51 protein-coding genes and 2 pseudogenes (1 of these 53 running past the window's edge) are annotated in these 57,671 nt (G+C 42.2%); 31 read left to right on the top strand and 22 right to left on the bottom strand.

Annotated features, from left to right (window positions below; all coding sequences use genetic code 11):
* A protein-coding gene (locus BCV39_RS19610) for a TauD/TfdA family dioxygenase (protein ID WP_102431760.1) crosses the window boundary here: on the bottom strand, positions 1 to 2 show a 2-nt sliver of it. 814 nt of this gene lie to the left of the window's left edge; just 2 of its 816 coding nucleotides fall inside the window; the start codon is cut by the window's left edge — 2 of its three bases fall inside, at positions 1 to 2; the stop codon falls past the left edge of the window.
* 469 nt (positions 3 to 471) lie between these two features.
* Entirely contained in the window at positions 472 to 2,064 is a 1,593-nt protein-coding gene (locus tag BCV39_RS19615) for a S8 family peptidase (RefSeq protein ID WP_102431759.1), read from the bottom strand.
* Between the two features lie 477 nt (positions 2,065 to 2,541).
* Here BCV39_RS19615 and BCV39_RS19620 point away from each other — a divergent pair, with 477 nt between their 5' ends.
* On the top strand, positions 2,542 to 2,943 hold the full coding sequence (locus tag BCV39_RS19620; protein WP_102431758.1) for an ACT domain-containing protein: 402 nt from the start codon (positions 2,542 to 2,544) through the stop codon (positions 2,941 to 2,943).
* 5 nt (positions 2,944 to 2,948) lie between these two features.
* On the opposite strand, the gene BCV39_RS19625 is transcribed toward BCV39_RS19620, so the two are convergent.
* Entirely contained in the window at positions 2,949 to 3,836 is an 888-nt protein-coding gene (locus tag BCV39_RS19625; RefSeq protein WP_102431757.1) for a LysR family transcriptional regulator, read from the bottom strand.
* A 98-nt stretch (positions 3,837 to 3,934) separates the two neighbouring features.
* Here BCV39_RS19625 and BCV39_RS19630 point away from each other — a divergent pair, with 98 nt between their 5' ends.
* A complete protein-coding gene (locus BCV39_RS19630; RefSeq protein ID WP_102431756.1) occupies positions 3,935 to 4,783 on the top strand; it encodes an alpha/beta hydrolase in 849 nt (282 codons plus the stop codon).
* A 120-nt stretch (positions 4,784 to 4,903) separates the two neighbouring features.
* Here BCV39_RS19630 and BCV39_RS19635 read toward each other — a convergent pair whose 3' ends face one another.
* Entirely contained in the window at positions 4,904 to 6,790 is a 1,887-nt protein-coding gene (locus tag BCV39_RS19635; protein WP_102431755.1) for a methyl-accepting chemotaxis protein, read from the bottom strand.
* A 342-nt stretch (positions 6,791 to 7,132) separates the two neighbouring features.
* Positions 7,133 to 7,729: pseudogene (locus BCV39_RS19640) on the bottom strand (DUF1826 domain-containing protein); the annotation flags it as partial.
* 448 nt (positions 7,730 to 8,177) lie between these two features.
* On the opposite strand from BCV39_RS19640, the gene BCV39_RS19645 reads away from it, so the two are divergent.
* The 6 genes from BCV39_RS19645 (at position 8,178) to BCV39_RS19665 (ending at position 12,954) form a co-directional block, all read left to right on the top strand.
* Positions 8,178 to 9,374: a YbfB/YjiJ family MFS transporter gene (locus BCV39_RS19645; protein ID WP_102431754.1), complete on the top strand. Its 1,197-nt coding sequence runs from the start codon at positions 8,178 to 8,180 to the stop codon at positions 9,372 to 9,374.
* 44 nt (positions 9,375 to 9,418) lie between these two features.
* Complete coding sequence (locus tag BCV39_RS19650; RefSeq protein WP_102431753.1) at positions 9,419 to 10,075, top strand: glutathione S-transferase family protein; 657 nt, start codon at positions 9,419 to 9,421, stop codon at positions 10,073 to 10,075.
* 171 nt (positions 10,076 to 10,246) lie between these two features.
* Positions 10,247 to 10,942: a VC0807 family protein gene (locus tag BCV39_RS19655; RefSeq protein WP_102431775.1), complete on the top strand. Its 696-nt coding sequence runs from the start codon at positions 10,247 to 10,249 to the stop codon at positions 10,940 to 10,942.
* 356 nt (positions 10,943 to 11,298) lie between these two features.
* Positions 11,299 to 11,574, top strand: coding sequence for an HU family DNA-binding protein (locus BCV39_RS19660; RefSeq protein WP_048658484.1), 276 nt, complete (start codon positions 11,299 to 11,301; stop codon positions 11,572 to 11,574).
* Positions 11,575 to 11,600: 26 nt separating this feature from the next.
* Entirely contained in the window at positions 11,601 to 11,744 is a 144-nt protein-coding gene (locus BCV39_RS23225) for a hypothetical protein (protein ID WP_017059112.1), read from the top strand.
* 325 nt (positions 11,745 to 12,069) lie between these two features.
* Positions 12,070 to 12,954 carry a VirK/YbjX family protein gene (locus BCV39_RS19665; RefSeq protein WP_133146454.1) on the top strand — a complete coding sequence of 295 codons (885 nt, stop codon included), beginning with the start codon at positions 12,070 to 12,072 and terminating at the stop codon, positions 12,952 to 12,954.
* 224 nt (positions 12,955 to 13,178) lie between these two features.
* On the opposite strand, the gene BCV39_RS19670 is transcribed toward BCV39_RS19665, so the two are convergent.
* Positions 13,179 to 14,729, bottom strand: coding sequence for a PAS domain-containing methyl-accepting chemotaxis protein (locus BCV39_RS19670; protein WP_102431751.1), 1,551 nt, complete (start codon positions 14,727 to 14,729; stop codon positions 13,179 to 13,181).
* A 1,247-nt stretch (positions 14,730 to 15,976) separates the two neighbouring features.
* Between BCV39_RS19670 and BCV39_RS19680 the strand changes: the two genes are divergently transcribed.
* The gene (locus BCV39_RS19680; protein ID WP_017106023.1) at positions 15,977 to 16,174 is read left to right on the top strand and encodes a hypothetical protein; all 198 of its coding nucleotides are present in this window, start codon (positions 15,977 to 15,979) and stop codon (positions 16,172 to 16,174) included.
* A gap of 49 nt (positions 16,175 to 16,223) precedes the next feature.
* Here the strand turns inward: BCV39_RS19680 and BCV39_RS19685 are convergent, their stop codons facing one another.
* Complete coding sequence (locus BCV39_RS19685; protein ID WP_102431415.1) at positions 16,224 to 17,315, bottom strand: transporter substrate-binding domain-containing protein; 1,092 nt, start codon at positions 17,313 to 17,315, stop codon at positions 16,224 to 16,226.
* A gap of 184 nt (positions 17,316 to 17,499) precedes the next feature.
* A complete protein-coding gene (locus BCV39_RS19690; protein WP_102431414.1) occupies positions 17,500 to 17,967 on the bottom strand; it encodes a PaaI family thioesterase in 468 nt (155 codons plus the stop codon).
* A gap of 44 nt (positions 17,968 to 18,011) precedes the next feature.
* Between BCV39_RS19690 and BCV39_RS19695 the strand changes: the two genes are divergently transcribed.
* Entirely contained in the window at positions 18,012 to 18,290 is a 279-nt protein-coding gene (locus BCV39_RS19695; protein WP_102431413.1) for a DUF134 domain-containing protein, read from the top strand.
* A gap of 52 nt (positions 18,291 to 18,342) precedes the next feature.
* Here BCV39_RS19695 and nqrM read toward each other — a convergent pair whose 3' ends face one another.
* Positions 18,343 to 18,540 carry a (Na+)-NQR maturation NqrM gene (gene nqrM, locus BCV39_RS19700; protein WP_017109749.1) on the bottom strand — a complete coding sequence of 66 codons (198 nt, stop codon included), beginning with the start codon at positions 18,538 to 18,540 and terminating at the stop codon, positions 18,343 to 18,345.
* Complete coding sequence (locus BCV39_RS19705; protein ID WP_102431412.1) at positions 18,537 to 18,983, bottom strand: NifB/NifX family molybdenum-iron cluster-binding protein; 447 nt, start codon at positions 18,981 to 18,983, stop codon at positions 18,537 to 18,539. The genes nqrM and BCV39_RS19705 overlap by 4 nt, the downstream gene beginning before the upstream one ends.
* Before the next feature lie 207 nt (positions 18,984 to 19,190).
* On the opposite strand from BCV39_RS19705, the gene BCV39_RS19710 reads away from it, so the two are divergent.
* Positions 19,191 to 19,646: a heme-binding protein gene (locus BCV39_RS19710; RefSeq protein WP_102431411.1), complete on the top strand. Its 456-nt coding sequence runs from the start codon at positions 19,191 to 19,193 to the stop codon at positions 19,644 to 19,646.
* Positions 19,647 to 19,734: 88 nt separating this feature from the next.
* On the opposite strand, the gene BCV39_RS19715 is transcribed toward BCV39_RS19710, so the two are convergent.
* Positions 19,735 to 21,024, bottom strand: a complete 1,290-nt coding sequence (locus BCV39_RS19715) for a sphingomyelin phosphodiesterase (RefSeq protein ID WP_102431410.1) — start codon at positions 21,022 to 21,024, stop codon at positions 19,735 to 19,737.
* 340 nt (positions 21,025 to 21,364) lie between these two features.
* On the opposite strand from BCV39_RS19715, the gene BCV39_RS19720 reads away from it, so the two are divergent.
* The 7 genes from BCV39_RS19720 to BCV39_RS19750 all read left to right on the top strand — a co-directional run bounded on the left by BCV39_RS19720 (position 21,365) and on the right by BCV39_RS19750 (position 30,421).
* Entirely contained in the window at positions 21,365 to 22,087 is a 723-nt protein-coding gene (locus tag BCV39_RS19720) for a DUF1007 family protein (RefSeq protein WP_133146455.1), read from the top strand.
* A 75-nt stretch (positions 22,088 to 22,162) separates the two neighbouring features.
* Entirely contained in the window at positions 22,163 to 23,260 is a 1,098-nt protein-coding gene (locus BCV39_RS19725) for a nickel/cobalt transporter (protein ID WP_102431409.1), read from the top strand.
* A 293-nt stretch (positions 23,261 to 23,553) separates the two neighbouring features.
* Complete coding sequence (locus tag BCV39_RS19730) at positions 23,554 to 24,048, top strand: YcxB family protein (protein WP_102431408.1); 495 nt, start codon at positions 23,554 to 23,556, stop codon at positions 24,046 to 24,048.
* Positions 24,049 to 24,660: 612 nt separating this feature from the next.
* Entirely contained in the window at positions 24,661 to 26,169 is a 1,509-nt protein-coding gene (locus tag BCV39_RS19735; RefSeq protein WP_102431407.1) for an EAL domain-containing protein, read from the top strand.
* A gap of 204 nt (positions 26,170 to 26,373) precedes the next feature.
* Complete coding sequence (locus tag BCV39_RS19740) at positions 26,374 to 26,676, top strand: 3-methyl-2-oxobutanoate hydroxymethyltransferase (RefSeq protein WP_258185219.1); 303 nt, start codon at positions 26,374 to 26,376, stop codon at positions 26,674 to 26,676.
* A 1,127-nt stretch (positions 26,677 to 27,803) separates the two neighbouring features.
* Positions 27,804 to 29,375: a hypothetical protein gene (locus tag BCV39_RS19745; protein ID WP_240698067.1), complete on the top strand. Its 1,572-nt coding sequence runs from the start codon at positions 27,804 to 27,806 to the stop codon at positions 29,373 to 29,375.
* A gap of 320 nt (positions 29,376 to 29,695) precedes the next feature.
* Positions 29,696 to 30,421 carry a metallophosphoesterase gene (locus BCV39_RS19750; RefSeq protein WP_102433628.1) on the top strand — a complete coding sequence of 242 codons (726 nt, stop codon included), beginning with the start codon at positions 29,696 to 29,698 and terminating at the stop codon, positions 30,419 to 30,421.
* 29 nt (positions 30,422 to 30,450) lie between these two features.
* Here BCV39_RS19750 and BCV39_RS19755 read toward each other — a convergent pair whose 3' ends face one another.
* Entirely contained in the window at positions 30,451 to 31,377 is a 927-nt protein-coding gene (locus tag BCV39_RS19755) for a hypothetical protein (RefSeq protein ID WP_102433633.1), read from the bottom strand.
* A gap of 387 nt (positions 31,378 to 31,764) precedes the next feature.
* Here BCV39_RS19755 and BCV39_RS19760 point away from each other — a divergent pair, with 387 nt between their 5' ends.
* Entirely contained in the window at positions 31,765 to 32,202 is a 438-nt protein-coding gene (locus tag BCV39_RS19760; protein WP_017106209.1) for a hypothetical protein, read from the top strand.
* A gap of 1 nt (position 32,203) precedes the next feature.
* Positions 32,204 to 32,380: a DUF1289 domain-containing protein gene (locus tag BCV39_RS19765; RefSeq protein WP_020477243.1), complete on the top strand. Its 177-nt coding sequence runs from the start codon at positions 32,204 to 32,206 to the stop codon at positions 32,378 to 32,380.
* Positions 32,381 to 32,388: 8 nt separating this feature from the next.
* Here BCV39_RS19765 and rcnR read toward each other — a convergent pair whose 3' ends face one another.
* Positions 32,389 to 32,664 carry a Ni(II)/Co(II)-binding transcriptional repressor RcnR gene (gene rcnR / locus BCV39_RS19770; protein WP_008223718.1) on the bottom strand — a complete coding sequence of 92 codons (276 nt, stop codon included), beginning with the start codon at positions 32,662 to 32,664 and terminating at the stop codon, positions 32,389 to 32,391.
* A gap of 132 nt (positions 32,665 to 32,796) precedes the next feature.
* Positions 32,797 to 33,687 carry a LysR family transcriptional regulator gene (locus BCV39_RS19775; RefSeq protein WP_102433629.1) on the bottom strand — a complete coding sequence of 297 codons (891 nt, stop codon included), beginning with the start codon at positions 33,685 to 33,687 and terminating at the stop codon, positions 32,797 to 32,799.
* A 116-nt stretch (positions 33,688 to 33,803) separates the two neighbouring features.
* Here BCV39_RS19775 and accD point away from each other — a divergent pair, with 116 nt between their 5' ends.
* A complete protein-coding gene (gene accD / locus BCV39_RS19780; protein WP_102433630.1) occupies positions 33,804 to 34,667 on the top strand; it encodes an acetyl-CoA carboxylase, carboxyltransferase subunit beta in 864 nt (287 codons plus the stop codon).
* A 153-nt stretch (positions 34,668 to 34,820) separates the two neighbouring features.
* Here accD and BCV39_RS19785 read toward each other — a convergent pair whose 3' ends face one another.
* Positions 34,821 to 38,252, bottom strand: coding sequence for a hypothetical protein (locus tag BCV39_RS19785; RefSeq protein WP_102433631.1), 3,432 nt, complete (start codon positions 38,250 to 38,252; stop codon positions 34,821 to 34,823).
* Positions 38,253 to 38,707: 455 nt separating this feature from the next.
* Complete coding sequence (locus BCV39_RS19790) at positions 38,708 to 41,227, bottom strand: FG-GAP-like repeat-containing protein (protein WP_102431800.1); 2,520 nt, start codon at positions 41,225 to 41,227, stop codon at positions 38,708 to 38,710.
* Between the two features lie 634 nt (positions 41,228 to 41,861).
* On the opposite strand from BCV39_RS19790, the gene BCV39_RS19795 reads away from it, so the two are divergent.
* From BCV39_RS19795 to BCV39_RS19805, 3 genes are all read left to right on the top strand, one after another.
* Complete coding sequence (locus BCV39_RS19795) at positions 41,862 to 42,956, top strand: methyl-accepting chemotaxis protein (RefSeq protein WP_102431294.1); 1,095 nt, start codon at positions 41,862 to 41,864, stop codon at positions 42,954 to 42,956.
* A 176-nt stretch (positions 42,957 to 43,132) separates the two neighbouring features.
* Positions 43,133 to 45,175: an FUSC family protein gene (locus tag BCV39_RS19800; RefSeq protein ID WP_102431295.1), complete on the top strand. Its 2,043-nt coding sequence runs from the start codon at positions 43,133 to 43,135 to the stop codon at positions 45,173 to 45,175.
* A 202-nt stretch (positions 45,176 to 45,377) separates the two neighbouring features.
* Positions 45,378 to 45,623 carry a hypothetical protein gene (locus BCV39_RS19805; RefSeq protein WP_048658464.1) on the top strand — a complete coding sequence of 82 codons (246 nt, stop codon included), beginning with the start codon at positions 45,378 to 45,380 and terminating at the stop codon, positions 45,621 to 45,623.
* A gap of 58 nt (positions 45,624 to 45,681) precedes the next feature.
* Here the strand turns inward: BCV39_RS19805 and BCV39_RS19810 are convergent, their stop codons facing one another.
* Positions 45,682 to 47,493, bottom strand: coding sequence for a PLP-dependent transferase (locus BCV39_RS19810; protein WP_102431296.1), 1,812 nt, complete (start codon positions 47,491 to 47,493; stop codon positions 45,682 to 45,684).
* 142 nt (positions 47,494 to 47,635) lie between these two features.
* Here BCV39_RS19810 and BCV39_RS19815 point away from each other — a divergent pair, with 142 nt between their 5' ends.
* Positions 47,636 to 48,091 (top strand): Lrp/AsnC family transcriptional regulator, encoded by a 456-nt coding sequence (locus BCV39_RS19815; RefSeq protein WP_017106082.1) that lies wholly within the window; start codon positions 47,636 to 47,638, stop codon positions 48,089 to 48,091.
* Between the two features lie 33 nt (positions 48,092 to 48,124).
* Here the strand turns inward: BCV39_RS19815 and BCV39_RS19820 are convergent, their stop codons facing one another.
* Positions 48,125 to 48,595, bottom strand: coding sequence for a hypothetical protein (locus tag BCV39_RS19820; protein ID WP_102431297.1), 471 nt, complete (start codon positions 48,593 to 48,595; stop codon positions 48,125 to 48,127).
* A 208-nt stretch (positions 48,596 to 48,803) separates the two neighbouring features.
* Between BCV39_RS19820 and BCV39_RS19825 the strand changes: the two genes are divergently transcribed.
* Positions 48,804 to 51,278 carry an ATP-binding protein gene (locus BCV39_RS19825; RefSeq protein ID WP_102431298.1) on the top strand — a complete coding sequence of 825 codons (2,475 nt, stop codon included), beginning with the start codon at positions 48,804 to 48,806 and terminating at the stop codon, positions 51,276 to 51,278.
* A gap of 210 nt (positions 51,279 to 51,488) precedes the next feature.
* Positions 51,489 to 52,349 (top strand): endo alpha-1,4 polygalactosaminidase, encoded by an 861-nt coding sequence (locus BCV39_RS19830; RefSeq protein WP_102431299.1) that lies wholly within the window; start codon positions 51,489 to 51,491, stop codon positions 52,347 to 52,349.
* Between the two features lie 370 nt (positions 52,350 to 52,719).
* Here the strand turns inward: BCV39_RS19830 and BCV39_RS19835 are convergent.
* A pseudogene (locus tag BCV39_RS19835) lies at positions 52,720 to 53,058 on the bottom strand (cytosolic protein).
* Positions 53,059 to 53,229: 171 nt separating this feature from the next.
* Between BCV39_RS19835 and folK the strand changes: the two are divergent.
* The 4 genes from folK (at position 53,230) to folM (ending at position 55,596) form a co-directional block, all read left to right on the top strand.
* The gene (folK, locus tag BCV39_RS19840; protein ID WP_102431300.1) at positions 53,230 to 53,727 is read left to right on the top strand and encodes a 2-amino-4-hydroxy-6-hydroxymethyldihydropteridine diphosphokinase; all 498 of its coding nucleotides are present in this window, start codon (positions 53,230 to 53,232) and stop codon (positions 53,725 to 53,727) included.
* A gap of 127 nt (positions 53,728 to 53,854) precedes the next feature.
* On the top strand, positions 53,855 to 54,226 hold the full coding sequence (folX, locus tag BCV39_RS19845; protein ID WP_048664833.1) for a dihydroneopterin triphosphate 2'-epimerase: 372 nt from the start codon (positions 53,855 to 53,857) through the stop codon (positions 54,224 to 54,226).
* A gap of 18 nt (positions 54,227 to 54,244) precedes the next feature.
* On the top strand, positions 54,245 to 54,883 hold the full coding sequence (folE, locus tag BCV39_RS19850; protein WP_102431301.1) for a GTP cyclohydrolase I FolE: 639 nt from the start codon (positions 54,245 to 54,247) through the stop codon (positions 54,881 to 54,883).
* Positions 54,880 to 55,596, top strand: a complete 717-nt coding sequence (gene folM / locus BCV39_RS19855) for a dihydromonapterin reductase (protein WP_102431302.1) — start codon at positions 54,880 to 54,882, stop codon at positions 55,594 to 55,596. The genes folE and folM overlap by 4 nt, the downstream gene beginning before the upstream one ends.
* 88 nt (positions 55,597 to 55,684) lie before the next feature.
* Here folM and BCV39_RS19860 read toward each other — a convergent pair whose 3' ends face one another.
* The 3 genes from BCV39_RS19860 to BCV39_RS19870 form a co-directional block, all read right to left on the bottom strand.
* Positions 55,685 to 56,053 (bottom strand): hypothetical protein, encoded by a 369-nt coding sequence (locus tag BCV39_RS19860; RefSeq protein ID WP_102431303.1) that lies wholly within the window; start codon positions 56,051 to 56,053, stop codon positions 55,685 to 55,687.
* Between the two features lie 15 nt (positions 56,054 to 56,068).
* On the bottom strand, positions 56,069 to 56,941 hold the full coding sequence (locus tag BCV39_RS19865; RefSeq protein ID WP_102431304.1) for a patatin-like phospholipase family protein: 873 nt from the start codon (positions 56,939 to 56,941) through the stop codon (positions 56,069 to 56,071).
* An 83-nt stretch (positions 56,942 to 57,024) separates the two neighbouring features.
* Positions 57,025 to 57,363: a hypothetical protein gene (locus BCV39_RS19870; protein ID WP_004734781.1), complete on the bottom strand. Its 339-nt coding sequence runs from the start codon at positions 57,361 to 57,363 to the stop codon at positions 57,025 to 57,027.
* Between the last annotated feature and the right edge of the window lie 308 nt (positions 57,364 to 57,671).

Consider the following 57,671-nt stretch of genomic DNA (forward strand, 5'->3'; position numbering starts at 1 on the left):
ATACTTTCGCTTATCGGTTAAGAGATATTAATAGGGAGTCATTTAGCTACTCGTTATTAAACCGGACAAAACCGATTTTTCTTTCCTTACCATGCAAAATAAAACCGGTTTATTCGAAAAACAAAAGAAAAGAGCCCCTACACTGGAGCTCTTTTTGTTTGTTGATACTTCCTGTATCCGTAGACAAGTCCAATCTGTAGTACTTTCACCGAAAGCCAGATCATCGATATCTCCAGTTGTGTATCACTATTAAATCTAGCATACACACTTCAAGCTTTTCTGAGACGTAACCGAAAGTTCGTCTAAGTACCGCCAATTCCTGCTTATCAACCTAAGAAAGCAACGCCATATCTTTTTGTTGTCAGCTACAAGCCAAGAACAAAGCCCACAACAAGGTGGGCTTTGGCTATCAGTCTTTTGAACCGACTAAACTAGTGAGTAACTTTTTGAAACCATTGTTCAAACCTAAATTTAAAAGTTTGCTTGAAGCGTCAAACCACTGTAAGCCGAGTATGCATTCAACATAACGTGGTATCTGCCGCTTTGGGTGACATTCACCGTACAAGTCTCGCTGTTGCCCGATCGGTAAGGTCGGCAGTCCCACGTACTAAGCGTTGGTTTATCCCCGAAACGAAGATACAGATCCGCATCGCCTGTGCCACCAATGGTGACCACTGTCAGCTGTTGGCCCTGTTCTAAGTCCATGTAGAAGTAGTCCTTTTGTCCTCGGCTGCCACTCAGTCCATTAACCGGCACGCCAGAGACTAGTTTTCCATCTGGATCTGGTCCTGGTGTTGGACCACCGCAATCCGGTTCACAACCACTATCAGTCAAACTATACAGCAGTTTATTGGTGGTTCCTCTTGTGTCAGAAACCTTATTCTCCGAGGCTCTTGAGTTCAGTAACCCTGCGAGTTGAAGCGGTGTTAAGCCGTTGTTTTCTTGTAAGTACAAGGCAGCAACGCCGGCAACATGTGGCGTTGCCATGGAAGTTCCGCTAATCGTTTTATAGCCGCCATCATACCAAGCTGACTTAATTTGAGACCCAGGTGCGAATAGGTCAACACAACTGCCCCAGTTCGAGAAACTTGAACGCGAATCAGAGCTGGTCGTTGAGCCTACCGTTACACCACTTGGTACACGAGCTGGTGATGTATTACACGCATCGGCATTTGAGTTACCTGCCGCCAACATAAAACTCACTCCAGATTGAATCGCGCCTTGCACCGCGCTATCTAATGCAGTGGATTGACCTCCACCTAAACTCATGTTGGCGACCGAAGGCCCTGATGCATTTTGTGCTACCCAATCCACACCAGAAATCACGCCGGATGTGGTTCCTGAACCCGAACAGCTAAGTACTCTTACCCCAACAATATTAACGTTTTTAGCCACACCATACTGGCTGCCACCAATCGTTCCTGCAACGTGGGTACCATGCCCATTACAATCGCTCGAATCAGCATCATTATCTACGAAGTCATAGCCAGAAACCGAGCGCCCGCCGAATTCCTCATGGTTGTTATTAACTCCCGTATCAATCACATATGCTGTGACGCCAGAGCCATCAAAGTTAGCATTGTAGTTTCGATCCAAAGGAAGGTTTCTCTGATCTATTCGGTCTAGCCCCCAAATCGCGTTGCTTTGAACGGCTTCATTTGAAACAACAGGATCGATACTGAGTATTTGGTCTTGTTCAATGTATTCCACCCGAGAATCACGTCTGAGTTGCTTTAATTGAAGTGCGTCTAGATTTGCCACAAAGCCAATAATGGAACTATCAAAAACATCGTCTGTTTTGATTGAAAACGAATTGGCCATGAGGCCTACCGTTTGTTGAGTGAACTGCTGTAATCCAGCCGCGTCATTCATTAGCATCTGCGGTTGTTTCAATACAACAATATAGCGATCAGTGATCGCATCATCTGATGAAGCCAACACCAGTGGAGCAATAGGTTGTTGTGAGTTTTCAGTCGAATTTATAACAGAACCTTGAGCCAGACTTGATGCGGAATAAATACCAAATGTGGCTGCAATACAACAACTTAATACTTTCTTTAACATAGCTTGTTCCTTGATATTTTAGGTTTGTTGGTTGTTACCTACGACAAACACGAAAATGCAGACAGCTAGCGTTATACGCTCAATACGTGAAGCAACAGTGTTACAAATTCAACCTAAGACAATACCAATGAGGTTGCTTATTAATTTATATTCATCTCACTAGGAACTTCGAGTTGGGACAAATTATTTTGAAAAGCTTATGCAAGCGCAATTTATATAATTTGATCAAAAGCTCTAATTTCAACAAAAGTTGAATGCATAGATAAAAATGGTATATGGAAGCGGAATGACCTTCACTATTGACACATAACACACCAAAACGCTGCAAAAACCGGAAAATACAGAATTAAAATTACGGGCGATTAGTCGTGCTTATAGTGAATAAATATTATTAATTGTACTCGCCGACAGCTTACCTCTATCTTGACTGCACTATCCAACACCATAAACAAACGCGATTACGCAGGGAAAAAGACGATGACCGCCATTACCGATTTAAACATTCTGCTAAAGTCCATGTCACCAGAACTCATTGAAGGCAACTATGTTTTCTGTACGGTAGAGGGAGAATTAGCCGACTATGTCCACCTCAATCCGATGGCGACCTTTCGAGAAAAAGAAGGGTTAACTTTAGTACTAACAGAAGAAGTGGCGACTCAAGCGCAGTTAAGTTTCGATGGTGTGTTTAGCTTGATTACTTTGTCTGTACACTCAAGCCTTGAAGCGGTTGGGTTAACCGCTGCTTTCGCCACAAAGCTTGGTTCATACGGTATTAGCGCCAACGTGATTGCTGGCTATTACCATGACCATATCTTCGTTCAGAAAGACAAAGCTGAAGCCGCAATGAGCGCGCTTAGAGAGTTTTCAGAAGCCGAATAACTCGATCAGTTTGCTCGTTCACGTATGAAGTTGACTAACAGCTTAGTTAGATGTGTGTGATAACTCATCGAACGGTAATGAATATATATCGTCAGGGGCGCTAATTGGTCATCTAAGTACTGTTCAACCAATGTGCCCCGCTCTATTTCCTCACGACAAAACTCTTTGGGTAACGCAACAAAACCAAGCCCGCGGATCGCAGCGGCTTTCGCAATAAATCCACCATCAACATTAATGTTTGACTTGATATTCAGTCCCTTCGAGTCGTCGTCTTCCCCACTAAATACCCAAGGATTGCCACCAAAAGCTTTATAACTAGAGATACATGGCAACGAGATTAAGTCTTCAACTTTACTTGGTGTTCCATGTTCCTCTAAACAAGTTGGAGAAGCCAAAACTACGCTCTCCCATTGGCATAAAGGACGAGAAACCCAATCCCTATCATCAAGCGATCCTCGCTCAAAGCTGATCACGATATCAGGGTCACTATTGAGAGCACTTTCTAAGGACGTACTGTGTTCGCAGAACAGAGAAATATTTGGATAGTCGACCACAAAGTCAGCAAGAATATCGCCAATGAACGGAACGTCTGGCGTGCTTAAGCGAATACTTCCTTTTACTGATTCAGTGGAAGTGGTGAGATTTTGTAACGTCTGGCTCAAGTGGCGAAGCGGTTCTCTTATCTCATTATACAAAGTATCGCCAGCCGAGGTAGGCGTAACCTTACGTGTAGTCCGATAAAACAGTTTATTGCCAATCTCATTTTCAAGTTGTTGAACATGACGACTGACCGTAGAGCTTGGAATTAGCAAGCGCTCCGAAGCCTTGATGAAGCTGTTCTGCTCATACACACAAAGGAATGAGTTTAACCAAGCGTTATCGATTCTTTCCAACCCGATTATCCCAAAATCATTAATAGTGAATCTTATATTAGATTATTTATCAGGATTATCCATCACGATAAAATTTAAAAAAATGATGGGAGTGAATAATGATAAAAAGTAAGAACCAGGCAATTTTCGAGCGCGATGGGTATCAGCTCAAAGCCGAACAACACGGCGAAGGACCAAACTTATTAATTATTGGTAGTGTTGATTACTACAAGCGAGTGATACCGAAGGCGCTACACGACCACTTTACTTGCCTATATCTAGATCATCGTGGGTTTGCTTTAACGGGAAAAGATAACCAGACAATTAATTTGGATATTATCTCTGACGATATTGAAGCTATCTGCGAGAGTTTTAATATACAGAAAGCCAATGTTCTTGGTCATTCAGGGCATGCTTACATGGCTCTTCACTTCGCCAGTTCTACCAAAATTCGTATTGAGAAGGTTATGGTTGTTGGAGCATCACCAAGCTTATCTGAAGAGATGAAAGCCAAACAGTTTTCACACTGGGAAAGTCATGCGTCAGGTGAACGAAAGCGCCTATTTAAACAAAATATTGGAAAGCTCGAACACGACATAAACAAAGAACCACATAAAAAGTTTGTCCATCTATGTAATCGATTAAGCCCTATGCGCTGGGCAGATCTTAGCTTTAATGAACTTCCCCTTTGGGAGCGAGTACACACCAACACAACAGTACTTGACGCACTATGGGGGGATATTTTTAACAGTATAGATGTAGCGACTCTGCCTATGGTTAATCAGCTAGAAGTTATTGTTGCTATTGGCGAACTCGATTTCAGTATCGCACCTTTGAGCACTTGGCTGGATTTAGGAGGGGCGTTTAAATCATTAGAACTCATTGAGCTTGAAGGCGTGTCGCATACCCCAATGCTTGAATCGCCAGTCAGTTTTATTGAACTGATGTGCCATCATCTACTCGATTAATTCAGTGACTTATCTTGTTCTACCATCTAACAATCGCCACAAAAAAAGCGACGTAATCTACGTCGCTTTGGCTTATTGCTTACCGATTACTCACTGATCAGGCATCAGCGAATGAAACCGTTAAGCAAGCTTAAAAGTCGCCACTTTGTCACTTAAACCAGCGGCTTGGCTCTTAAGTTCGTTCGACTCAGTTAAGCTGTCCTGCGCGCCCACAACTAAGTGGTCAGTGACATCTTTAATGGTCGTAATGTTTTGGGTAATTTCACCCGTCACGTGCGTTTGCTCTTCAGCGGCAGTCGCGATTTGAGTCGCCATATCACTGATCAAAGCAACTGCAGTATTGATCTCTTCAAGCGCATGCGAAGCTCTGTCTGCATCTTCTACGGAATGTATTGCCAGTTTAGAACTGCTCTCCATAAGCTCAACGGCTTGGGTCGTCGTACGCTGCAGAATATCAATCGTTGATTTGATCTCTTCCGTTGAAGAGTGAGTGCGCTGAGAAAGCACACGTACTTCGTCAGCTACCACAGCAAAACCACGACCTTGTTCACCAGCACGGGCAGCTTCAATCGCTGCATTCAAAGCAAGTAAGTTAGTTTGCTCTGCAATGCCTTGGATTGTCGCTAATACTGTTGAGATCTCTTGAGCGTGCTTGTTTAGCTCGCTGATCACGTTGCCCGCTTCGTTCACTTCATTGGCCAAGTTATTGATTGAGCCTTTAGTGTCGACAACCAGAGCGTGACCACTGTTAGTGCTTGTCGCTGAGTCTTGTGCAGCTTTCGCTGTTTGCTCGGCATGTGATGCAATCTCTTGAGTTGCACAGGCCATTTCAGTTACCGCCGTCGCCACCATCGTGATTTCTTGCTGCTGGTGGTTTAGCTCATCCACAGAGCGGTTCGCACGCTGAGCACTTTGCTCTGACTGACTGTTGAGCTGCTCTGATTGTCCGCGGATATGACCTATCAACTGCTGTAAGCTACCAACAAAGGTATTGAAGTTCTGAGCAAGCTCACCCACTTCATCCTGATTATCAACATGAATACGTTGAGTTAGATCACCACTACCATTCGCGATTTGCGCCAATGCTTGAGATACATGATTAAGCGGACGGAATAGAATCGTACACAGTAGGTTGAACAACACAGTACATACGATGACAACCAGCAAAGTCACCAACACTTGACCAATCACGGCATCAAATAACGGTGCTACCAAAGAGTCATGGTTAACAACGCTCACAGTAATTAGGCTCGTTCCATCAATCGCACGCGCATACAGAACATAATCGCTGCCGTTTAAGTCGATCGAAGTATCTTTACCACTAGCTAATGCCTTTTGTACATCCGTAAAATCTAACCCAAGTGAGCTGATGTTCTTATTCAATAGCTTGGTATCAGGGTGCGTATAAACCGTGCCTTTATTAGTCGCGATGAACATGTAACCTTCACCTGGAAGAATCACTTGCTCTAGGCTATTAAGAATGTCGGTAATTTCAACATCCGCACCCAACACAACCTGTTGACCATGTAATTGCATGGCAGTACCCAGTGACACAACATTCGCCCCAGTTGCAGCAGCAACGGTTGGGTTATCCATGAACACCTTGTTTGGGTTTGCAACCGCATTGGTGTACCAACCCCATAAACGTGGGTCATCATTACCCGGCGGCAGTACCACTCCATTCGCATTCTTTTGCGAACCGTCAGGAAACGCTAAGAAGACATTATCAAAAGACGCAGAATCACGAACCTGTTTTAGGTGAGTCACCAAGCTTTCTTGTTTGGATTCTTTCGAAAGAGAAGTAAGCGCACGCTCTTTGGATAAGATCCAATCCGATACATATTGATTGTAAGAAGCCGATGCGCCCTCTAAGCGCTGCTCAACTTCAGTATCCAACCTTTGCAGTGAAGCACGAAAAGACAATGCCTCGACCAAAATCCCCCCCAGGATAATGGCCATACTGGCTGAGATCGCCAGTTTATTTTTAAGCGAGAGTTTCTTGAACATAGGAAACCTATAATTTGGAAGTAAAAAACCGTGGCGAACAAATTGGTTGCCAAAGCGGTTTGCAAGCGGGATATATTTTACGCTTTAAAATAAATTAAGAAACCGATGAGGAACTGAAATATTGATATATGTGAGTAAGTGCACGCATCGTAACCCATTGATTTAGAGAATGGTAAACTCTAAATTTTGAATTAATGTGCTAAACAAGGTCAGCTGATGGGTGTCTTTGTTTGGCAGTAATAACGGCACAGCTCACGCTAGGCCGTTACCCCACTAGGAAGATATTTAAATGTGTAGAACGTCTGAAAAAAACAGGTCGCAGACAAAATAGTCAAAAGTTGATCAACCAAAGTCCAACGTTAATAGCAATCGTGTCTCATTAGATGAAGTGACTGGTGAACGATGCACAAGACCTGCATTTTCGTTGCCACTCCAGCGCTCACCTTTCAATAGCGCTACGTCACCACTCACCATTTGTTGAATATCAGATTCATGGTTGTACAAGCCAGAAGCAGAGTCTGGCTGTCCGTTGCTTCCACGACCTAACTTTGAACGATCGACCGAGTCGTTCTGTAGCCATTGAGTCGCGACACCGTGATAAGTGGTTACTAAGCGGCAAGGCACTTGGTCGAAATGAAAGCGAGGACACATTGCCTTATTCAACACCGCCAAACGCAGCCCTACTTCTTCAAGCTCAAACAAACAACAGAACATATCCACCAGCTCTGCCATGTTTTCTAATAGCGCTTTAGAGGCCGTTCCGTCCGTTGCAAATTCCAACTTATCGTAGGCGTTGCCCGGTGACACGCTAACAGACTTACTAAAATTTGGATTCGACGCGATAAACTCATCAATGTCACCTATTAAATCAGCATCAAACTTACGCTGCCAAATCGCGATGTTGATATCACTTTTGTAGATATCGGCTAATACCGTGGGTGGACTAACGATTTCCGACAAAATCCCTTTAAGCTTTAACCTACTTTTCGACCAGTAAAGGAGTTATACCTCTTCTTTAAACCCACCTCATTTCACATTCATCCATCGTTTAAGAGCGGTGAATGTGAGTGAGAGCCCACAGAACATCAAACTTTTCTAAATACCTAATCATTTACGTTCATTTAGATCCAACTTTAGTCTAACCATTAATCACTCAATTCTACTGTGATTAAAACAATCGCTTATTGCCTTATCCTCGGCAGAGCAACACATCTACCTAAGTGTTTAAACACACTCGCTATTTACCTATCTCAAACCGGTTTTAAATGAGCAAATTATATGACTAAGCGCCTAGTGATATTGATGGTGAATGATGTCATTATGCAAAATCGAACAAAATTTTTTCCTATTGCCAGAGCATCTAGTTAAATCCGAAAGAGCCCTTTTTATGTTGAATACACACATCATTAATCGAGATAGCCTTGCAGGAATGGGAGCGACGTTGATAGGCAACGGGATCGGTAGGTTTGCCTATATAGCATTAATGCCGGCGCTCATTCAAAGTGGTTGGTTTAGCGAAAGTGATGCATCTTATCTTGGTGTCGCGACCCTTCTTGGGTACATCTTAGGTGCACCTGCTACCAACATACTGCTACGTTACTTTGGTGCTGGGCAGTTGATTCGTTTCGCTATGTTGGTGAGCAGCTTTAGCTACTTGGGCTGTGCGCTACAGGATGCGCCCTTAGCATGGTTTTATGTTTGGCGAACTTTGGCTGGAGTTACGGGGGCGATACTCATGGTTGTCGCCCCACCAGTGATTGTCCGAAAGTTTAACCCGGATGTGAAGGCTCGTGTCAGCGGTGTTGTATTTTCAGGCATTGGGCTTGGTGCAATGTTATCTGGCACCCTAATTCCTGTGCTCATTTTTTTTAGTGTGGTTTCGGCTTGGATTAGCATGGGAGTCATCGCGTTGGCCACCACTATACTCACCTGGAATGCTTGGCAAACCCAAGATAATAAGTCAAAAGCGCCTTATATAAAATCTTCCTTCTCACAGCTATCAAGGCCTAAGTTAATCAGCGTAACGCTTATTCTTGTGGCTTATACCTTCGATGCTATCGGCTACCTACCACACACCTTGTTTTGGGTTGATTACATCGTACGAGAACTGGGGATGTCGTTCACTAGCGGTGGTTTATTCTGGGCAACCTTTGGTATTGGTGCTGCCATTGGACCATTGATTACGGGCATGTTGGGAGACAAGCTAGGGCTTAAGAAGTCACTATGTATTGCATTTAACTTCAAGGCTCTAGGCGTCGCACTCCCGCTTTTTAGCACCCACCCCATCGCGCTACTCATATCTTCATTACTGGTCGGTATTTTCACGCCGGGAACGGTAACTCTTGTGTCGACTTACACATTAGAGATTGTCGGTTATGAACTGCACACCAAAGCGTGGGCAGGAATGACTCTCTCTTTTGCTGTATCACAAGGTGTGGTTGGACTTTTGATGGCGTACTACTTAAATCATATGGATTCATACGACGTTTTGTTCAGCGTTAGTACTGCTGCTTTGATTTTGTCTACGGTGTGTATATTAATGACCGCGACTCGCTCTAAGCCTGAACACTTGACCTCGTTCTAAGCTAGCTTCTTCGGTTCATCTGACGAATACAATAAAGGATTATCATGCAACTCTACTTAAATGAAACCTCCCCGTTTTCACGCGTAGTCGCAGCTACAGCACTTCTATCGCGCTGCTCCCCACTGTCTTTTGTTTGGGTTGATCCATGGAGCTCTCCAGCCAATCTAAAAAGCGTCAATCCGTTTTGTTTAATTCCTGCACTTGAACTTGATGACGGAACAGCATTGACAGAAAGCTTATGCATTTGCCAATACCTAATTGAAACATATCAGCCTCAAACGCTCCGCCAAGTAATGTTAAATAGTGCCAATGACATGCATACACTAGGAACAGCTAAGACGTTAATGGAGATCGCTTTTCGAACCGTGGCATTGACTCGCTATGCAGACAGTGACAATGCGCTTATCCAGAGAGGGCAAGAAGGTATCGTTGCCGCCCTAGAGCGACTAGACCAAGAGATCAAAGAACAAGGACTAGAATCCCTTCTGAGTGACAACTTGGCCACGTTGTATCTCCATGTCGCTTTAGATTACGTTCAGTTTCGACATACTGAATTGTTTGATGAAGTGAACAGCTGCACCATCATCGATTTCTTACACCTTTCTCCGTTCGCAGACGTACTGACACGTATAAGCATTGAGAGTTTGGCAAACAAGCCTGATTATGAAACGTTGCTTGATTCGTTCGGTCTGGATACCTAAAAGCGTCCAGAACTAGAATGCGTAAAGTCTTGAATTCAACGTGAGATAGGCTAAGAGATGTCGTTGATGTCACATGTCGTTACACAGCATGGTGTCTTAAGGCTTTACATCTTGGGCAAGGTAAACAACAATCCCTGAGAATAAATCCATAACATAATGTATTTAGAAATTATGAGTAGCACAGAAAACAAAAAATCGAGTCCTCTTTTCGAAGTCGTATTTAACGTCCTTCTTCCTTCATTCATTTTAATGAAGTTCAGTGGAGATGAGCATCTCGGAACAGGCTTAGCATTACTTGTCGCCCTAGCCTTCCCTATTGCTTACGGTGGCATGGAGTTGATCCGCAACAAGAAGTTCAACTTCATAGCAGCGCTTGGCTTTGTCAGTGTACTTTTAACAGGTGGCATTGGTTTCTTTGAGCTAGACACTCGTTGGTTAGCACTAAAAGAGGCATTAATCCCAGGTCTAATTGGTTTAGCAGTTCTTGGCTCAACCTTCACCCGCTACCCGTTTATTCAGAAAGTTATCTTCACACCAGCTCTGTTAAATATCTCTCTTATCGAAGAGCGTTTAAGACAGTTCGGTAAGCAGGCGCAGTTCGACCGTTGCTTAATGACATCAAACTACCTATTCGCGAGTACTTTCGCATTTTCTTCTGCGATGAACTACTTCCTAGCGACTTGGATTGTGACAAGCCCTGCTGGCACCGCTGCCTTCAATGAAGAACTTGGCAAGCTGACACTTTACAGCTACCCAGCAATCGCCATCCCAAGCATGTTGATGATGTTGGGTATTTTCTACTACATTTGGCGTCAAGTTCGCTCTATGACTTCGCTAGAAACAGAACAAATTTTTATTACTAAATAGTTCTGAATTAACAAATCTCTCTGACAACACAACAAGAAGCCCAGCAATTAAGCTGGGCTTCTTTGTTTTTACTCTTTCGTTTGTCAACATGACAGATGGCAGTTTCGACTTGGATTATGAACCTCGCGGACAATCCGAATGACTTTTCTCAAGTTAATTTGGGCGACATGTCTATAAACCAATAATAATCAATGAATTGCATTGATTGAACCGACAGATGCTTTTATAGTCAATCCTGTTGGTTACTTTACAAAGCTCTACCCAACCACTGACAATATTTCAGTTGCCGTTGATAAGATCGCATAAGCTAGGTGCTAAAGGTAGACGCCAGCCGTACTCAATAAGGAATATAGATTATGAACAAATCTCAATTAGTTGAACACATCGCGACTTCTGCAGACATCTCAAAAGACCAAGCTGGCACAGCGCTCAATGCGCTAGTTGAAGGTATATCTTCTTCGCTTGCTAACGGTGATGACGTATCGATCCTTGGATTTGGTAGCTTTAAAGTTAACTCTCGTGCCGCTCGAACTGGTCGCAACCCGCGTACCGGAGAAGAGATTCAGATTGCAGCATCAAAGACGCCAGCATTTAAAGCAGGCAAAGCACTAAAAGAGACGTGCAACCTGTAACACAGAAAAACACAAGGAAGATTACGATGACGACTAAGGAAAAAGCGAAAACGAGCCGAAGCAAAAAAGCTGGTAAGTCGACTAAAGCACAAGCCGAAACACCTAAGACTCGTCAACGCATTGAAGAGCTTCTTGAAGAGCGTGAATTGGCCAAACTGTTAGAACTATAGTTTATGTAAGAACTAAAGTTTAAGTTTAAGCAAAGTGATAGTTTGTTATCGTTCTAATGCCACTTCAGATTTGTAGTGGCATTTTTGGTTTTAGAAACACGTTCCTATAGCAAACAATCGCTTCCTAGCTCTTCTACCCACTAAAACACGACCCCAACCGTCCAAAATATGAACACTAAGTAACTGGCTTAGTTACATTGTCATACATACCCATACATACCCAAATCGCATTTTTCACTATCATCATTTTCTTGTTATTGGTGAGATTATTGGAAGGGTTCGTAACACAACTGTGTTCGAACAATACTTCTTCTTTGAGGTGATTATGAATGTCGTTCGCATGGGGATTGAAGCCAATACCCATAAAAATAAGGGTAAATACAAAGCCATAATTAAGTTTACGATTCGAGCTCTGTTTTATTATTCAGCCACTCGAAAAATGAGTGATAACTTCAACTCTGAAGAGAGAAAGTTGTTATTTATCAAGCAGCCCAACTTCTTGTCTAAATTTGTGACTCCCTACCTATGTACTGGCTTTAGCAATAAAGAAAAGATCGACATCTTGTCCAAGCACTACGACTGGTTTGAAAACACCTTCGTAACAGAAGCACGTCAACAAATCTACAATGAAAGACTCAATCTTCTAAAACTAGACATCGATGACCGCATCTATCTAGTTAATCTCAGCTTTGAAAGAAACGCGAGAAAAGAAGGTGAACTCACAGTTTCATTGACCAATTCTCAACTCGAAAAAATGTATACCATTTCGTTTACTGTTTTCGACAACAACATCTACATCGGCGGTATTCAGGGTGGAGCCAATGACAATGGATTTAGCCGCACATTCACCAAAGCTTTTTACGGTTTAAGACCTAAATCCTTCATGGTAGAAACACTACGATTGCTCGCTATTAAATTGGGTATCGACAATATCTATGCGGTAAAAGAGTCTGGCCATGTGTCGAACTCATTGCGCTACGGTAAGAAAAACAAAGATATCAGCCTTAAATACGACAGTCTGTGGGAAGAACACGATGGACAGGTGCATGATGACTATTTTTATCGTCTACCGACCAACCCGAACAGAAAAGATCTTGAAGCTCTAAAACGTCAAAAGCGTAAGTTGTATCGCGAGCGTTATGCGTGGCTAGATCAGTATGAACAAGATCTAAAGAACGAAATGAGCCGTTACGCCCCCCTTCATATGTAGTACCAACAATTGAACTAGCGCCGGCCAGTTAATTTAGCGCAGTGACTTAACCCGGCATCTGATCTGGCTGTTAAGATACCCCGTCCAAGTCAGCTCAACCGACCAAAAATATAAAACCTCGCAATTGCAAGGTTTTATATTTGCGACCAAAGCTAAAACTAGTTCAAATCTCAATTCACAGTTTAGCCTCTCGTCAAAATAGCGAGTCACTCACTCTATTGAGTTTAAAATCGAGCCACACCTTTTCTTAGCTCATTCAAGCTGAGTACACTTTGCTCATACTGCTTTTTACTGTCTTCCATGAGGTCGTGAGAAGCTTCAGCTTTACTATGGATGGAAAGAATATTCTGGTTAATCTCTTCTGATACATTCACTTGCTCTTCAATAGCGACAGCGATTTGGTTATTCCTATCAACCACTCCCTGTACCTTTTCGCTCAACAAAGTAAGGCTTTCTAGAGTCGATTGAATCGTTGTTTGAGTACGTTTCGCTTTTTCTGTGCCATTATTAACGGCCGTTACTGACTGACCACTGCCTGTGCATAGCTTTTCAATAACCGCTTGAATCTCTGTTGTTGCTTCTTGTGTTTTTTGAGCTAGCACTCGTACTTCATCCGCCACTACCGAGAACCCTCTTCCAGAGTCGCCCGCTCGTGCAGCTTCTATCGCGGCATTGAGGGCTAACAGGTTGGTTTGGTCTGCAATCGCGTTAATCATCTCAATAACGGAGCTTATTTGCTGCGTCTCTCTCTCTACAGACAGCGATATTGTCGATATATTGTCTAATTCACTAGTCAGCTCGACAAAGTTTTCTTCTACTTGGTTTAGTTCGTTCTGACAAGATAATAGCTCTTGTTGGGTGCTAAAGGTGGAATCTAGAGTACCTTGTGCATTTTGAGAGATTTCGCTTGAAGCCGCCTGCATTTCATTAATAGCTGTCGCTGCCATATCAATTTCTGTTTTCTGACTTTCAAGGTTTTCAGACACCGTTGCGTTCGATTCAGCCGTTTTATTCGCCTGCATTAGGGTTAATTCACATGAATCACTCACCGAAATTCGGATTCTGCCTAATAACGCTTTTGCATATTGTTTCCGCACCTTCATTCCTAAAGCAATTTCGGAGAGATCATCTACCTTACCAAAATAAATATGCTCCATTAAAGGGTTGTTGAACTCATTTTTTGCAATTTCACAAATACCCTCCAAACGACGCGTAAGAATATAGATTGATATTGAGCCACCTAAAAATAGCACTAATAAACTTTGCAGTTGTGTTACGAATTGATTAATTTGAAGCGCATAAACAATCCCGATTAGTAATATTGAGATCAAAGTTTGACGTTGCCAAAGTCTTGTCTTGGGTAACATAAGCTTAAACGGCGTTTTTCCTTTATTTAACGTTTCATAAGCTTTCTCTGCTCGTGCAACATATTCTCTTTTTGGCTTAAACCGAACCGACTGATATTCAACAATCTCGTTATCTTCTTTTAACGGAGAAGCAAAAGCATCAACCCAATAATAACCACCACCGTTCCGTTGGTTTTTCACCATACCCATCCAGTTACTCCCTGATTGAATATGGCTCCATAGGTCTTTAAATGCGGCTTTAGGCATATCTCTATGGCGAACCACATTGTGATACTCACCTACGAGCTCTCCTTCTTTGTAGCCTGCTACTTCATTAAAATGAGGGCTTGCATACTTAATTTTACTGGAAGGTTCTGTCACTGAAATCAGATTGTACGACTCTGGGTAATCATACTCTTGCTCTGTCATAAATATTTCCCTAGTTAAACTAGATAACAATCAACTTGTTGTGTGGTTCATCTATGCTACAACGTGCTGAAAAAGAAAAAATTTGATCCTTATCTCCTTCAAAAATAACCATTAGCCGTTGATAAAAAAGAATTTTTACATAAGTAAAACGAACATCAAATCTACCCAAGGGTTAAAAAAACAAATCCAAGGGCACGCCAACAACACAAGTGAAACCAATTTCACATTGACGTTAGATAAGGTTAGCTTATGAAACATAGAAGCGGGAACAATAAACATTACAAAAAGCAAGGCTATAGCGCATTTATCCAAGAATATCCCGACCTTCAAACTTTATAACCAAAAACCAATAAACCTATATAATTAATCCCTAATATACCGTCAAAATAAATATATTCCGTTGTAAGTAAACCATCTATTCTCATATGTTTGTCCAATCACTCTTTCAGATTCACCGAAAAAGTTCTTTATACCTTCACAATAGTTGGTTTGTATTTTGCTAATAATTGAAGGCTTCTAAGATAAATAAATTACAAAGCACAAAATGGTATGTAATTAGTTTTTATTATGATTAAGGGTTATAAAGACATGAGATTTATACGAGAAAATATTCTTTCACTTTCCTTGATAATATTCGGAACCTGTTCTTTAATATGCATCTGCAACCATATTATATTTAAGGAAACTTATGAATGTATTAGACAAGGATTGCTTATTACAGTTAGTCATTGATAACTTTCAAGAAGATGTCGCAAAATCCGTTGATTTCAACACGGGAGAAGTCGGTATTAAGTATACTTACCTTGAGCATAACCTTAATTTCTTCATGGACTTATCGATAGTAGAAAAAATATACTCGACAAGGTAAGGTGCGAATAACCTGATTTCGTTAAGCAATATTATCTTTGACGTTGATAATTCTATATGAGTTGTAAATCTCAAAAATAATAACTTTACCGGCATTCAACGCGCTATTTTAGTGACGTTAGTAATAAACCTATACTTTGTCGGAAACATTTTAGATACCTTAACACTCTCGCCTGTTCCGCGCTCTAACGCACCAGCCAGAACAATCCACTTCCAAAAACGAAATTTTAGCTTACTGGCTTTAGACCCATATCGCGTTGACGGTGACGCTTGAGAAGCGCATGCTTTTATTTCAAAGCAGAACCGCTCTTGGTTGCGTTAATAGCTTAACCTACCGATAACTTGTTCTGTGTAACGCATCTCATTGAAAGGCTGGTCACATGAATAAAGTTATTATGTTAGTAATGGGGCTGCTTTTTACCAGTCGATTATTTGCCAGTATTGGGCCGCACGTTAGTCAACTTGAGCATGATGCCCCTATTCTGCTTCGCTCAGCATTGATTGTCGGAGTTTCGGCTTATGCCGTTTGGACAGCGTTCAAATATTTCAAAAAGAACAAAGCTTCTAGTTCAGACTAACTGTAGCGGAAAGAACCCAGAAAACGTCGAAGTAAGCAGCAGATGTCGGTTATTGATCCGCAAAATAATCGACCAAGATTTTACGCCACTTACGCGACTCACGAATTTTCAGCAGCGCACGGTTTATCTCTTCTTCGTGTGAGTTATTTTCAGTAATGATAAATCCATAATTCTGCTTTTCTAACTGATACGGTAACACCTCTAGATCATCGAACTGTCCACTTGTTCTGCCATTACCGATCATATATTTGAGTACCACATCATCGGCTACGATGGCTTCAACTTCACCTTCCTCTAAAGCCGCCAACAGTCTCGGCATATCCACATAACTCTTGTGTCGAATACCAAAGCTAGTGAGCATCAAAGAAGAAGTCGTCGCGACTTTTGCCCCTACTTCAACATCCGCAAGATCATTAACGCCTTTAATATGGGAAGAGCCTTGGCTAAGCGTGAGCTTGCTGGCTAATACCGCAGTAATACTGGCGATGAACAGCATACTCAATACACCAATGAATACTGTGGCAATTCGTCCGGTTAAGCTTTTGAACTCAAAGTAATTGAATGGGCCTCGAGTGATGAACAGTAAGCCAAGTATGAAGCTTTCTAACCAACGACCAGTACGGCTTTTCATCGAATAGAGCTTTTCATTCTCACCGTGCTCCAACACGTAAAAAAATGCGCCAATGACCCCAGAGATAAAAACGATAACACCAATGATCACCCACAATGCAGGGTTTAAGAAAATGGCGCGCAAGGTATGAAGGTAGCCCTGTTTCTTCACTGCGATAGCAAGGTGAGTTTCGTAAAAGGAATGGGAAAAGTCAGCAAACAGCTCACGCTCTGGGGTGATTGAAATACAAGAGACTCCGATATCGATTTGCTCGGTTTCAATCGCATTGAGTAGTTCATCCAAACGGTGATTCTCTATCGTGTATTCAACGTCCATTTCTTTGGCGATCTGTTCCCAAAGCTCGACACTTAGGCCATTCCATTCACTTTCCATCGAACTAATCACAAAAGGCGGACAAGGGTAAACACCAACTTTAAGCGGAGCAGACAAAGCAAAAGTGCTGAAGAATGGAAAAAGTAAAACAATTGAAAGAGCACAGTATCGAGGTATCGATTTGAAGAATTTTTGCATCAGCAGCCCTCCAGAAAAAGGCAGCGATGAATTGAATCGAGTGCAAAGGCTCGCCTAACGAACACACCTTAGCGTCCTCAAAAGTGAAAAGAGTTTATGACAAATTCAATGTTGCCCTAGCTTTAATAGTTATAACTTTAACTATAGAGAACCCTACTTATTCTGCAAAATATTGGGCTTAAACCTAAGACATAAAATGGCTCTGTGCTGACGAACACAAGATTCCGTTCTGAGTGATTTGGCTCTCTAAGAAGTGAATATTGCGTCTGCTTTTAACCCATTGAGCGCGAATTTCTAACTCTTTATCAATGGCTATTGGATGATGAAAACGAGACGTTAAACTCACCGTCATCGCATTGATACTGTTTTGGAACAAACAATGCAGCATAGCGCTGTCGTGTAATGTGGTAACAATACCGCCCTGCATGATGCCATCGTAGCCCTCGACTTTATCTGTTGGTACAATCTTGGCTCTTGTTTCATATTTAACTAAAGCTTCACTCTTAATTGAAGCTTCATGATTGGCCAAGGCTTTATGATTGACTAAAGTCTCGCGTTCGCCAACGGCTTCAAAACAAATGGGGCTGTCTGCGAAAAAACCTTGGCTGCATACTTGGCAGTGCCGATGGTTGTGAGGAATGAAAACCTTCATACTTACCCTTATTCCTTTTTACCCTTAGATTCCTAGAGATTGATATGGCTCGACCAAAAAAACATCGCCAGTTATGTACCCGTGCGGCTTACTCTTGTTTTAAGCCTAATGGCGTTCCTATGGACGAGCTTCATAAAGAAGAACTGCTATTAGAAGAGTTAGAAGCCTTACGCTTGGCTGATCAAGAAGGATTGAGCCAGCTTGAAGCCGCCGAGCAAATGCAGGTATCTCGCCAAACGTTCGGCAATATCATTAAGCGTGCACGAGCCAAAGTCGCCAAATGCATCGTCAACGGCCATGCTTTGGTCATTCAAGGCACTTAACTCGCGTCCTAGCCAGGAATGATTTAACGCAAAGGCCACTCATTCCCAAGACTTAGCTTGATGGCTCAGTGATCTGATACAACGTTCGGCTATGCTCTTCGCACACATCCTTGCAATTGCATTCGCGCTCAATGTCTAACTGCGCGAGCCCTCCACAACTGCCTTTGATTGGCTTACGTGAAAAAATCACGCCTATCGCCATCAGAAAGACGATTCCAACAAAACCCAGTAGCGTGAGTAAGAAAGTCATTTACGGACACCTCGAATAACACTGAACCTATTCGACCGTGGTGTGTGAATCGACGTTTCTTTCTTGTGTCCTTTGTCACCGCACGTTTTCTCGCGACACCCGCTATTTCTGGGCTCTCGACCATAATCGAGGTCAGTGACTTCTTGCAGATTGCTGAAATCCAGCGAGGCAACTTCCGCCTTTCCTGTCGATGCAAAAACTCTAATATCGTTGTTGAACAAGTGTGCCAACATCTTCTTCCCTATGTGACGGACAACTACAGCCTTCACATCGTAAGATTTAACGACAGACATCCATTGTTTCTTCTTATTGCACGGGCTGTCCGACTCAACCAAAGGAATAAGCTGCTTTATTTGTTGTTGCTCATCGACAATAGCTATCTCCGGAGAACGAGCAAAGTGGTTGCCGACATGAAGGTCGCGGCAAGGTATTGCGTATAACATGGTAACTTCCTGTTATTGATGATCAGGAGTTCAGAATACGCCCCATTATTAGCATATGCCAATAACTATCGTGTGAAAAATAAGATTTACTGAATCGATAAGTACGATCAAAAACAACAGTCAGCCAATATGGTTAGCGCAGATTAGTTTACCTCCCGCATCTAGTCATGGAAAAGCCCCTTACCCAGAAACAAGAATGCCCCCGCTATTGCTGGGCATTCTTTATACGGAAGAGTTGAAGAAACACAAACGGTCTCTTTTACTCAAATCTCGTCACAAGCGGCATTCAAGCTCGCACATGAAGCGGTCAATCAATGTGAGGCAGATGGCGACAAGGTTTCTGCGACTGTCGTTGATTTGTCGGGTAATGTGATTGCTCAACTGCGTTCTGATGGCGCTGGCATCCACACACTTGATAGCTCACGCAAAAAAGCGTTCACCGTGGCGAGCATGAAACAACCATCAGCTAACCTAATGAAGCTCATTGCCGATAAGCCGATCATGCAACCCCTTCAGAATATGGACGAAAACTTGCTGTTCTTAGCCGGTGGTGTTCCAGTACAGGCGAACAATGCGATGATTGGTGCGATTGGTGTGGATGATGCGCCAGGCGGTCACCTAGATGTGGCGTGTGCTGAAAAAGCGATTAAGAAGTTCTTCTAGAAACCTGATGCGATTTGTCCAAATGAAAAGTGCCCCGCAATTGCGGAGCACTTTCCAAAAGGTCAGACATAAATAAGAACCGCTCACCCTAAGGCACTTCAAAGCGGCCACTCATAGCAAGGTGATCAGATAAATCCCACACACCCCACATTTCCTCATCAAAGCTACGTAACACTTCTATCTTGCTGGTACTAGCCACCACACTGCCATTATCTGAATACAATAGATAATCCAGCCGTTCTTGAGCAAATTCATCACTGTTTGATAAGTTTTGGTTCACAAGCGGGTCATAACTATAGATTAATGAGCCTTCTAAAGGCGGTTCTCGCAAATTCAGTATTCTTAGCATTTGAGTAAAGTCGATGGGAAACTTATGTTTGGCGATATTGAAATCACCACCGAAAATCACGGGTTCATCTTGCGGTAAATCGAGCTGTTCGACAAAAGCGAGAATTTCCCCGACCTGAAGCATTCTTATATTCCTGTGCTCACGAGAATTCCATGAACCAAGGTGCAAATTAAACAAGTGATAAGGACGGCTATCTTTTATTATCTTGGTATAAAGTACGCCTTTATCTGCAGCGCAATCTGTGCCCTTGCAGTTATCAAAAACGTGCTGCGCCTGTTCAACTATAGGGTATTTACTATAGGTAATAACGCCGCCATCATAAGTATTGCTACCGCCGCCATCGAGCTTGTTACTCACGAACTGAAAGTGGCTTTGCATCGCAGCATTCAAGCGTACTTCATTTTCCCGCCTAAACACCTCTTGCATAAAAACCACGTCGTTATTGCTGACCGCATCAGCGATTCGCCTATCTCGATGGTTCATGTGCTCTCCCACAAAAGGGAGCAACCAAACGTTATAGGTCAGAATATTGATGCTATTTTCATTAGATGACAGAGTGGTTGGCTCTTCACTGATAACGAACGTAATGTCATCGTAGCCGCCTGTATATTCGGCTTTATAATGATACTGATAATCTCCTTTGTAATTCCCGTGAATCTCTCGGTCATCATCTAGCTCGCCCATATGCGTAGTTTCCGGGTCAACAAGCGTAAAAGACATGTTTGACCCCCATGCCGTCCCTTTTAGCTTTACAACCGGTGTGAGGTGTTCATACCCTAAAAAGATAAAAAAGTAGTAATCTTTGCCATACTCTATGCCACTGTATCGACTCAAGTTGGCAATCTCAGCGTAACTATAAGGCTTAATACGGTTAATTCCCGTTGAAGTGATAACTTGCTCATCACCAGATATAAGGAAGTTAATTTCCTCATCGGTGTTATTCAATATGTGTATATTGGTATCTGCTTTAATAGCACTCGAGAAAAACAGAAAGCATAAAAATGTCGCACGCATTAATTTGATCGTCATCACTTCAGGCTACTCTTTTCGTGTACCACACCCCATCAAACGTCAAAATTATTAGAGCTTAGTTTCATAACAAATACAAAAAGAGATGGCACTAAAACAGGGTAATTTGATGAGTTTGGGTATGGGAGGCTCATAAAAATAGTACCTCGACTTGCTTCGTCACTCGTCGGCATTGCGGTAATACTTACCTGTCTGGTAAACATCAACAGTTCCAGTTCCACAGCTTGACTGGTTTGAAGTGCTATCGTCTAGTGCTCAAACAAAACATGGCACAAATTTGATGTAAACCAAACTACAAGTTGTTATATTATAACATTACATCAAATAACTATTATGTCTCATGAAACAGCTATTTATTCTAACCAAGGTACTCAGCTGCCTCTCTTCACGATATGTACGTCGCTTCTCAACACACCTACGCTCCATTAAGCGTTTACCATTTTGGTTAGCAATACTGATTTTTGCTCCGAACCTACAAGCACACCCCCATTCTTGGATCGAAATGAAAACTCATATCGAGGGAGAAAGTGGCATGATCACCGGCTTGTCAATGGAGTGGTCTTTTGACGCCATGACGTCCATGTACATGCTGGATGGTGAAGACGTTTCTCCAGAGAAAGAAAAGGAGACGTTCAAAGACTTGGCAGCATCTGTAATTGAAAACATGATGTACGAACACTACTTCACTTATTTCTACGACGGTAAAGAACCAATCAAATATCAGGTTGCTGAACATGCGAAGTTCGAACGTGATAAAGCCAAAATGGTCCTCACATTCGACCTTCCACTTTCAAAACCTAAACCTGTCACACGCGACTCCCTTCGCATGTTGATTTTTGATCCTAGCTACTTCGTTGATATGTCGTGGATCTCAAATAATGATGTCACCTTATCTAATTCGCTCGCTAGGCAATGCCAACTAGAGATCGTTGAGCCAAATCCTACTCCTGAGCAAATGAGCTATGCGATGTCTTTGCCTGCCGATGCTGACCCAGACAACACCTTAGGTCAGCTATTCACTCAGTCGGTTGAGCTTCATTGTGCCGCAATTCCCGCGTCTTAACTACAACCGCACGTTTCTACTCATTAAGGCTCTCTATGCAAAATGAGAGTGAACTCTGATATAGGTTTTTGTTACATGCTGAAAAATCAAATTCAAACAAAATACTACCTGATAGGTGCCACTGCCTTAATACTCGTTGCTATAGGCGCATACCAACTGTGGGTAATGTGGCCATCATTGGTGATATCCAGTATTCAATGGCAAAGAGAAATCAATTCCGAGCTCGCAGACCTACTCTATGAAGCTAAATCCAATCCTTGGGGGGCAGGCAGTTACCTTATCGGATTCAGCTTTATCTACGGCATGCTTCATTCACTTGGCCCGGGCCACGGCAAGGTCATCGTTTCGACCTACTTAGCCACTCACCCAACCAAAGCGAAAGCCAGCTTAGTGCTTACAATCGTATCTGCATTCCTACAAGCATTGGTCGCGATCTTATTAGTTAGCGTTTTGCTGTGGGGCTTTAGCGCTTCTATGCGAATGGTGAATGACAAAGCAAATATGTTTGTTTCATTAAGTTTTGCTTTAGTTGCAGTGGTCGGTGCGTTGATCTGCTGGAAAGCACTCAGAAACATCTACCGTTCAATCCGTAAACCAAAACTGAAAGTGAAAGCCATCACCACATTAGCTGCCGGTACGTCTTCGCCAATTTCAGTCCAATCACCAATGGCGCTTCGCTCATCAGTACCAGCTGGTTCAATGATGTTGACCCCATCTAACGCATTACAACCGGCAGAACACGCTCACGCAGATCATTCACATGCAGACTGTGGATGCGGCCACCAGCATGTTGCCGATGCAGACGCTATAAACAAAGCTTCAACACTTCGTGAATATGCGGGAATCATCGTGACGATAGGCGTGAGACCATGTACTGGCGCGATTATGGTTCTGCTTTTCGCAAACATGGTTGGTTTATATTGGATGGGTGTTGTCAGTGCTTTTGCCATGGCGATTGGTACTGCTTTCACAACCTCGACGATTGCTATAATGACACTAACAGGCAAGAACTTGGTAAAACGCTATTTGGCTGCAGGTAATAAGAGTAACAGTGCGACACTGAAAGCCGCAGGTCATTATTTACAACTATTTGGTGGGGTTTTGCTTGTCTTAATTGGCTTGTTGCTAATGAGTGGGCAAGACAGCGGTATGTCCCCAGTGTTTACGATGTAACGGTTATAGATGCGCTCTATTACGATTAGAAGTTAATCACCATTACCGTAAACTAAAGACCTCTCAACAAGGGGGCTTTTTATTTTAGTGACATAAACACCCGTTAACCTTATTCAAACAATGCATGACTGTTAGTCTAAATAGACCTTGTCAGTATCATCGACTTACAAAACAAAACCAAAATAGCTAAAGATAAGCCATAAGAAGCGATACAATACCCAAGTTGCGAGATCGCAGCATGAAATACCAATTCAAAGAAAACCCATTAACAAGAAGCATTAAAGTAGCCTCACATGTCTAAAGAACCCGGTTTCACAACAGAATACAAACTCGACAAGACGTTTTTCGCGGAGTGTTATGATCAAACTAGCCTTCCGACTCAATTTCCAAAAGCCTACTTAAAAGGAATACTGTTTCTTATTTTTGGCGTGGTTCTACTGGAGTTTGAACTGTTACCTAACGGTTATGTTGGTTGGTTCTTTATTGTTTTGAGTGTGATTGAAGCATTCAGTGTGTACTGCAAAAGAACCTGGTGGTTATGGCGACAAAGAATCAGCTCAGGCGCAGGCAGCAAAATTGTCTTTCAAGGTGATGCTAGCGGGGTGAGTTACAAAAACCACAAAGCCACCAATACTATCGCTTGGAGTGACATCGACCAACTTGAACAGACCGATCTCGGCTTTATCCTTCATATTGGAAAACAGCGCCAATATGTCAGTAAATCTTGTTTAAGCGATGAAGCAATCGCGTTCATGATTGAACAGCACGAAGCTTCTAAAGCGAATTAACAAAATGTACTAAGGCCTCACAAATTTGAGGCCTTAGTATTACCTGCCTTTGAGAAGCTGACTCCCATCGCACTACGCTTACCCCATTGACCTAAATCACACCAAAATAGTCCGATCTCTTTCTTACTCCTCAACGAATACTCATCAAAAGATATCATTGCCGCCTCTTATCCACTGAACACAAAAATATAATGGGTTTATTTGTACAGCAAAGTCTATTAAATGGACATTTACCATTGAATAATGTGTCCCTGGCAATTAATTAACCCTTAAGATTAAAAGGATTAATTTCAAATGTATTGTTCCATTATCCGAAGGGAAAAGAATCTAACCTAATACTGATGATTTGATGAAGAGACGCTAACGTAAACAACTTACCGCGCCAGTTAAAATAAAGCTGTGCGTACTTAAACCTTATGCACACACTTGAGCAATGTTTTCGTCAAATTGAGAATGACAAGCGAAAAAAGAAGCAATCATCAGTGAATTTGGTAAATACTACCTTATACTGACAATTATATATTGATCCTCTATGTAACATTGGAGTTACTAGCATCTAATTCCATACCCTACTCGTTCAATAATAAGATGATTAACTAAACTAGGTTCTCTATGTTTGCAAACAAAAAAACTAGCCCAACATATCTAATATGTCTTTCTTTTATTCCCAGTGTCTTGGCGCTCACTTTTTTGTATCTCAGTTTTGGCCGTTCACTGGATGAGCAAGCAAACCAGAAAGCAATGAATATTGTTCAAGAAGTAGATGAGATTCTTGAGTTTGGTAAGGAGACCAACACGAGTGCTTTAAAGCTATTGCAAAGCTCTAATACCTGTGAAGACGAGGCCCTCGCCCTTAGACATCTTGTAGCAACCATACCTTACGTACGAAGTGCCAATCTAGCGAAAGACAATGTAATCTTCTGCACCTCTATCTGGGGTGAAAGCAATTACAAGTATGATCCTACCGCATACACTTCAGGACAATTACTGCTGCTTAATGGAAGTAACGTTGATACTTCTCACCCTCTTATCGTGGTGAGGTCAACGTTGGATGATCACGCGGCATTAAGTGGAATTGATAGCCTTTACCTGAGAGAGTCGCTCACTTCAGACAGCAAGTTACGGTCATTTATTGCAGTCGGTGATAAGTGGCTTGATAGTAAAGAGTTGACCGTAAAAACAAACCCGGTAGAAAAACTCATCTCTTGGCATCAAGTATCATCAAAACAGTTTCCTTATAGCGCACACGCAGGTTTTGCTTACCCTAATATGCTAACGGCATTCTGGGTCAAGGATAAGCAACACATTGTAGCCATCATACTGCTGCAAACTCTGTTTGCCCTTTATCTTGTGTGGCTATCAAGGCGTCCCTCTAATCTATACCTCGAAATCGAACGAGCAATGGAGAGGAAAGAGTTTGTCCCGTACGCTCAGCCGATTGTGAATAGTGAAACTCGTGCAATACAAGGCATAGAGATTCTATTGAGGTGGAAACACCCAGTACAAGGTGTCGTGAGACCAGATCTTTTCATTCCTAAGGCTGAAACCTCTGGTCTTATTGTACCTATGACACATCAATTAATGCGGCTCACTGCTATGCAAATTAAGCCTTTCATAGACAAGCTACCTAATGGTTTCCATGTGGGTATAAACATCTCACCCCAGCACTGTTCAAAAGGCACATTACTGGAGGCGTGTCAGGAATTTATCGATATTATTGACTGTGACGACGTTACTCTAGTTCTAGAACTCACAGAAAGAGAAGCACTAAACTACTGCGATTTAACGGATGATATTTTCGGGAAAATCAAGGCGCTCGGATGCAAGATAGCAATAGATGATTTTGGTACGGGCCACTCCTCTTTGGTTAACTTACAAAAAGTAGACCTCGACTACCTAAAGATTGACCAAACCTTTGTCCGAGACATTGGCGTTGACACAATAACAGGCCACCTGCTTCAAAACATGATCACCTTGTCGCACGACTTATCACTAGATGTTATCGCGGAAGGCGTTGAAACAGAGCAACAAGCCGATTATTTAAAAGAACGAGGCGTCAACTACCTACAGGGCTTCTTGTTCGCTAAACCAATTCCACTTGAAGAGTTTTTGAATAACTAAATAAGCCATTGAGAATAGCTAAACAAAGCAAGCTGAGAGTATTTGTCTATTGCTCTCAGCTTGTAAAAGATGCATCAACCTTTAAGTAACTCAATAAATCTCGCCGGGCTTCTTCCTGTCATCATCTTAAACATATAAATAAATGATGATGGGGAGTCATAACCAAGCTCGGAAGAAGTCCCGCTAACACTTTTCCCTTTTATCATTACAGCACGAAAACTCGAAAAAATTGGAGCATTTTCATTACTTGTTGAAGGCGTCGATGCGCTCACAGCTCGAGAAATCACCCGATCTGTATCGATCCCGACTATTGGTATCGGAGCTTCACCCGAATGTGATGGTCAAGTGTTAGTGACCGAAGACATGCTTGGTTTATTCACTGAATATACACCTAAGTTTGTCAAAAAATACATCGACCTAAGCCAACTAATCAAAACATCATTTAGTGAATATGAACAAGAAGTGAGAAATGGGGCATTCCCTACTCGTGAGCATTGCTTCGATTAATTTGCCTGTTCATTGACACTCTGGGTGCGGAAAATATCAGCGCTAGATCAAACAAAATGTGCATATATCGGGTATTTCCCGTTCAAATATCACACTTTCCCAATTACAAATTTGCAACATCTACAACATAATGTTCATATTCAACCGTCTGCATAACCTTGTAGAATATCTTTACTATGAAATAAGGGCTTTTCATTTGTAATGATTCTTCTCGTTTGTATTTGCCATCCTTCGGGGTGGCCTTTTTTTAATTAAAGCCTTAGGCCATTTTCATGTCTTCGCACGTACTTACACCGAACTAACTCGACGAATTTATCAATAAAAACTCTTATATATTAATACTTTACACACCATCAAGTTATCTCATACCCTATTACCTCACACACAAAATTAGGACCTATCATGTTAAAATGGACAATATTTTTTCTACTGCTCTCAATAACAACTCACGCGGCAGCTTCATTAGATCCATTGGGTAATGGCAATATTCTTTAGTATTTAAGAAGTCACTTAGTCAATTAAATTTAGCGTATTAATAAACACAGTTTTCCAGTACAACACTTATATTCTCTTTTTAAATTAAATCTGATACTAATGACGTGTTTTATTTAAAAAGAAAAATAAGTGTTCCAAAGCCACGTTCCACTCTCGCATTACTCATTGTAAATTCAGCGACAACTTACATCTAACCCTTACAATAAGCTCCTCCGATTGATAACGCTAAATCACACCTTATCTTTCCTCCCTACCCCACGCGGCAAGTACTAATAATAACCTTAAATTAAAAAAGGATTATTTAATTTAAAAATAATCGCCTATATTGCGTCAAAAAATAACAAGCGACAAATGACTGACCAAATACCTCAGAATAATCAATCTTAGGTGGGGATATATATTACAGATATGCTGCCCGTTACCTAAAATCGTCATTTAACCAACCATTTATAAAACATTAGTTTGCACAGCTGACAATACAATAAAAATAACTATAATCGCGCAACTCTTTAACAAGTCGACAAAGGTATTTAAACAAAGCGTCCTAACTTACTCGTATTCATCCCAAGATTTGAATACACAATTATTCTGCTCAGAATCATTGACCGCTCGCAACAAAACACCTGATTCCAATGTTGGTTTCAGATAAAAATAAAGTGACGGTTGAGTTAGAAAGAAATATCAATCACACAATCAAGAACACAGGTCAGCTCATGCAAAACAAGAACATTAAGAAACACACTATTTCAATCGCAGCAATGCTTGCTATAGCCCTTACTGGGTGCGGTGGTGGCTCAAGCGGCGGTGGCTCGAATGGAGGAGGCTCAAACGGTAATGGCTCAATTGATCCGGCACCGCTCGTTAAGCTTCCGGCCCTCAAATCACTGAGTATTCCCCAAACCAACTTTCAGACAATTGAGCCTTCTAATTTTTACATTGAGCCCGCAAGCAATACGGCATTAAATATGATGGCATACAAAAATTCACAAGGTGACGACCACATATTCGAAGTTGCCTTCCAGCCATGCGAACAATGTGATCCCCCCGTAATGCCCACGGTTACACGTGTCTTCGATATCAACCAAAAGTACACCATGTTCAATATGAACAACTCAACGGTTGCTTGGAATGGTCAAACGTATCATGGCAATTACCCTGTCATCATGGACAAACAAAGTGGTCAGCTCTATCCCATCGTGATTGATGGTAATGTATCGGAATTTGACGCCCAGTTAGCCAACGAGAGTCCATTTCTTAGCCAACAGAAACAAGGTGATTTAATACCAAATACGACACTATATAGCTTTGACATTACAGACGACGTTCATTGGCATACATATGGAATCTTCAAAGCGGTACTAGAAAACAATGCCTTTGTCTTCAAGACGTTAAAGAGTCATGCGCGTGCCGATGAGCGAGACATGCAGATAGATGCACAAGGTAACATTCTTGTCAACTATCAAGATCCACATACATCTACAAATCATGCAATAAATTTTAATCACTATGCCTATATTAAAAATTCAGATGAATATCAGGAACTAGACTATCACGATACTCATTCGCGTTATGATTCCTTCAGAGTGGTTGATGGCAAGCTAGCAGGGATCGACCATGCAGAGCGAAACTACTTTTCATTTGTTAAACCAGAGGGAGACAAGTTAGTCTCGACGATAAGCCAATACGATATTACGAGTTCTATAGGCAACACAGTTAACACTAGCAAACGCAGCCCACAAATTAATGGTTACGATATGAATATTGGTTGTGTCGTTAATAAGCTCAATGAGAATAGCTACGATTACGTTGGGGAAAGTGAGCTTATAGAGAGAAGTCGCCCCTACTCTTCATTCGATGCGTTGAGAGCCTCGCAACATACCCTGTTTTGCGTCGATTACAATGAATCTTGGGTTAAGGAAGGGGTAACAGTCAAAGTATCGGCATTTGATACTGAGACTGAAACATTCTACGACTTTGATACCGGTATAGAGCTTAACAAGGATTTTTACGCACCAGACGTTGATAAATTAACCGCTATCGATGGCGCTGTCGTACAATCTGATCAAACGGTCATGCTGTACATGAATCAAGTCCACAGTGACGAGATCGTAGAGTTTTACATCAACCCAATTTTAAAGACGGTTGAGCAAAGAACTAATCATGGCTTTATATCTCCTACTGGGTTCGCTTCTTTAAGCCACTAAGGTTGAATGCTTTCCTCCACTAGTTTATGGGAGCCGTTCTCTTAAACCTACCTCACACTATGCCTGCTCATACAGCAGGCATTTTTGTACTAATTAAAACTAACGGACGCATGGCGATCCAGGAGCTTGGGAGCAAAGAGTGACCGGATAACATAGCTGAACAATTTGTAGAAAATGGTAAGCTAATTAGTATCTTGTATGATTGGCCATTTAAACCCGTAGAGCGATATACGCTCTGGCTGAACCATAAAGGTGAACACCTAAAATAAAAGCGCTGCTTGATTATCTCACTCAAGAATTGAAATGACCGGACGCCAATAATGAACACCATTTACCAAATCAGTGATTGCCACCTTTCAGATGAATCCAGCTATGAAAACCTGCGAAAAGCACTGGAATACGTCAACAAAGACACGAAGTGTGAGACCATTTTTCTTACCGGTGATATTTGTTGTAACCCCAAACTGGGAGACTACATTCGATTAGAGGCGTTCATTAGGCAACACATTAGCAAACAATCTATTTACGCGATTGCAGGCAACCATGACGACTCTTCCTTGATGCGTAAAGAGTTAAAAGGATCGACGATCTGCGTGACCGATAGAGCCAACGTTTGTGGGCGTGAATTTCTATTTCTCGATTCGAGTTTCAAACCCAAAGGCAGCGTTCACCCGCTCGGTTCAGGACGTATCAATAATCGTGGCCTGGCCCAGTTAAAGAAGCAACTGAGAAAAGCAAGCCACCCTATCCTTGTTATTCACCACCCTATCATCCCTGTCGGTGCCGATTGGATGAAAGCAATCCGTCTTGAGAACGATTTTTACATGATGAAGGTGCTTCAGAAATATGGAGTACGAGAGGTGATTTGTGGTCATGGGCATGATCAAATAACAACGACACAACAAGGCATGACCCAGTATATGGCACCTTCTACAGCTTATGGGTTCGACCACTCGATTGAGGAGTACAATCGCAGTGATAAGATTGGATTAAGCAAGCTCTCCGTATCACAGTACTCATTTGATTATCTGGTTATCTACCTTTGAATATGTGCGTTTGAACTTACGCGCTACAACTAACTGGTAAGCCATTCATCTAACACGGAGATGAATTTGGGGTTTATGAGATAACCAATAGAAGCGTGCGGGTTACTTTGCCCGTCACACACATTGAGATTGTAAATTGGATAAATGTCTTTCATTCCACCAGCAATCAAATCCAGTTTGAGCATCTCTTGAAAGTCATTTTTGATTTTGCTGTCGTGAGAGATAAAGTCATCTTCAGCCGACAAGTTCACCCACCTATGAATATTTAAAGGGTACTTTTTCATGCCCTCTAAACGGCTCCCTTTCAAGCGCTCTTTTACACTCTCGTCGCCCAATGGTGAACCTAACGTAACCAGAAGATCGATCTTCTTTTTAGCGCCGTAAGCGTTTCGGTACTCACTGTAATGGGAGAGTTTCCATAACACGTCATAACTGATCATTGTGCCAAGGCTATGTGCGACGATCATCACCTCATCTTGGTTATCTAACGCCTCTCTCAGCTCCACCATTAATCGATACCTTACGTCGCTACCAAAGTAAGAGTCTTCATACCAATAATGAGTCATGTCGGGCGCAACTAATGCTATAAGTGGCTCTGCCATTTTCAAACGACTAAGCACAGAAGAAAAAGTATCCGCGAGCGCCTCTTGCAGATACCCGGCCTTTGAAACTTCACCATACGTTTTCTTATTAAACTGGTGGGACTTGTACCCTTTGAGATCGATCAAAGCCTGTTGTCGGACGAGCGGCTCTTCAGTTGGCTTGTTCAATAATGTGTTTGATAAGTCGCCAAAATACACGAAACGCTTCTCGATATTCTGGAAAGCTTGGAGTGAATCAGAACCTTTACAGTCACGCTGTAATCCATGTTCGATAGCATCGTACCACAATGATTGAAGCGACTCCCTGTCAGGCTTTTGCCCCCGACCGTGGATAAATATAATTTTCTTTGCCATACCTGAAACCTCGTGTTCACTACCGACATTAATCATCGGGCGGCTATTTTCCTGAAAATTAACGAGGATAGAACCGATTAATCTCGCCTCCCTTGTTTTATGCGGCCTACATAACTGAAATGTACCCTCGTTAAACATCAACTTGTCAGTTTTAATGCGTAAATACCCCATACATGAGGGCCTTGAATCACATGGGGAATACTGCTGGGTCAGGGTGCATCAGTGTCCTTTCAAAACAAGCCAATTCCTATTCTGACACGCTGAGATAGGCTCTAAGATTCGGTGATATACAATAACCACATATACTAGGGGGTAGTATTTTATACTCAGGGGGAGTATAGTTTTTTTAACACACTATCTCACAAACCACGGCTTAAGAGTTTCCATATGAAAGATGTTAAAGGTGTTTTCCGCAACCTAGAGAAGATGCTAAGAAAAGCAAACTGGTTCGAGGATGGTTGGGAGATCTATAACCGTGGCGAGTACCTTCAGTTATATAAAGAGACTTGGTTCAACCAAAAACAGGGCGGTATCCACTTTGAGACCTTTATCGAAGGGCCTCAAATTAAGCAAAAGGCCTTTCCTGTTTGCATGCATGCGGAAGAAGACTGCCCTTCCCAAGCAGAATTTATACGCCAGTTTAAAGCACTAGAGAAAGCTCGCATTGAAAGTTGGAAAGGCTATAAAACCCAAGATAACAGTTACGGGATTTGCCAGAGAACCCTCCCCCTAAACTTTAAAAACCTAGAACAGCGTTTGTTCGAAGAATTCAACCGGCTGCGCTCACTTGAAGCCAGTGTAGAGAAAGTACTAGATAGGCTCTAATATGAAAAAACAGAAAAGCCCTTGTATTGATATGTGCGATTTTTCACACGACAAAGGGTGGTGTTTAGGCTGTGGTAGAACACGAGAAGAGTGTAAGGCCTGGAAATCAATGAAGCCTTACGCTGTTAATGTTCTCAAGAAAGAACTAGTAAAAAGAAAGGCTCAAATGAACCGCTAAAGCAAGCGCTATTTGATGTATGAATCCAATACTTTCAGTACCACTTCCATATCTTCTTCACGCTGAACTTTGTCATCTTCCAGTACCACATGCTCTAGAAGGTGACCTTTAATGACCTCTCTCATCAAGCCATTCACTGCGCCACGAATCGCTGCTATTTGCTGCAGTACGTCTTGGCACTGTTGCTCGTCGTTATCGAGCATCTTTTTTAAACCATTGACCTGACCTTGTATTTTACTAACTCGGGCCTTTAGTTTTTTCTGATCTTTGGCTGTATGTGACATAACGTAGGTACTCAAGGTAATTAAAAACAAGCGGTTAACTTGTAATGTAGCACTTTAGCGATACTGGGGGGTAGCTTTTCAGTACCCGTTATTACGCCCCTAGACAAGGGGGTGTTTAAATGACCTACTGATTTATTTTGCATGGTGCTGCAAGTGCTCGATAAAAGCAGGAACCCTCTTCGCAATATGTTTTCTTGAGGCATAAAACGCATACAGGACTAAGTCTGCGGGCTGATATTCGAGCTCCACGATTTCTAATTCACCAGCTTCAACCTCTTCACGACAAAGCTCAGCTGGTAGTATCGCAAAGCCTAAACCGGCCAATGCTCCAGCTTTAGCAAGCTGACCACTGTTGACCTTAAATGATGATTTGACTCGCTGTGTTACCCATTCACCATGATCGTCTATAAATACCCAAGGCGTTCCGTTCAATGCGGTAAAGCTACTGATACAGGGCACGTGTTTTAGATCTGTAATCTGAAACGGTTTTGAGCAGGTTTGAAGAAGTTTAGGTGAAGCAACGACTACACTCGGCCAACGTTGGATTTCTTTGGCGATCCAGCTGTTGTCTTCTAACTTTCCTCGATGAAAACTGACAATAACGTCAAAGCCGTCGATCAGGTCCTCTTTTGGACTGATGCTGGTATCACAACACAGTGATATGGATGGGTACTGGTTGCAAAAGGAAATAACAGCTTGAGCTAATTCGGCAGAGTCCGGCATTAAGATGTTTAACTGCCCCTGCACCTCTTGAGAGTGTTGTGTGACCTCTTCTATCGCCTGGTTGAGTTTATCCAACAAGGGCTGCGTGCGCTGATAAAGATGCTCTCCAGCTTCCGTTGGAGCAATACGACGCGTGCTTCTCACAAACAGTCTTACGTCTAGTTGTTGCTCTAACAACGCAATATGTCGGCTAACATTTGAAGTCGGTAAACACAGAAACTCTGCCGCTCTTTTGAAGCTATTATTCTCATAAACACAATGAAAACTCTTTAGCCATTGCTGATCAATCTTATCCAGCATATCCCCTCACAGATAATCCCATATTATTGGATTATAAAGCCAAATATTGCCACTTTATTACCAAAATCAGGCTTATACAATATTCATCACTCGAACGATGGGAATAAAGGTTATCCATGAGCTGGCTAGAAAAACTATTGAATAAGAATAACTTAAAAAGTAATCGTAAAGCGTCAGTCCCAGAAGGTGTCTGGATCAACTGCCCTTCTTGTACTCAAACCTTGTACCATATCGCACTCAAGGAAAACCTACAGGTGTGTCCAAAATGTGGACATCATATGCGCATGACAGCACGTCTTCGTTTAGAAACATTTCTCGATAACAGCGAACGTACGGAGTTAGGTGATCAACACCAACCAAAAGATCTACTCAGCTTTAAAGACAACAAACGCTATACCGAGCGACTGGCCTCTGCACAAAAAAGTACAGGTGAGGAAGATGCACTGGTCGTGATGAAGGGCGAGATACTTGGAATGCCAGTTGTCGCATGTGCTTTCGAATTTGCTTTTATGGCAGGGTCAATGGGATCCGTTGTAGGCGCTCGATTTGTCGATGCAGTCAATAAAGCAATTGAATCAAACTGCGCACTGGTATGTTTTTCAGCGTGCGGGGGCGCGCGCATGCAAGAATCACTCATGGCATTGATGCAAATGGCGAAAACCAGCGCTGCGCTCAAACGATTGTCTGAAGCTAAACTGCCCTATATCTCGGTACTAACAGACCAAACCTTTGGCGGTGTCTCAGCCAGTTTAGCAATGCTGGGTGATATCAATATCGGTGAGCCTAAAGCGAGAATCGGTTTCGCGGGCCGAAGAGTCATTGAACAAACGGTACGGGAAAAGCTACCTGACGGTTTTCAACAGAGTGAATTCTTACTCGAACATGGTGCTTTAGACATGATTGTAGATAGGCGTGACATGCGTAAAAAAGTTGCAAGACTTATAGCCATGATGACCAATACCACCCATCAAAAAGCGTGAGCTGAAAAAGCGAAGGCACTTAATATAGAGCAGCTCTAAGCCCTATTGATTTTACCCGGATTGATTTAACCACTGCCCCACTCGATTACTTGTTCAGAGGAGGCAGTGTAACCTAATAGCTCAGTGTCACTGAGGACACGAGTACGAGATCAATTATGCAGTTGCACTCTGATTTTGAAGATATTCAAGGTATTGATTTAAAACCTCTATATCATCAGAGCGCTCGAGTGCTTTGGGATGAGTTTTACGAATCGTATCAATGCTATTTTTCACATCTAAATATGATAAAACGGCTTGTTCGGATTCGATGGACGGTTTGACGTAAGCCTTAGTCCCCTCGAGCACATTGCTTAAATCTAAACGGCTCTCGTTGAACATTTGTTTCATTATCACTGCAGACTTAACCATACCAGAGCGACCATCACCTAACGCACAATGGACTAACACATTCCCTTCGCGTGTACTCAATAAGTCCAGAACCCGATTCGCTAGACCATCGATATCTTCACTTGAAGGCTGTGTAAGGGCTTTGATAGAAAAGAAGTCCTTGATATACGTCGTCTTGTTAGAGATATACTCGATATTGTGACTCGCTAATTGCTTGGTTAGCGATACGATCTCTCTTGCCGACATCCCAGAATCAAGGGAGATCAATGCCGCGACATTGTTACGTTTCAGGTTCTCACAAAACGTCATCAGCTGCGCGCCAGTAGAATAGTTTTTATTAGGTCGGCCAATCGAACCAATTCTAAGCTCGGGGTGAATGTGGATGTTCTCAACTTTCCCCTTGGTGTTAGTAGCCTTTTGAACGACAGTTTTTTTGAATATCGGCTTCTGAACACCTTTTATCTTGTGCTTTGCAGGGGTAGATTGGCTAAACTTCGTGCCACTCCAGTCTACCTGGGTTGGTACAGTACCGAACTTTTTGATTTTTACTTCAACGGGAATCCCCAGCTTCGCCGCGGCAATAAACCTGTGCTGTCCATCCAGAATATGAATGCGGCCAGTTTGTGGGGAACGCCAACCAGAAATCAAAATCGGTTCATCCGCCTGCCTTACTATAGAAACCTTTTCATCGATGATAGATTGAAAAACTTCAGGCTGAGCTGGCAATGGAATCTTATTGTCCGATACAACTTTCCCAACGGGTCCTTTTCCATTAAAACACCAGTCAAACGTTTCAAGTACAACGTTTCCAGAAGAGGCACCGTAAGCACTATTCACTTTAAAGCTGCCCGCCCCACCACTTAAGCCCATCGTTTTGATGGTTTCTAAACGTTCACTGGTTTCTTTCATGAACTTGTACTTTTTAATCGCTCTTATCTTATTTTTTAGATCGCCGATGGCATCGCTCGATATAAATTTAGAACGACGTATAAATTCGTCAGAGATATCGTTAACAACGCTTCTCATGAAGGCCGTTTTAGATAAACGAATCACTCTGATATTTTTCACTACACAAGCATTTACAATAACAGAGAGATTAACATCCAACGCCTTAGCGATCGGGGAAAAAATGGGAATGATGTCTGCTAGAAGTACAATTGAATCAAGCAAAATCGATTCAACATCTTGAATATCTACCTCATAATCAGGATCATTTATCATCTTCTGCGCGACTTGTAAGAACGGAACCTTGTTGTTTAATGCGGCTTCCATTGAGCTTTCAGTAAACAGAACTTCCTTCATTTCGACCAATTTGTCGCTCAGAGATAACTTAAATTCATTCGCAACCAGATCTTTCAAAAGATAATTCTCTTGGAACTGTTTTTTGGTGCCAACCTTTTTAAACGACTGAGCAATCAGGTTAAACTTAAGGAGCGTCGTCTCTTGTACTGCGTCCCACATAAAGTTATCAAATCTATGATTGCGCAATAAGAAAGGTTTAGGTTGCTCCTGAGTGTCGTCAAAACCTGTTGGAATGTTCAATTTTAAAAAGATAGCGTTTAACGCTTCGTAAGATACATCTTTCCAGTTCTCATCCGGTTTAGGTAACACTTCAATCAACTGAGTAACAAGCTCGTTATCGGCCCCACCTAGGTAAGTCACTCGGTGATGGAATGCAAATGTGCTGACTAAGAAGTGGCGATGGTTACTATCTTTCACGAGAACCACTCTGCCACTCATGCCTAGATGAGTTTGTAGCATCAGCACCGCTGGTTTTATCGCTAAAGTGATAGCCTCTGTCGTCGGTGCAGACATAAACAAATTAGCAAATAGAGCAATAAAAACCTTCACTGAATCATCACAGTTAGGAAATTTCTCTTCTACCAATCGATACGCTTCAGCAATACCCTCTGCTTTGCCGACCACATAGTCATCAAGAATATTTTTGATCGCATTCTTACTGTAGAAAGGCAATATGATATCTGCGGATGAAATGATGCTGACATTGCTATTCAAGTCACTTTGATAGATTGATTGATCACGAATCAGAGTGTTCAAATCTTGCTCGATATCAGAGTTTTTATAATCGACAAACTGCGCATAATATTGACTGTCCGAGTCGAAATTTTCTCTGCCTACTATCTTTTCAATAGCTAGAGTCGATTGACTATCATCCCCTTCCAGATCCATGACTTCAGAAAGTACACTGATTAAATTAATAACATCATTAAATCGTTCTATTACTGTAGGCTTTTCATAAACAATAATATCTTCTAGCGTAATAGCGTCACTGTAAAATAACGCCATGGTATCCATTACCTGAAACTCTAGACCATTCCTAGACTTATCTCGGATCAGTACCTTCTTAGGAATATTATTCTTTAATAAAATTTGGTCGAAGGTTTCGTCAAAATAATCCAACGAAGTGTTCATCTCATCAGATATTGCTGCCATTTTCGCCAAAGCTAAACGGAAAGCAGCTTTATCATCACCTTGAGAGAAAGCATGATAAATCTCTATTTCTCTCGTAGCATCATTAAGCACTTTAGTTATATTAAATTCATCTAAACTATCGTGAATATTTCCGCTTAACGCTCTTTGTACGATGCCGTTTACTTTTTTCTCTGAGATTTTAGCACCCGATTCCGGAATGAGCTTTATCTCCTCTTTGAAGCCAGTGCTGCTAATAGCGAACAGTACTTGCGACTTTTCTGCTTTAAGAAACGTGTAGATCAAAGCGCTTTCTAGCCTAAAATACAAACTGTTCTCATCGTACTTTAAACTTGTGATTGCACTGTTCAATGACTCCCCTAACAAGCCATCATTACGACGCTCGATAAGATCTTCGATATAAATCATTGTTCTCGCAATACTTGATTTCACAGCGAGGTTTCTAGATTTTTCATCACTTTTATAACGATAGCTGATCGTGTTCATCACACTTATTTTCAAGTTCTGTATGAAAATCAAGCTGTTTAGGTCGTTGATCTTACTGACTATATAGTGCCTTACGTAGTACTTATCATCGATAGCCTTGTAATCCTTTAAAGAAAGAGTTTCATACTCAGCAAGTTCCTTGTTAACAACCTCTAGAATTTGAGACATTTTTTGTATTTTTTCTAGGTTGCTATCACTATTTGAGCATATACCTTCAATTTCTTTAATATCCACATCTCTATGTGAACTACTTAATAACACAAGCTATTTCCTTATTGATATTTTAATTGGGATATTGATGATAACTTACATTATATGTTTTTTTAAATAACTTTAATTATTTAAGGTTTTGGTAAATTAGGAATAGTAAAATTAGAATACAACTAATTTAGAGATCAACTTAATTAGAAACTAGTTTATTAGAAGAATATAAAAAGGGATTACACATTAAATGTCTATAAATTTTCTAATTATCTTCAAACATGCATTTTAGGAGTTTTATATAAAAAATCAGGTAAGATTATGTCGTCATTCCATGGCCACATAAAATAAAAAGAATATGGTTATAGGGGCTGAATTGTAGGTGCTAAAACACATCGCATAGAGAAGTCGTTCTATTAGTCATAGAATGACCTCCAACATTTATGCAGGCCCTCCTATTGAAAGGAGGGCCTTCGTAGCTATAGCGTCCCTTGTAACTATACCGTCCCTTGTAACTATCGCGTCCCTTGTCTAACTTCTTGCTCTCTACCGTTTAAGTCTCTATCAGAGTCACCGTATAACACATGAACGGTACCATCATTGTTGTTACCGCCACTGCCTAGGTCTTCAAATGGAACACCTATGACGAGATCGTCCTTGTCATCACCATCAAAATCTCCAGCCATCAAGCTGTAGCCAAACTTGTCGTCCTTTTCGACGCTACCAGTGATATTGTTTTTATTTTGATTGTATTCACGGCTTCCGCTTAATCGTAAGCCGTTACCAGAACCAAAGAATACATCCACTTTGCCTCCATTGTCCTTGCCCGCCAAGTCTTCCGTTGGTGAACCAATAGCTAAGTCTTGATAACCATCACCATCAAAGTCTCCAGTCGTTAGTGCGAAACCAAATTTATCATCTTTTTCAGCGGAGCCATGCACACCAGACTTGTCTTGATGAATCTCACGAATGCTATTTCTTGAAGGGCCACTGCTTGTACCTCTGAGCACGAAAACATTTCCGTCATTATTGTTTCCGCCAGAGCCCAAATCCTCGTATGGAACACCAATAACGAGCTCATCAAAGCCGTCATTATTAAAATCACCAGCTGCTAGCGTGTAGCCAAAATGGTCGTTCTTTTCAGCACTGCCAGCAAAACCACTTCTATCACCATGGTAAAAACGATACTCCATCGTACGAAGACCTTGGGTGGTGCCAAAGAGCACAACAACCATCCCTTCATCATCACCATCACCTAAATCTTCATATGGCGCGCCAACCGCTAAATCGCCTAGCCCATCGCCGTTAAAGTCTCCAGCCGCTAACTCATGTCCAAAACGGTCATCTTTCTCTGCTGCCATGCGCTCTAAGCCGGAGTTATTTTGATGGAACCTACTAATACGCTTCTTACTTAGCCCATTGCTGGTGCCATAGCTCACATAGACTACGCCTGCATTATCTTTAGAGCCGATATCTTCATATGGAGAACCGATGGCTAGATCATCATAACCATCCCCATCGAAGTCGTGGCTGGCTAATGCGAAGCCAAACTTGTCTTCTTTTTCTTGCTTGCCCTTACTAATATTGGCTTCTTTTAATAATTGATAGCCTGAAGTAGTGAGTCCTTTGTTACCTCCATACAGCACAGTGACCATACCAACATTAGATTTCCCATCGATATCTTCATTTGGGGACCCAATGGCAACATCATCAAAACCATCATTGTTAAAATCACCGCTCGCTAACGCAGAACCAAACAGGTCACCGCCTTCAGTAAACATGCCAGACAATCCGCTAGAGTCTTGGTGAAAACCTCGGGAACTCAACATACTCAAGCCTTTTGAAGGAAGTGAATCACCTCCGTAAACCACCGTCACTGCGCCGGCATCATTATCACCATTGATATCCTCAGTCGGGTAACCAACAAGCAAATCAGCCACGCCATCTCCGTTGTAATCACCACTAGAGAATACCTTGCCAAATGAATCGTCCTTTTCAGCTCGACCACGAACCATGACATCTCGGTTATTCAAATTAAAATCAATAATTTTCCTGTTTTTACCTTCAGAAACGAAATCTCGTAAAACAATGTTCGAACGGCTTCCCTTGTGGTAATGGTTGTAAAGCCAACCGATGGAGTTATGTTTCGCAGTTTTAGCATCATACTCTTTCAAGTTTGTCGAAAAGCCCGTCACGTTTTTGCAAAATAGATTAATACTTAAGGTACATAATGCTGTACTGGCCAGGGTTTCAGCCACACCTTTGAGAATTACCTCCGCAGTGGGAGTAACAATGTGCTGCTCCGTATATAGTCGATTGTTGTTTGCGCTTCGACTCTTAGCTAACTCCGACGAAATCCAATTTCCTATTTTATTAGGGTTTTGATAGATGTCCTCTTTGTAATAGCTATTTAGACGTTGGCGCGGCCAAAAACTGGCCCCACATCCAGACACACCTTTATCAGGTATAATAATTAAGTTTCCGGCTTTAATGAGATCTTTGTATTTAGATGTTGGTTTTAACTCATTTGTTATTAGATGCTTTGAGATGGAGTTGTTAGTACACAAGGATTGATAAAAATTATCAGTGTTAGTTACATTACGGACAAATGTAGACTTTATGATGACGATTTCGCCTCGGTTTTCATCTAAGAACTGGCTTACCTCATTTAAAATGTTGTCGATTTTTCCGTAAATAAGCGAGTGAGCAAAGTAATACTCCCCTCGGTCTTCATATATTCTCAAATCTAAAAAGCGTGTACCGGCATTCAACTGCTTTCTTACACTCAAATCTTGTGTCTCAGACCAGTCTCTTAGTTTCGAAAGTGGGAAATTAACGCCGGCTGCCTTTTTACTATAGTTTTGCGCGTCGTAAGCACCGCTATCGTGGCTCCCCGGAATAATAATATTGTTAAGCGGAGTATCTCGCCTTGTGTTACTGAAAAGATCCTCCATCCACCTCTCGGTGCTATAACTCAAGGCAGGTTGAGAATTCAAAGCGAGTATAGCCGCTAAAGCCAATGTCTTTATTTTCATTTTTTTAATCCATTAAAGTTCGATATGAGATATTTTTAGCTATGACCATATCTACTATTGAGTGCATGACGTCCCATATACGAAGTATTTCCCGTCACTATAGAATGCTTATATCCACAATAATTAAATGGTTCTAACATTTAATTATTGATAAATAAAATATTATATAAGCGAGTAATAACAAATGTGAATGTTAAGGTTTTATTTATTCATTAGCAAGCCTATTGCAATCTGAATATTAGAAAAATTAATAATGACAACCAACTTAATAAGAATTCATTCTAAAGAGTATTAAGTGAAAATTTGTTCAAAAAACAACCCTACCTCTTGCATTAGTGCGTTCTAATTTAAACGATAATTAAGACTTAACATTAATAATGTTAATCAACATAAAACCACCTATTAAACAGTATTATGAAAGCTGGTAAAAAATAGATAAAAAACTAAATACCCAAACAAAAAAGTGATTTACTAGTCATTAATCAACCTAGCCAAGATAATAAGGCTAACAACCTAATAATATTTTGTTACAATCCAACCAGTAATTATTACCTTTAAAACCAATACGTTATCAACCCCGAGCTTCATTATCAGCCCCTTGAATAGCTTTTCGCTCTATACATATAGGTATTTTATGTTTGGAATAAAACAAATAAAACTAGAAAACCAATTACTAAAAAAACAACTAGCCGAACTAAAAAAGAAGCATCAATCTGATATTAATGCTCTCGAAATGGAATTAAATAAGTCGCAAAACCTTGCTCAATCGACACATCAACAACATCGTAACAGCAGTGAAATGATGTCTAATTGCTTGAAAGGTGGAGATATGCTCAAAACCATTCAAAAAGAGATGGTTGAAAGTGCTAAATCTATGGCTCATGAAAACCAAGAGCTTCAACAGCTAGATGATATGTTTAAACAAACACATCAAGCATTGGTTCGCCTAGACAACCGAGCAATCAAGATCAGCGATCAGGCGTCTCAAAGCATTCAATCTGTGGATATATTGGATCATACGGCTGGTGCTATTTCTAACCTTGTATCAACTATTCAAGAGATTTCTGACCAAACGAACTTACTGGCACTAAATGCTGCTATCGAGGCCGCTCGCGCGGGTGAGGCTGGACGCGGGTTCGCTGTCGTCGCCGATGAAGTAAGAACCCTTGCAGGTAAAGCCAGCGAAGCCAGTGAAAAAATTGATTCATTGGTGAAACAAGTTTTGACTCAAGTAAATGCGATTAAAACCTCTATCGGTGAAAACCAAGTTTGTGCAGAAGAAGTTTCAGCATCTTCTGCACAAATTAGCTCAATTGTTAATGAAGTCGTCGTGAAGTCAGAAAACATGAAGCAAGTTATTCATATTGCTTCCACTCGCGCTTTCTTGGATTCGGTGAAGCTCGATCACGCCATTTGGAAAAATAACACCTATCGTTTACTCCAAAGCGGTGCCTTTAGTGAAACGATCAACACTCACTCAGAGTGTCGTTTAGGTCAGTGGTATTATCGTGGTGATGGCAAGGCTTACAACCACCTGAGAAGTTATCAATTGCTTGAAGAACCTCATAAACAGGTGCATGACAATGGTCGTAAAGCAATGAATCAAGCAGCATCTGAGGACATTGAAGGAACAATTAAATCAGTTAAAGCTATGGAAGACGCAAGTATCCAAGTCGTGTTCCAAATTGATCGTTTAATGAATGAAATTATAGAAACTGAATCAATGTAGTTTTTGTCGAGCTCATAGATACCGTTCAGACCAGAGATCCAACGAGTAGGTCAATCCCAAGCATCTTGATATATTCAAATTTTATTCGTGGCACTCTATAGTTACAGAGTGCCACTAAATGATTGGATTCTTTTCTAAAGTTGGTCCATCTAACAAGTAAAAAACAAGGTATCCACATGACGTTTTCCCCTGCCATTCTACGTAAGATCTGGTACGACCCAGCCATCAATTTGGGGCTTCGTGCCACCAGCGCCATTGTACTATTTCTCGGTTTAGGCGTGTTGTTCAACCAACCCGCTATCGCCATGACTGCGCTGATGACAATGCCAGCCGCCTTAATTAGCGGGCTTGACGCTGCAGGCCCTAGGCGGTGGACGCGCTTTGCTATTACCGCCACCACTTGGGGAGCCACTCAAGCCATAAGTTACCTACTACTTATTAGTGGACTGCCTTTATGGATAACCTTTGGGGTACTTGGTGCCGTACTTGCTAGCGCTGCAGTCAATGGGCCATTTTGGGGGCGACTAGGCATGTCGAGCCTATTAATAGCCGTCGTCACCCTCTCACTTCATAATTCCAATTCAGCACTAAGCTTGTACCCTATGTTGGTACTCGGGCCTCTTACTTTTGCGCTGTTTAGTTGGCTTTGGTTTGCGTTATGGAAGCACTATGCGCTGCGTGTGTGTCTATCCGCAATTTACGAAACGTTGGCAGATTACATCCAATATCGCCAAGCATTCCTGCTAGGTAGCGAAAATGATGCACCGAAAAGACGCATCAAATACCAACTCATCGAGTTGTTCCAACAGGCTCTTCAATCCGAATCTTTTCGATCTAAGCAAGCAGATGCTAGTTCACTCCGACAAGCTTTGTATCTCGCTCTCGATACGTTTGAAGTGATACTCAGCAGCCACACAACGAATCCCGATCTAATGAACCAATTTCAGTCCAGCAAACACAAACGAGACTTGCTATTGGTTTGGAGCCAACATTGTCAGCAAAGACTAAGACACAAAGCAAAACAGCTTCTACACAACACTAACGAAGAGATGAGGCACTTAAGCTCATTAGAGCAAGAAGCCAATGACTTGATTGAAGCGGTCAAGCTCGAAGACCAACCCCGTTTTCGTTATTGGGCATACGCAGTGAAGCACATTTCCCGTCGTATTGAGCTTAATGAACCCGCTTATGAACGCTCTTTTGAAGTTCAGCCGTTCGAATTGTCTTTTCGCCTACCAAGCCGAGGCAACCCTATTTGGCGTCATGTTACCCGTGTTAGTTTGATGTTTTCCCTTGGTGCAGGAATTGCGGAATATTTTGAATTGATTCGCCCGGACTGGGTGCTGATTTCAATGCTAATGGTGATTCAGCCTAGCTTCTTAGCAACACGAAGTAAAACATGGCAGCGCTGTTTAGGTACGGCGCTTGGCGTGCTATTCGCCACATCTTTGATTCACATTGGTGTGCCAACGACCGCGATGTATACGCTAATTGTCATTCTCTTGCCCGTCGCGATGCTTAATATCATGCGCCATTACTCACTAGCCATTGGTTGTATTACCGCGCTATTGATTTTGGTTTATCAGGCCATGGCACACCAAGGGCTCGACTTCGCAGCGCCACGTTTGATCGACAACATAGTTGGGGGCGCGATTGTCCTACTCGGTTATAGTTTGTTATGGCCTCAATGGCGAGGCAAAGAGATCCACAATCAAGCGTTAAAAGCGCTTAATAGTTCCAAAAACTTGTTTGTGTATTGCTACGAACAGCTACAAATTGACACCGAACAACATGACCATCTTGCATTAACTAAGCAACGTGCTGCCATGTTAACAGCAGAAAGCGACCTTGAACTGATTTACAATGAGATGCAGCAAGAGCCTAAGCACACTCGCGCCGATCCTCACTATTACGAAGACATGCTGAGTCACTATCGATTATTGAGCCATTACCTCTGCTTGCTGATTCCACTTGTAAGAAAAGGTACCCAATACCAAGGCTCGCAACAAGTCGAAAGCTTGATTCATAATGCGATGGATGCGTTGATCAATACCATTCGTGATAACCGCATCCATGAACTGCCAGCGCTAACCAATCAAACCGATGCCGAGCACCCCACTTCTACAACAGGTCAACGCTCAGTCGAAGAAATCATCTGGTTGGCACTGATGACAATAAAGCAAATGCACGATTTAGTTAGGCGTAATCTGGAAAGATAAACTCACTTCAGCAATTAGTTATCCCCGTTTTCCACGTTCAACAAGAAATTGAATAAGTGAGACAAACCCAACTGCATTTCATCGGATTACTGTATTTACACTAGCTTCTTATAGTTAAAATGCCGTATGGTACAAACCATAGAATTATAAAGACTTGCGGCCTTTGCCACAGAGACTCTCCATTTAAACGAAAAGACTGACTATGAATTTTGATATCAATGCACTGAAACACCACCAACTGGTCGAAGATGGTCAACTAGAAGGGTGCTACATTCATCAGCCTGTACAGGGTAGTCTGCCAGACGATAAAGCGGTTTTAGCAGAGCGCCAAGCACTGGAAAAACTAGGTTATAAAGTCGTTCAAGTTAAAGCGAAGGGCGGAACAACAACCTTTGCTGAGGCTATGCAAAAATTCGCCAAGAAGACTGGTCATCAGACCAAGGACTAAGAAATTGGTTAGAGATAAGCACCCTGCCGATTAATAAGTCAGCAGGGTGTTTTTTTATTTACTGAGTGAGCTGACTAAACTTCGGCAAGTTCTTCACAAACCTCTGGTGTACATCCATATAAGTTTGCATATAGATTTCATCGATACGATCGTTACTCGGGAAGCTCGATGAGAAATCAGCGTGTTTGCGGTCAATCGATAACTTCGCTGCTTCGATAATATGAGCAATGAACATGCGAGGATCTTCTAAGCCAATAGAGATACGCATTGTGGTTGGTCTGATGCCGGCTTCATTGAGAGCCTCATCGCTCAGCTCTGAGTGCGTGGTCAGTGCCGGACATAACGCGACTGTATTGGTTTGCCCTAGGCTCACTTGCATACCGATTGCGGGCTCAAGCATATCGAAGAACTGTTTAAACCCATCTCGATTGATTGGTGCACGATGGCCGTTCCCTTCCATATCGATAGTAAACAGCGCCGCGGGTAATCCTAAGTACATGTTGTTCTGGCAATGCTCATAGTTATCACTGTCTGGCAAAGCAGGACACGACACATTGATGTCTGGGTGAGCATCAAAGATCTTTGCGAGAGTCAGTGTATTAATGGTTTTTTGCACCACACGCATCTCATAGGTTTTCATGCCATTGAGCACTTCAAACGCTTTGTCTGCATCTAAGAATGCGCCTTTAATGTAGTACACATTCCAAAACAACGTTTCGTTCCATGGAATAGTGACCTCATCGCCGTTAGGCTTAGTGCAAGTGACCTCTTCTCCTTTTGGAACAAACATGGTCTCGTTGCGGCCAATCACAACCCCAGCGGTTGTGGTGCCAGAACCCGCCAGTTCTTTGGTGTAGGAGTGAATCACATAGTCTGGCCTTTCCATCACATCATCGCGTTTTAGTACTGGGTGCAACAATGGAGTGCCGACTGTCGAGTCAACAATCACATCCCAACCACGAACGTGACCAGCTTTGCTTATACTCGCAACATCCAACACGTATCCATGCGGGTTACACGGTGACTCAAGGTAAACGTAGATCTTCTTACCCGCGGCGAGGCGACCTGCGTATTTTTCGGCAACCTCATCAAGGCGAGTCGCAAACTCATCTCCTGAGTAACCATCCACCCACTCTACCGCGATATTCAGATTCGACGGCTTGCCAAACCAATCTTCCAACAGCTGGTAAGAACCGCCATAGATGTTACGTGAAGCTAATACAATGTCCTCATACCCAAGCAAGTGACTCAACAACCCATCAATGGCCGCCATCCCAGAATTAAAGTTCCACGCGAGGTATTCGTTGGCTCGAGAGCCGGCCTCAATATCAACCATGTGGTTAGCCAGTGAAATCGATGTTGGGTTAAGCAGTCGAGAATAGATATCGTGCAGCGGCTCTTTACCGTTGAACGCATCTTCAATCCATTCTGTGCACGCAAACAAATACGTGGCAGTGCGCGTAATAACCGGGCTTGCCGAGAAGATAGCAGCCACATTATCGAAAATTGGATACGCACCTTTAGACGCAAAATTACCATTATTGGTGGCAATGGATTGGTAAGTGGCACGCATTGGGTTTTGCAGGTTGTCGAGGATCTTAGCGATCTGGAATGACAAGAAACGTTTCGCGTTAAACCAAGCAATTCGGTCACTCTTGTCGAGCTCTGAAAGGCCGTCGACGGTCAGTGCCCAAAGGTCGTGTGTTTTGGTATTGGCTTGGTACAGTGTCGTAGCCAGTTCAATCAGCGTGACGCCGTAATCACTGTTTGGGTCGATACCAAAGTGCTTTGCTTGCTCAATGGCTAGGGCTTCTGCTTGTTCATGTTTGGTTGTTTTACGCAGCGGGCTAAGTTGAGTTGAAGTATTCATAGTTCCTAAGTCATTCCATGCTTGTTGTTCCTCCTTTAATTTTAGTTTTGTGCAGATGTTAAAAATTGCTATTTGCGAAGTAAGACATACACTTTGAGCAATAATATTGCCAAACTGAATTCAATATTGATGGATTATGCCAATGGATGAGATCGACAAGAAAATACTGGCTGAACTGCAAAACAACGCTCGGCTGACGAATCAAGAGTTGGCCGATCGAGTGGCACTTTCTCCCTCCCCTTGTTTGCGCCGAGTTCGCTCATTAGAGAAGCAAGGGATTATTCGCGGTTATCACGCCTGTATCGATCAAGAAGCGTGCGGCCTGCCCGTGAATGTGTTTGTGTTGGTGAAGCTTGAAAAGCCTACCGAAGAGAACATGCGAGACTTTGAACAGCACATTGAAGCAATTGATGAAGTGTTAGAGTGTTTTTTAATGACAGGTAATCACGACTACCTATTGCATGTGGTGAGCGAGTCTCTCAAAAGCTACGAGCAATTCATCCGCAAGCAGTTAACTCGCCTACCCAATATTGCTTCAATTGAATCTAGCTTCGCGTTTGGGCAGGTAAAGACAAAAACAAAATTACCTGTAAGGTGAGTAAATCCGCGTTAAACCAAACTCAGAGACCATTTAGCCGTTTATTTGTGCTATTGCCACAAGTTGCGCCACTTTAAGATCTATTTGTTCTACAACCCCTCTTACAAACTGGGTCCTTTCGCTCCCTGACAGCTCTAGGGCGGCCGCCAGATTTGGGATAGCCCAATGGAGCCTATGGGGTACGTGAGAGCAAACCACGTTGACGCATCCGACAAATAAGTTGCACTGCTCGTTGCTCGATTGGTCACAAAGCGTAATCACGTAATCGAATCTTTCATTGGTCTTTTTGAATTCAAATACTGTCTTACTCTCGCCAATTATTGCAACGTCAAGCATGTTAGACAACTCATCTAAGAGAACTTGGGGGGTTGGTCCTGACTCAAAACCACAGCAGCTAGCGTGTATCATCCCATTAGATTGCAGCTCAACCATCGCTTTAGCGATAGCCGCTCTTACACCTTTCTTCACGCACACAAACAGAACTTTGACGGGAGTGGCATCCATACTTTAATGACCCTTTTTGTATTGGTTTTCTATATTAAACATAGATATTTAAGGAAGTTTTGCAATAACTCGGCTAATCAAAGGCAATAAGAATGAGGCCAGTCATCGCCCAGTCTATTCGACAAAAAGGATAAACAAGATCGTAAACAAGATATCTATCCTATATTTTTTATATAACTCCGAAAAATAACATGGAAGTCATTTAAGCATGACCAAGCTATCTTCAATTAGCCCCAAAGTGTTGCTTGTACTCTTTCTCTTGCTTACGTCTTTGACCTACGGCGGCATTTCACTTTATGTAATCTCTAATCACAGCCAATCGACAGTCAAACAACTGCAAAGCGGTAACAGTAGCTTTGAGCTTGAGTCTGCCAAAATTTTTATGGAAAAGTATCTCGAGGTTGCAGAAGACCGCATTGTTTTAGCTTCGCAATACCAAGGGGTCATCGACGCAGTGTCTGTCTCAAATATAGAACGGCTCTCATTTCACCTTGAGCGATTCAAAGGGCAGAACCAATCAATGCAATTTGCCGTGCGAGACCGCACCGGTCAGCTGTTGTTTGAAGATACATTTCGTCATCCCGCATCAAAGCAAGAGCAAGCTATCTTTGGCGCGATAGCGAATCAGGAAGTCGATGATCGTATCCTTTACCTTTTGCATGATGATACCAACCACATTTGTCTCAAGCTATTTATGCCGTTACTTCAAGGCCGTGATTTCGTAGGCGTTCTATATGGTGAAACCGCTGTCGATTATGATGATTTCTTTGGCTCGTTTGTCACGAAACGAGAGCGTTGGTACGAGCTTAGTCAAATAAGCTCACCGATCGCATCTCTTATTGAAGAAGATGACTCACATGGCCATCATTCACACATACCAATTAAAAATAAATACAGTGAAGAAGACTGGCTATTGACTAAAACGGCTTTAACGAAAGGTGATTTAGTATTAACTCAAGGGGTAAGCCGCTCTTTTGTCACCAATCAGCTGTTAAGCTTACAGAAGGAACTGTTAAATGGGCTTTTGATTGTCTTAGCACTCAGTTCAATTTTAGTGTTTTTTATCGGGCAAAAATTGTTCGTTAATCCCCACAAAGAATTGGCAGGCTCCAAAAAGCTCCTTGAGGAATCCAACAAACGATTAGCAGAGCAAGAACGTGAAAGTCATCTTCTTGCCACCGTAGTCAAGACAGCCAGAGATGGCGTTGTGATAACCGATAATAAGGGGCGTATAGAGTGGGTAAACAGTGCTTTTGAACGAATGACAGGTTATCGCTTAGACTCCATCAAAGGGTTAAGGCCAGGCTCATTTCTACAAGGTGAAGAGACTTCTGTTAGCACAGCAAATCGAATAGGTTCTGCGATTCAACAGGGGAACCAAGTTAAAGCGGAAATATTGAATTACGCGATCGACAAAACGCCCTATTGGATTGATATTGATATTGTACCTTTACGCAACGTTAAAGGTGAAGTTGAACGCTTCATTGCCATTGAACGTGATATCACAGAATTTAAGCAGCTTGAAAAAGAATTAGAAGAACAGGCAAACAATGCACGCCAGGCAAATGATGCAAAATCACTATTCTTGGCGACAATGAGCCATGAAATTAGAACTCCAATGAATGGCTTACTGGGTATTCTACAGATGTTGGTTGAAGACTTGGAAAAAGCTGAGCAAAGGGAAGTTCTTCAGTTAGCACTCGACTCAGGCGAGCACTTAATTGCCATCCTTAACGATATTTTAGACTTAGCCAAAATTGAGAATGACAGTTTAGAAATTGATCCACATTCATTCAAAATGTGCGACATCACTAACCCCGTATTAAACACTTATCAAACCTTATGTTCAGAAAAAGGGATTGAGTTTTCTTTGCTAGATAACAGCAATACCTCCTCTGTCTACAACGGTGATTCAGTTCGGATCCGACAAGTCATTCTAAATTTAGTTGGGAACGCATTGAAGTTTACAGCAAGTGGTTCGATTACTGTCAGTATCACCCCCCTGGAATACTCTGCGGTGGAGTTTACGGTCGAAGACACAGGCATCGGCATCCCAGCAGAAAGACTGAGCTCAATCTTTAATGAATTTGAGCAAGCAGATGTCTCAACAACTCGGCATTATGGTGGGACCGGACTTGGGTTGGCAATTTGCCATAAACTTGTGACCTTGATGAACGGCAAACTTACTGTACAAAGCGAACTTGGTACAGGAAGCAAGTTCAGCTTTGTCATAAACCTACCATCAATTAAGGCCGAAGATGATAAGCATCCAATAACAGAGCAAGTCGATCTGTCTCCATTTAAGATTCTTGTGACGGATGACAATAAAATGAACCTTATTATCGCCAAAGGATTCTTGGATAAATTAAACGTAGAGTGCGTTACCTGTAATAGTGGTTTTGAGGCTTTAACACACTTAGAATCAGGTGGTTTCAACCTATTCATTATTGATAACCATATGCCGGAAATGAATGGTTTGGAAACAGTTCGAAAAATACGACAAGCTGGACATGATGACCTTGTTATCTTTGGCTGGACTGCCGATATCATGCAAACATCAACTCTAGCTTTTATTGAGGCAGGTGCAAATGAAGTGTTAACGAAACCACTGATTAAGTCAGACTTAGTTGAGGCACTTTCTCGTTACCTCAACCAAATAAAACCCATAGATAGAGCAAGCTAGCCGTCGTTTGCTCTGTATTATTGATGTAATATAAACAGCACTACCTTTTAGCTAAATTTCATAGTCGCTAACTCTCTAACCCACCAACCTCTTTCTCGTGGAGGTTTATCAATAATCTTTCTTGGTAACAAATCACCCAATAGAAAAACAATTATTGATGCAGATTGATTTGTAAAATACATTCATCAAACCAATCAAATGGAGGTAATCGTGAAATACTTATTAAGTACTCTTCTTTGTGCTGTCATTCTTTCTGGCTGTAATTCGAGTGATGGTGGAGAACAGTCTAATCATACAAACTCTCGAGTTATTCTTGAACCGAATGTAGCCCCTATTACAACCGGTTCTTGGTACCGCCCGCCTGTTTCAGTCACGTGGCAATGGCAGCTAGAAGGCAATTTAAACACCTCTTACTCTGTCGCTCTCTATGATGTAGACCTTTTTGATACGAGAAATACGACAATACAAAATTTACAACAATCAGGAATAAAAGTGGTGTGTTATTTTTCAGCAGGCTCTTATGAGGATTATCGAGATGATAGAGAACTCTTCTTGCCAAACACGCTTGGAAACACACTTGATGGCTGGGACAACGAACGCTGGCTTGATATTCGTTCGGCTAACGTTCATTCAATCATGAAAAAACGTCTGGATATTGCCAAGAACAAAGGTTGTGATGGTGTTGAACCTGATAATATGGATGGGTACACCAACAACTCTGGGTTCAATCTGACTTCTCAAGATCAGCTCGCGTACAATCGATTTATTGCAAACGAGGCGCATAAAAGAGGCCTTGCGGTCGGATTAAAGAATGACCTTGACCAAATAAGTGAACTGGTCGAGTACTTTGACTTTGCTGTTAACGAACAATGTTTTGAGTACAACGAATGTGATGCACTGCTGCCCTTTATTAATCAAGGAAAACCCGTTTTAACAGCGGAGTACTTAGATAAGTATGTGAACAACCCCAATGAGAGAGCAGCAATATGCCAAGAATCTAGGGACAACCTATTTAGCACCCTAATCTTACCTTTGGATTTAAACGACAGTTTTAGGTTTAGCTGTTTGTAATGCGCGCGTAATCCTAAAAATAACTGTACCGAAACTATCTAGAGCGGTTTAACTATCATATATAGCGACTAGAGAAAAAATGTGTGCATTATAGAGTTTGCTATTGTCCAAAATCTTGAGCCCAGAACCAAAAGGTATTGCCTTATTTCTTACTCGCCACAAGAACAAGGGCATCGAGAGTGCGAGGCTTAAGTTTTATTCATCGAATAATTACAGATCCCCTACTTCACCGCTTCCATTGATGCTGTTTTGTACAGTTTAGCATTGGTACATAGCCTCATTCCTCAAGGTAGTAAACAATTAATTACCTTGGCAAAGGTTGGTAGGTTGAAAAGGAAAGTAAGGTAACTCATAACTCACTGAATCACTCTCAGTCCATACGGGTAATGAAGGTTTGTTCGTCATCGACAAATGCCACATAGTCGCCGTGATAAATAAACACCCGACCTCGCCCTTCAACGATACACGCAAGCTGTGGGTTCAAATCTTCTTCAAGATCTTTACTTTGATACGTACCGGTATCGGTGATCACACCGCGGAGTGTAGGTAAAAATCCATAGCTGCGCTTGGCTTGATCAATCAGGCTCAATTCACTAGCGGTCGAGAATCAAGAGGGGATTGGACCAGCATCTTCGATAAACATAGTTTTCAGTTCTTCAAAAGCTGTAATTACCAGCCAGTCGATGCCGTTAACATGATGGATAAACATTGTTTATAAATACCTAGATTCTCGATAATTCTAATGCGGAGATTCTATCACTATCAGAGGCGATTTGCGGCAGAACCCTATTTTCTTTTATCTTCCTGTTTTTAAGAGGATGCAAAGCTGATCTTCATCGCGAGTTGGACGTATAGGTTTCTTAAACAAAAAGGAAATACTATGGCCAACGTTTACGCCAGCATCGGAAGCAACATTAACCGCGAACACCACGTCACAGAATCTCTCAAAGCATTGAATGACCGCTTTGCACCCCTGCATATTTCTAAATTCTACGATTGCGAGCCTGTCGGTTTCGAGGGGGACAACTTCCTAAACCTTGTCGTTGGGTTTGAATGTGACCTCCCTGTCGCCGAACTGGTTCAGGTTCTACATAAAATCGAAGCAGAGAATGATCGTAAGCGTCAAACCAAAACCTATGCTTCACGCACGATGGACATCGACATCCTCCTTTATGGTAATCAAGTGGGCGTTATCGATGGCGTAGAGCTGCCTAGAGGCGAAATCACCGAATACGCATTTGTACTTAGGCCGTTAGTTGATGTTGCCGCGCAAGAACGCCACCCTACTCTAGACATCTCGTTTCAGCAGCTCTGGGAAAGCTTCGATCAATTGAGCCAGAAAACCGAACCCATCCCGTTCGAGCTAAGTTTCACTTAGCCCGCACATGACTGGAAAAAGAATGACTGCAACAGGAACGACTTAACTCTTAATCGCGTGAGCTTTACTGATCTTTTCTTAAAACAAGCACGTAACTGACTTCACTTTCTAAGGATTGGACACTGTTATGAATCACAACGCCATTATCACCATTACAAACCTGAGACTCAGAACCTTCATCGGTTTCAACGAAGAAGAAAAATCTAAGCAGCAAGACATCGTCATCAATGCAGAAATCCATTATCCCGCCAACAATCTATGTCTTTCTGATGACGTGGACAATGCGCTTAACTACAAAAACATCTGCAAGAAGATTATCCAACACGTCGAATCAGGAAGGTTTCTGCTTTTAGAAAAGTTAACCAGCGACGTACTCGGTATTTGTATCGATCATCCATGGGTACGATACGCCCAAGTGAGAATTGACAAGCCTCATGCTCTTCGCTTCGCTGATTCCGTTTCGCTCACCCTGAGCTATGAAGCAGAACTCGAAAACTAATTAATAAGGAGCGACTCAATGCTAAACACAGAAGCCGAAAAAGTAAGAGAAGCTTTACTCGCTAAAGGACTTGAAACCCCAATGACAGCGAGCGAAATGAACCCCGACCAAAAGTACAACCGCATTAAAGGGCTGTTAACTGAAGTGGTCAGTACGCTTGGGCTCGATTTAACTGATGATAGCCTTGCTGAAACGCCCCATCGTATTGCAAAGATGTACGTACATGAGATCTTCTCAGGGCTCGATTACAATAACTTCCCAAAAATCAGCGTTATAGATAACAAAATGTCCGTTGATGAAATGGTTAAGGTGTCGGACATAGATCTAACTTCGACGTGCGAACATCACTTCATTACCATCGATGGTTTAGCGGAAGTGGCCTACATCCCTGAAAACAAGATTCTGGGGCTGTCTAAAATCAACCGTATTGTTCGATTCTTCGCCCAGCGCCCTCAAGTGCAAGAACGCCTTACTCAGCAAATCCTAGTCGCGATACAGACTCTAGTCGAAACAGAAAATGTGGCCGTGACGATTAAAGCCACTCACTATTGCGTTAAATCTAGAGGCGTCATGGATGCAAACTCTGAAACCTCAACAACCGCTCTCGGTGGAATTTTCAAAACTAACCCTCAAACCAGAGCTGAGTTTTTACGATGAGTGAAACGATACTGATAACCGGCATTGGAAAGCGACTCGGATTTGCACTGGCGCAGCAACTTTTAGCGGATGGATACAACGTGGTTGGCACCTACCGCAGCGACTATCCTCAACTGCAACAGTTGCGCGACAGTGGAGCCGACTTGCAGCAAGTAGACTTTTATCAACAGAGCAGCCTAGAGGGTTTTCTTGATTATGTTGGTCAAGAATATAAGACACTCAGAGCCGTCATACACAACGCTTCAGACTGGAAGCCTGAGAACAAGACAAACCCCAGTGACAATGCATCACAAATCATGCACCAAATGATGACGATCCACGCTACCGTGCCTTATCTGTTCAATTTAACACTCAAAGACCAACTGATGTCTGGCGATAAAACTTCAGACATCATCCACATCAGTGATTACGTTGCAGAAAAAGGCAGTAAAAAACACATCGCTTACGCGGCCAGCAAAGCGGCACTCAACAACCTGACGCTGTCTTTTTCAGCAATGCTGGCTCCCAAGGTCAAAGTAAATACTCTCTCTCCAGCCATGATTAAGTTCAATGAACATGACGATGAGGCATACAAAACCAAAGCTCTGAAGAAAGCTCTGATTCCCACAGAAGCTGGCTTTGAGGAAATAATAGATGGCATCAAGTTTGTGTTGGCTAGCCACTACATGACAGGAAGAACTTTGCACCTTGATGGCGGCAGACATTTGAAGTGATGCTCTTACATTGTCTGCTACCTAAAACGGCTGCAATATAGAGAATGCTGTTAACTAGAAACCGCTATAACCTAGAAACTGCTATAACCTAGAAACTGCTATAAGAATGAGGAAGGCGATTTTCTTCATCCCAGCCGGACAACTCAATATTGATCAATGAGTTGCGCTTCTCATTACAAAGTGAAGCAATATTGATGATAGGCAACTGGCTACGAAACTGTGCGGCAAGGATAACCTTTTTACTTTCACTCAGGCTGTCTCGGCATTGCGCCAAAACCGCTTCAGTATCTAGCTGATGTGCGTTCTCGATAACCTGAATATCAGCGTTCTCTTGATAGCACTCTATCAGCCAAGATACGGCAGCTTCTTCTGAGCTAGTGAGTACGATGACATCTTTTGTTGCCATAAGCTCGTGGAGTTCAAGCTCTTTTAGTTCAGTTTCCATAAATACTCTCATTCAGCAGCAAATACATTAAAGTCGATTGCCCAATTTAGCCTGTGCCAAATGGTAGCCTCTATCTATCATCTCTTGTGAGCGATCAAACTCTAAGGTGCCACAGGCATTACGAGGGATCTCAAGCGTAATATCGGCGGGATAAGCGGCCAGTTTTTGGCGAGCAATGGTCGATTGCATCGCATCAAACGCTTGGTTGGCAATGTCGTAGGCAGCAAAATTGAAGCTCATTTTACTTTTTACACTGCTACCGAGATTATCGATAAAGTGAACAACCTTCTCATGCAGGTTACTCTCTTTTGTTGGTAGGGAAACCGGTATCACTTCCTGTTGAAGCATCTCAGGTTCACCACCTAAGTTCACAGCCAGAGTAAAGTCTGTCTTATCACTAAAGGTAGGCGCAATCGGTACGGGATTGAGCACTCCTCCATCAATCAGCACTTCACCATTAATGACATGTGGAGTGAAGAACAGTGGCAAAGAGATGGAGGCGCGAATGGCGTCAAACAGAGAACCGGATTGCAGCCAAACCTCTTTTTCTTCGGCGACGTTGGCAGCAACTGCGGTATAAGGGATAGGCAGATCTTCAATTGAAATCTCGCCGATCAGCCCACGCAGCGTTTCGATGATCTTGTCCCCTTTGAAGATGCCACTCGATTGCCATGAAAAGTCCAACATCATAGCCATATCCGATTGGTCGATACTGGTGACCCACTCTTCAAATTCATCCAACTTACCCGCCGCGTAGACACCACCGATAAGTGCGCCAATTGAGCAGCCAGAGATGGATTTTATCTGATAGCCATGCTCGATTAACCAACGGATGATTCCAACATGAACCAAGCCTCTTGCGCCACCACTGCCAAGTACCAATGAGACCGTTTTTGCCATCGTATTAATCCTTTAGTTTTTAATTCTAGGGGAGCTAACTCGCCGATTGACCAATTCGCAGATCTCAACTCACTGAGTCACTATCAGTCCATACGGGTAATGAAGGTTTGCTCGTCATCCACAAAAGCCACATAGTCGCCGTGATAGATAAACACCCGACCACGCCCTTCCACTATACACGCGAGCTGTGGGTTCAAATCTTCTTCAAGATTTTCACTTTGATACGTGCCGGTATCAGTGATCACACCGCGGAGTTTAGGCAAAAATCCATAGCTGCGCTTGGCTTGATCAATCAGGCTCAATTCACTGGTGGTAGAGAAGTAAGCTGGGATGGGACCAGCATCTTCGATAAACATCGGTTTCAGTTCTTCAAAAGCTGTAATCACCAGCCAGTCGATGCCGTTTACGTGATGGATAAACATTGTTTATAAATACCTAGTTTCTCGATAATTCTGATGCGGAGATTCTAACACTATCAGGGGCCAAACGTAGGAGAAATTGAGCTACTAGAGGCAATCCCTACCCCTGCTTATTACCCAATATATCCAACATAAAACCGGACCAGATGTCACTATCAAATCACACCAGAACGTAACCAAGCATGCAGCCAAACGTAAGTCGTTGGACTTTTTTCTGGGCCTTTAAAGTCGAACCATTTGTTGTTGAAAGTCACTTTGTTATTCCTGAAATTAAGAACCTACCAATAAACAGACACATACTACCTACAGGG

Source organism: Vibrio sp. 10N.286.55.E10 (assembly GCF_002872555.1).
GTDB lineage: Bacteria > Pseudomonadota > Gammaproteobacteria > Enterobacterales > Vibrionaceae > Vibrio > Vibrio crassostreae.

Bases quoted from the DNA above. Each gene is read 5' to 3' on its own strand.
- BCV39_RS19690 (WP_102431414.1), bottom strand. From the start codon at position 17,967: ATGAAGGTTTTCATTCCTCACAACCATCGGCACTGCCAAGTATGCAGC.
- BCV39_RS19765 (WP_020477243.1), top strand. From the start codon at position 32,204: ATGAAAAAACAGAAAAGCCCTTGTATTGATATGTGCGATTTTTCACAC.
- BCV39_RS19705 (WP_102431412.1), bottom strand. From the start codon at position 18,983: ATGTTATACGCAATACCTTGCCGCGACCTTCATGTCGGCAACCACTTT.
- BCV39_RS19725 (WP_102431409.1), top strand. From the start codon at position 22,163: ATGCTGAAAAATCAAATTCAAACAAAATACTACCTGATAGGTGCCACT.
- BCV39_RS19655 (WP_102431775.1), top strand. From the start codon at position 10,247: ATGAGTAGCACAGAAAACAAAAAATCGAGTCCTCTTTTCGAAGTCGTA.
- BCV39_RS19715 (WP_102431410.1), bottom strand. From the start codon at position 21,024: ATGACGATCAAATTAATGCGTGCGACATTTTTATGCTTTCTGTTTTTC.
- BCV39_RS19615 (WP_102431759.1), bottom strand. From the start codon at position 2,064: ATGTTAAAGAAAGTATTAAGTTGTTGTATTGCAGCCACATTTGGTATT.
- BCV39_RS23225 (WP_017059112.1), top strand. From the start codon at position 11,601: ATGACGACTAAGGAAAAAGCGAAAACGAGCCGAAGCAAAAAAGCTGGT.
- BCV39_RS19735 (WP_102431407.1), top strand. From the start codon at position 24,661: ATGTTTGCAAACAAAAAAACTAGCCCAACATATCTAATATGTCTTTCT.
- BCV39_RS19750 (WP_102433628.1), top strand. From the start codon at position 29,696: ATGAACACCATTTACCAAATCAGTGATTGCCACCTTTCAGATGAATCC.
- nqrM (WP_017109749.1), bottom strand. From the start codon at position 18,540: ATGACTTTCTTACTCACGCTACTGGGTTTTGTTGGAATCGTCTTTCTG.
- folX (WP_048664833.1), top strand. From the start codon at position 53,855: ATGAATCACAACGCCATTATCACCATTACAAACCTGAGACTCAGAACC.
- BCV39_RS19820 (WP_102431297.1), bottom strand. From the start codon at position 48,595: ATGGATGCCACTCCCGTCAAAGTTCTGTTTGTGTGCGTGAAGAAAGGT.
- BCV39_RS19660 (WP_048658484.1), top strand. From the start codon at position 11,299: ATGAACAAATCTCAATTAGTTGAACACATCGCGACTTCTGCAGACATC.
- BCV39_RS19745 (WP_240698067.1), top strand. From the start codon at position 27,804: ATGTTGGTTTCAGATAAAAATAAAGTGACGGTTGAGTTAGAAAGAAAT.
- folK (WP_102431300.1), top strand. From the start codon at position 53,230: ATGGCCAACGTTTACGCCAGCATCGGAAGCAACATTAACCGCGAACAC.
- BCV39_RS19635 (WP_102431755.1), bottom strand. From the start codon at position 6,790: ATGTTCAAGAAACTCTCGCTTAAAAATAAACTGGCGATCTCAGCCAGT.
- BCV39_RS19755 (WP_102433633.1), bottom strand. From the start codon at position 31,377: ATGGCAAAGAAAATTATATTTATCCACGGTCGGGGGCAAAAGCCTGAC.
- folE (WP_102431301.1), top strand. From the start codon at position 54,245: ATGCTAAACACAGAAGCCGAAAAAGTAAGAGAAGCTTTACTCGCTAAA.
- accD (WP_102433630.1), top strand. From the start codon at position 33,804: ATGAGCTGGCTAGAAAAACTATTGAATAAGAATAACTTAAAAAGTAAT.
- BCV39_RS19630 (WP_102431756.1), top strand. From the start codon at position 3,935: ATGATAAAAAGTAAGAACCAGGCAATTTTCGAGCGCGATGGGTATCAG.
- folM (WP_102431302.1), top strand. From the start codon at position 54,880: ATGAGTGAAACGATACTGATAACCGGCATTGGAAAGCGACTCGGATTT.
- BCV39_RS19795 (WP_102431294.1), top strand. From the start codon at position 41,862: ATGTTTGGAATAAAACAAATAAAACTAGAAAACCAATTACTAAAAAAA.
- BCV39_RS19730 (WP_102431408.1), top strand. From the start codon at position 23,554: ATGTCTAAAGAACCCGGTTTCACAACAGAATACAAACTCGACAAGACG.
- BCV39_RS19860 (WP_102431303.1), bottom strand. From the start codon at position 56,053: ATGAGAGTATTTATGGAAACTGAACTAAAAGAGCTTGAACTCCACGAG.
- BCV39_RS19775 (WP_102433629.1), bottom strand. From the start codon at position 33,687: ATGCTGGATAAGATTGATCAGCAATGGCTAAAGAGTTTTCATTGTGTT.
- BCV39_RS19645 (WP_102431754.1), top strand. From the start codon at position 8,178: ATGTTGAATACACACATCATTAATCGAGATAGCCTTGCAGGAATGGGA.
- BCV39_RS19815 (WP_017106082.1), top strand. From the start codon at position 47,636: ATGGATGAGATCGACAAGAAAATACTGGCTGAACTGCAAAACAACGCT.
- BCV39_RS19865 (WP_102431304.1), bottom strand. From the start codon at position 56,941: ATGGCAAAAACGGTCTCATTGGTACTTGGCAGTGGTGGCGCAAGAGGC.
- BCV39_RS19670 (WP_102431751.1), bottom strand. From the start codon at position 14,729: ATGACAGAGCAAGAGTATGATTACCCAGAGTCGTACAATCTGATTTCA.
- BCV39_RS19805 (WP_048658464.1), top strand. From the start codon at position 45,378: ATGAATTTTGATATCAATGCACTGAAACACCACCAACTGGTCGAAGAT.
- BCV39_RS19810 (WP_102431296.1), bottom strand. From the start codon at position 47,493: ATGAATACTTCAACTCAACTTAGCCCGCTGCGTAAAACAACCAAACAT.
- BCV39_RS19620 (WP_102431758.1), top strand. From the start codon at position 2,542: ATGACCGCCATTACCGATTTAAACATTCTGCTAAAGTCCATGTCACCA.
- BCV39_RS19685 (WP_102431415.1), bottom strand. From the start codon at position 17,315: ATGCAAAAATTCTTCAAATCGATACCTCGATACTGTGCTCTTTCAATT.
- rcnR (WP_008223718.1), bottom strand. From the start codon at position 32,664: ATGTCACATACAGCCAAAGATCAGAAAAAACTAAAGGCCCGAGTTAGT.
- BCV39_RS19680 (WP_017106023.1), top strand. From the start codon at position 15,977: ATGAATAAAGTTATTATGTTAGTAATGGGGCTGCTTTTTACCAGTCGA.
- BCV39_RS19760 (WP_017106209.1), top strand. From the start codon at position 31,765: ATGAAAGATGTTAAAGGTGTTTTCCGCAACCTAGAGAAGATGCTAAGA.
- BCV39_RS19650 (WP_102431753.1), top strand. From the start codon at position 9,419: ATGCAACTCTACTTAAATGAAACCTCCCCGTTTTCACGCGTAGTCGCA.
- BCV39_RS19665 (WP_133146454.1), top strand. From the start codon at position 12,070: ATGAATGTCGTTCGCATGGGGATTGAAGCCAATACCCATAAAAATAAG.
- BCV39_RS19870 (WP_004734781.1), bottom strand. From the start codon at position 57,363: ATGTTTATCCATCACGTAAACGGCATCGACTGGCTGGTGATTACAGCT.
- BCV39_RS19825 (WP_102431298.1), top strand. From the start codon at position 48,804: ATGACCAAGCTATCTTCAATTAGCCCCAAAGTGTTGCTTGTACTCTTT.
- BCV39_RS19695 (WP_102431413.1), top strand. From the start codon at position 18,012: ATGGCTCGACCAAAAAAACATCGCCAGTTATGTACCCGTGCGGCTTAC.
- BCV39_RS19800 (WP_102431295.1), top strand. From the start codon at position 43,133: ATGACGTTTTCCCCTGCCATTCTACGTAAGATCTGGTACGACCCAGCC.
- BCV39_RS19720 (WP_133146455.1), top strand. From the start codon at position 21,365: ATGAAACAGCTATTTATTCTAACCAAGGTACTCAGCTGCCTCTCTTCA.
- BCV39_RS19790 (WP_102431800.1), bottom strand. From the start codon at position 41,227: ATGAAAATAAAGACATTGGCTTTAGCGGCTATACTCGCTTTGAATTCT.